This window comes from Oceanobacillus sp. HCA-5259, from assembly GCF_037892815.1.
Taxonomy (GTDB): domain Bacteria; phylum Bacillota; class Bacilli; order Bacillales; family Amphibacillaceae; genus Oceanobacillus; species Oceanobacillus indicireducens.
Window position 1 is genome coordinate 1 of record NZ_JBBKBV010000021.1, and the last position, 57,671, is coordinate 57,671.

The window sequence follows — 57,671 nt, forward strand, 5'->3', positions numbered from 1 at the left end:
GGTTTCACATAAAGTGTTGCATTTAATATTGCAATTTAGGAAAAGAAAAGATTTAATAGATTTCTTGTTCTGTCATTCCTTTGCCACTTACGTATCCCACTCTAATTCCTCAAAATGATAAGAAATACTAGCTAAAGCATATATTGCTGCTGTTTCTGTACGAAGAATCCTTGGTCCAAAACGAACTGCCTGAAAATCGCGTTCCGTTAAAGCTTTAGCTTCATTCTCGGAAAAGCCGCCTTCTGGACCGATGCAAATGATAAGGTTCATTCCCCGTTCCAGCTTCTTTAACACTGTTGCAAAAGATTGAAAATCACTTGATCTAGCTTCTTCCTCATAAGCGAAAATACAAGCATCATATTGTTTACTAAGTTCAAGCAGTTGTTTCAAAGTTACAGAATCTTGAATGGTTGGGATTAGGGAACGATGACTCTGTTCGCTAGCTTCTTTGACAATCTTCTCAAAACGCTGCTGTTTTTTGCGCATTTTTTTCTCATCCCAAACAACAATCGAGCGTTCCGCCTTATAGGGGATAAAAGAAGTTGCACCAAGCTCAGTTCCTTTCTGGAGAATCAACTCAAATTTATCCCCTTTTGGCAATCCTTGTGCAATCGTCACATTGATCGGCAGTTCAACATCTTGCCGAACCCATTCCATAATCCTCGCGGTTACCTGGTTGCTAGATATTGCTTCAATTGCACAAATCGCTGTAGCTCCATTGCGTCCTGTACAAATAATTTGATCACCCGGTTGACTCCGCATGACTCTGTAAATATGATGAACATCATCTCCTATAATCGTTACCGCTTCGTCTGACCATTGTTCATCTTCGAGGATAAAATATCTTTGCATGCCTTTCACCTACCGACCATCAAGATTGCTTGGGCTTTCTTGCTATAATAGAAATCCAATCTTCCAATTCATTCTGTTCTATAACTTCAAAACCTTGTCTTCTTAATTCTCCAAGAACCATTTCTTGCTTATCCTTAATAATTCCGGAAGTGATAAAGTAACCGCCTGCCTTTAAATTATTCCATGCATCGTTAATAAACTTCACAATGATTTCAGCTAAAATATTAGAAACGATGACGTCAGCATCTAAGTGTATTCCTTTTAATAAATCATTTTGCTCCACGGTAATCTCGCTCGCCAAGTCATTTAATTGAATATTGGCCTTACTGCTCTTCACCGCAACTTCATCCAAATCAAATGCATGGATTTTTGCCGCGCCTAATTTAGCAGCAGCGATTGTTAAAATTCCAGAACCGGAGCCGACATCAATAACCTTGTCTTTCGCCTTTAAATACTTTTCTAGTGCTTGGATACTTAAGATAGTTGTCGGGTGAGTACCTGTACCGAATGCCATTCCGGGATCCATTTCAATAATGACTTCATGTTCATTTGCAGGTCGATACTCTTCCCAAATCGGTTTAATAGTTATCGTATCAGTCACTTGAACAGGCTTATAGTATTTTTTCCATGCCGTTGCCCAATCTTCTTCATGAACATCAGTTAAGACAATTTCATTTTTTCCTAGGTCGTGAAATGTTGCTAATGCATTAATCCTTTTTGTAATTTCATTAATCGTGTCTTTTAAATGGCTATTGACAGGTAAATAAGTTTTAATCCGGACACCTTCATCCGGATAATCTTGTGGATCCAGCTCATATATTTCGCCAAATTGTGCTTCTTTCGCTTTTACCAAGTCAAGTGGATCTTCTATAACTAATCCGCTTGCTCCAGTTTCTTGCAATATATAGGAAATGGATTCAATTGCTTCGTTCGTTGTATGAATGCAAATTTCTGTCCAGTTCATTTTATCCATCCTAACCTATTGGATTCGATATGTATAAAGATGTTGCGGGAAACCGCAACATCTATTAATCACCTTTAAATGCTTTTTTAAAACGCTGAAAAAAATTGGTGTCTTGTTCTTCGGTTGAATCATTACCACCGATTTCATTGAATTCTCTTAGAAGTTCTTTCTGTTTCTCAGTTAATTTCGTCGGTGTTACGATACGAACTTGAATATGCTGGTCTCCTTGACCGCGACCGCGAACGTTTGCGACACCTTTACCACGTAAACGGAATGTTTTACCTGTTTGTGTACCAGCAGGTATCTTCAGCTTAACTTTCCCATGAACAGTAGGTACTTCGACTTCATCTCCTAAAGCTGCTTGTGTGAATGTTAGTGGGAGCTCACAGAAAATATGGTCGCCATCCCGCTCGAAATAATCATGTGGTTTCACACGAACGACAACGTATAAATCTCCTGGTGGCCCTCCATTAACACCGTCTTCTCCTTTTCCTGCAACACGGATCTGTTGTCCTTCATCAATCCCAGCAGGTATAGAAATGTGGATTTTACGGCTCTTCTTCACGCGGCCGTCACCATGACAGGTTGAACATTTTTCTCGAACGATTTTACCTGTCCCATTACAGTAATGACAAACTCTGCGATTAACAACTCTGCCAAATGGTGTATTCTGTTCTTGGTTTAACTGTCCTGAACCATGACAGTGGGAACAGGTTTCCGGCGTTGTTCCAGGCTTTGCACCACTTCCATGACAAGTACTACATTCTTCTTCCCTTGGAATGGTTATATCGAGTTCTTTACCAAATATAGCTTCTTCAAATTCTAGTGTTACTGTATATTGCAAATCAGCACCTTGTCTTGGTGCGTTCGGATCACGGCTTCTTCCACCGCCTCCAAAGAACATATCGAAAATATCACCGAAACCTCCGAAGTCTTGTGCATTTCCAAATCCGCCGAAACCTTGCCCGGAAGCACCAGCATGACCGAACTGATCGTATTGCGCCCTTTTCGTGTCATCACTCAATACTTCATAGGCTTCCTTCGCCTCTTTAAATTTCTCTTCGGCATCCGGTTCTTTACTCACATCTGGATGATACTTTCTTGCCAACTTACGGTACGCTTTCTTTATCTCATCTTTAGATGCTCCTTTATCTATTCCTAGAACATCATAATAATCTCGTTTACTCAAAGTTTAATCACTCTCCTGCCGAACTTTAACATACGTTTCATCATATCACTTTCCCCAAAGTAATAGCAACTAAGGGGATAAATTAAGTTCGCTGTAATTATCCTGAAAAAAGTCAAAGTCAAGAGAATCCTGACTTTGACTTTTTCGTTAAAATCTATTTATTATTTTCTTCGTCATCTACTTCTTTATAGTCTGCGTCAACGACATCGTCATCTCCAGACGCTTCCGTTGCACCGCCTTCTGCTTGTTGCTCCTGTTGCATTTGCTCATATAATTTAACAGAAAGTTGCTGTACATGCTGCTCAAGTGCTTCTTTTTTCGCTTTAATATCTTCAATATCAGTACCTTCTAAAGCTTTTTTAAGCTCTTCTTTAGCAGACTCTGCTTGGGCTTTATCTTCTTCAGATACTTTATCACCAAGATCAGTAATTGTCTTATCTGTTGTGAATATGAGTTGATCTGCTTCGTTACGAAGATCTACTTCCTCACGGCGCTGTTTATCCGCTTCCGCATTCTCTTCAGCTTCTCTTACCATCTTATCTACTTCTTCATCGGATAGACCAGAAGAAGACTGGATTGTGATGGATTGCTCTTTATTTGTACCTTTATCTTTTGCACGTACGTTTACAATTCCGTTTGCATCAATATCAAATGTAACTTCGATTTGCGGGACACCACGAGGTGCTGGCGGAATATCCGTTAGTTGGAAACGTCCAAGCGTTTTGTTATCTGCTGCCATTTCACGCTCCCCTTGAAGTACATGAATGTCTACAGCTGTTTGGTTATCTGCAGCAGTAGAGAATATTTGAGAGTGGCTTGTTGGGATTGTTGTATTTCTTTCAATCAGCTTCGTTGTTACGCCGCCCATTGTTTCAATTCCAAGTGATAGTGGTGTAACGTCCAGTAATAATACGTCCTTAACATCACCAGCTAATACCCCACCTTGGATAGCAGCCCCAAGCGCAACCACTTCATCAGGGTTAACTCCTTTAGAAGGTTCTTTACCAATTTCTTTCTTAATTGCTTCTTGAACTGCAGGAATACGAGTAGAACCACCAACTAGAAGAACTTTATCAATATCACTTGCTGAGAATCCAGCATCTGATAATGCCTTACGTGTCGGAACCATTGTACGTTCTACTAAATTAGAAGAAAGTTCTTCAAATTTCGCACGAGATAACGTCATTTCTAAATGTAATGGCCCAGCTTCTCCTGCTGTAATAAACGGTAGTGAGATTTGTGTTTGGGAAACTCCAGATAATTCTTTTTTGGCTTTCTCTGCAGCATCTTTCAAACGCTGTGTAGCCATTTTATCCTGTGAAAGATCAATGCCGTTTTCTTTACGGAACTCTTCCACCATGTAATCAATAACAACCTGGTCGAAATCATCCCCACCTAGACGGTTGTCTCCTGCTGTAGCAAGTACTTCGAACGTTCCATCACCGATATCAAGGACGGATACGTCAAATGTACCTCCACCAAGGTCGAATACAAGAATTGTTTGATCTTCATCTTCTTTATCAATTCCATATGCCAAAGCCGCTGCAGTTGGCTCATTAATAATACGCTCTACTTCAAGGCCAGCGATTCTTCCAGCATCTTTCGTAGCTTGACGCTCTGAGTCATTGAAGTAAGCTGGTACCGTAATAACTGCCTTATCAATTTTTTCTCCAGTATAGTCTTCTGCATATGCTTTAATGTGCTGTAAAATAATTGCAGAAACTTCTTGAGGTGTATATTCTTTATCCTCAATTTTTACTTTGTAGTCTGTACCCATATGGCGCTTAATGGACTGAATTGTATCCGGGTTCGTGATTGCTTGACGTTTTGCAATCTCCCCGACTTGCCTTTCACCATTTTTAAACGCAACAACAGATGGTGTTGTCCTGTTACCTTCCGGGTTCGGAATTACAACAGATTCTCCACCTTCCATTACTGCCACACAAGAGTTTGTAGTACCTAGGTCAATACCGATTATTTTACTCATACTTCTCATTTCCTCCTTGACTGAATCACTTATTTATTAACTTTAACCATAGATGGTCGGATCACGCGATCTTTTAACATATACCCTTTTTGTAATTCCTCAACAATGTGGTTTGATTCGTGAGCTTCATCTTCAACTTGCAGCACAGCATGATGCAAGTTTGGATCGAATTCTTTACCCTCCGTCTCAATAACTTCCACCCCATTGTTTGTCAGGACATCTTGCAATTGACGGTAAACCATGGAAATCCCTTCAATCAGATTACTCGTAGCTTCCGTCTGTTCTACTTGTAGGGCTCGTTCAAAGTTATCAAGCACTGGTAGCAAGTCATTCACGATATCTTGAGCCTTATACTTCCGCTCAGCTTCTTTTTCCTTTTGCGTACGTCTTTTGAAGTTATCATATTCTGCCTGCAATCTAAGTAAGCGATCGTATAAATCATCTTTCTCTTTTTGAAGTGCTGCAAATTCATCATCATTAGCAGCTGTTTCTTCATCCGTAATAACTTCTTGCTCAGCTTCTTCGACAACATCCGCCTCTTCTGCTTTTATTTCTTCATTTGCTTGTGCTTGCTCTTTATTCTCTGCCACAAGCGACACCTCCACTCACTATATTTCCGTAAAAAACCAGCAGAAATGGTGGTAGGGAATTATAGACACAGGTGCCTTCCCCTGCCACGCATCGAAACTGCTCACTCTTTGTCCTTATACCACATATATAAGGTATTTGTCATTTCATTCGACAATCCTTTTAGTAACGAAATAACTTTACGATACTCCATTCGTTTCGGACCGAGCAGTGCAATTGTACCAATCTGCTCTTCCTCATGACGGAGGGATGAAGTGATCAAACTGAAATCTTTAATTGCTTCTACTTCATTTTCATTCCCAATCGTCACTTCAATACCTGGGGTCGAATCCTTAAGTAACTTAATGAGCTCATCTTCTTTATCCATCAAAGTATAAAAAGAGCGTACTTTGTCGATATCATTAAATTCAGGCTGCATCAGCATGTTCGATGTGCCGCTCACATATACCTTCACTGGATAATCCGTTAAAAAAATCGCTTTTAAATACTTCAAAGAGTTTTCGTAATCATCCAGATAGCGTTTCATAATGTCCGCCATTTCAGTATAAAATATATTTTGGAGCTTCACAATCGGAATCCCGACCAGCTTCTGATTAATAATATTTACGAGCTTTTCCAAGTCAGAAGCATTAATTGCTTCTGGCAATGAAACCATTCGGTGTTCGACATGTCCCGTATTTGTAATCAATATCGCAACAGCAGTCTGCGAAGAAAGTGGCACAATCTGCAGTTGCTTTAATTGGGTTTCAAAAATTTCAGGACCGAGAATGATTGCTGTATAACTCGTCAGCTCTGATAAAATCTCAGCCGACATCTGAACAATTTGCTCAAATTCATAGATGCCTTCTTGCACTAACTTGCTGACGATTCCACGATATTTATTATGAGAAACTGGTTTAATTAAATGGTCGACATAGTAACGATACCCTTTTTCAGATGGAATTCGTCCAGATGATGAATGCATCTTCTCAAGAAATCCAAGTTCTTCCAAATCCGCCATTTCATTACGGATTGTTGCAGCACTAAAAGGAATGGTTCCTTTTTTAGCTAGCACCCGCGAACCAACAGGATGGGCAGTGTCTATAAAGTCATCAATTATAACCTGTAATAATAATAGTTGCCTCTCAGTCAGCATGATGTTCACCTCTGTTAGCACTCCAACTTCTCGAGTGCTAATTCTATTTATAAACTATCAAATCGGCAGGTTTTTGTCAATAAACTTAGCTCTCCTCATTTTTTCTTCGAGTTCTTGATCGTCAAGGATAAATTCTTCAAATACAAGATTTGCTAGTAGCATCCCCTCATCCGTTAATTTCCAAACACCTTGTTTTACGGTGAGTAATCCTTGTCCTATCAACTTCTTAAGCTGTTCGCTGTAAAAGTCTTTTAAAGAAAGACCAAATTTATGCTGGAAAATCCGTTCATCATATCCGGCATTTTTCCGGAGTCCGAGCATTAATTCCTCTTCAATTTCCTCCCTTACTCCGATCTTATCAATTTCAAGGATCGGCTTTTCTCCACTTCCTGCTTTTTCGATATAAATAGGTAATGGACGAAGGTTGGCAATTCGCTTACCTGGAACATATCCAGATGCCCCCGCACCAAATCCATAATAATACTCATTATTCCAGTATGTTAAGTTATGCTTACTTTCAAACCCTGGCTTTGCAAAATTACTGATTTCGTATTGTTTCACTCCGTTTGCTGCCATCGACTCTTTTAACATTTGGTACATCGTTACCTCATCTTCTTCACGTGGTCGATGCAACAGTCCTTTTTTATGCCGTTTGTAAAAAACGGTTTGCGGTTCGATTTGCAGGGCGTAAGTGGAATAATGCGGTAACTTAAATTGTAGCGCTTCCTTCAATGATCGTTGAAATTGTTCTACCGACTGATTGGGGAGTGCATAAATTAAGTCAAGGCTTATATTCGTAAATTCTTTTTTCGAAAGAATATTTACGGTTTGATAAACATCTTGTACTCGGTGGGCCCGGCCCAGCTGTTTCAACATGTCATCGTCCATCACTTGAACGCCAAATGAAATTCGATTGATCCCGTACGCTTTTAATATATCCGCTTTCTCTTCGTCTATATCCCCGGGATTTAATTCAATGGTGAATTCTTCTAATCCGGCTATATCGAACTTCCGGTGTAACATCTCAAACATCCAAATTAATTGCTCTTTATCCAATGCGGTCGGTGTTCCCCCACCGATATAAATGGTACGAAGTTTATTCCCATCTCCAGGAATATAGCTCTCGATTTCTTTCTCTAGTGCCTGTAAATACTCTGTTGCACGTTTCTCCGTATAAAAATATTTAACGAAATTGCAATAATGACACATCTGTTTACAAAACGGAATATGGATATATGCTGATTGTATGGAACTCATCATGTACCTCTTTTCTTTATTTGAAGAATCTGGACAAAAAGGAAAAGCCTGAGAGCGTTTCGCTTTCAAGCTTTTCTTATCACATAGGAAACTATAAAACATAAATGCTGTGGATAAATAAGATATCCAGGGCTGGCCACGTCCGGCTCCAGCGCCCAGCAACTATCAAACTTCACACTCCTCCAATCGATAAGTCAACATCAACTCACTCCGTTCGTTGTGTTTCCTTTATCTCATTCCGGAGTGCTCCAGTTTGTACGTTGCTAAACGGGCGCTTCCGCCTTTGTTAATGTCATCTATTCATCATCCATTTCTAATACTGCCATGAACGCTTCTTGAGGTACTTCCACGGATCCGACCATTTTCATCCGCTTCTTACCTTCTTTCTGCTTCTCTAATAGTTTCCGTTTCCGACTGACGTCTCCACCATAAAGTTTCGCTGTAACATCTTTTCTAACGGCTTTTATCGTCGAACGAGCAACTATTTTATTTCCAATCGCCGCCTGAACCGGAACTTCAAACTGTTGACGAGGAATAAGTTTCTTCAGTTTTTCAACAATTTGTTTACCGCGTTCATACGCAAAGTCCCTGTGCACGATAAAGGATAGTGCGTCGATTGTTTCATGGTTCAACAAGATGTCCATCTTAACAAGTTGGGATTCTTTATAACCAATAAATTCATAATCAAAGGAAGCATAGCCTTTTGTGCTCGATTTTAGCTGATCGAAGAAATCATAAACGATTTCAGATAAAGGAATATGATAAATAACATTCACTCGAATATCATCTAAATAGTCCATATTAATAAATTGCCCACGTTTCCTCTGGGCAATTTCCATAACTGCACCAACGAAATCATTCGGTACCATGATAGTTGCTTCTACAAAAGGTTCGCTTATTGACTCAATCACTTGAGGATCTGGCATATCTGCGGGATTATCGACAACGAGTTTCTCGCCATTCGTCTTCATGACTTCGAAAATAACACTAGGTGCTGTCGTGATTAAATCAATGCCGAACTCCCTTTCAATCCGTTCTTGAATAATCTCCATATGAAGCAGACCTAAAAATCCGCAACGGAAACCGAAGCCTAAAGCTTGGGAAGTCTCAGCTTCATATTGCAAGGAAGAATCATTCAATTCTAAACGTTCCAGCGCTTCTCGCAGGTCATTATAATTATTGGATTCTACGGGATAAAGACCACAGAAAACCATCGGATTCAAGCGGCGGTATCCTGGTAATGCTTCTTTTGCCGGACGGTTGACTAACGTAACAGTGTCCCCGACTTGCGTGTCTCCAACATTTTTCATTGAAGCTGTAAAATAACCAACATCCCCTACTACTAATTCATCTGTAGATGTGATTTTCGGCTTAAACACACCGACATCATTCACTTCGAATTCTTTATCTGTCGAGAACATTTTAATTTTATCTCCGACTTTCATGGAACCTTCCTTAATACAAACGTAGGCAACTACACCCCGGTAAGGGTCATAAAGCGAGTCGAAAATAAGTGCTTTCAAAGGGTCAGCCGGATTACCAGCTGGCGGTGGAATTACTTCTGTTACCCGTTCTAAAATGTCTTCAATTCCAATATTAGATTTAGCCGATGCAAGAATAACTTCATCTGGATCGACGCCCAACACATCTTCCAGCTCCTGCTTCACTCTATCTGTATCCGCATTCGGTAAGTCAATCTTATTAATGACTGGAATGATCTCCAGGTCATTCTCCATGGCAAGATAGACGTTTGCTAAAGTTTGGGCTTCAATTCCTTGTGCGGCGTCCACAACTAGAATTGCCCCTTCACAAGCTGCAAGACTCCGCGATACTTCATATGTGAAATCGACGTGCCCTGGTGTATCGATTAAATGAAAGGTAAAATCCTCGCCTTTTTTACTTGTATATTCGAGCTGAACGGCATTCAATTTAATCGTTATTCCGCGTTCACGCTCCAAGTCCATTCCATCGAGGATTTGTTCTTTCATTTCTCGTTTGGAAATTGCCTTTGTGTTTTCTAAGATACGGTCAGCCAACGTCGACTTTCCGTGATCGATATGGGCAATGATAGAAAAATTACGTACGTTTCTTTGTTCTTTCACCATTCCTGTTGTTCACTCCTACAACCCGATTTAGCTTGATTGTTCCTTTACCGGGCATATAAATTTGGTGATAAATGCTAGCATTGATTATAGCAATAGAGACAAGGATATTCAAGAACAAACGTATGCCAAGCGCTATTTACACTCAAAACTTTAATGCATCAGCTTTCCTGAAATCCACATCCGCCACACACTACCTTCGCATATCCCAAGAAGCCTAATAAGCCTACTCCCTTACGCGTTCTCATCGCTGCTCCTCCATCCCCTAAGAGTCTCGGTGTATGGGCCTGCAAAGTCGAAAAGAAGCTTTTACTCTTCAGTAAAACAATCTCGATACTTGGTATAGTAGTTCGACGACGATTTCATAGAAGAAGTTTACGATTGTTTCAAGTGCTGAGGCCGCTTTATAGGCTGGAGTGGAGTCGGTTGGGGTGAGTGTAGTTTCTTCGATAGGTTCGTATGTGTTTCCGACTTCCACCGCCCGCCGTTCCTCTGCCTCAATATTTGGTTGCTCTTCCCGCACTTCTGCAACCTCTCTTGGTTGCTGCTCATAAGCGCTTCTCTCCTGGTTGACTCCATATAAAGCGCCCCCCAAAAAGCAAACGGCAAATAATAATAAGATGGTAATGAAACGCATTTTCTCTCCCCCCCTTAGTTTCCTTGTACAGCTTCGGCATCCCAGTAATGATCACTGAAAACGTCAACTAGCGCTTGAACCGTCCGATATGTTTCTTCTAATGTATTATCAACTCCGCCGATTTCAAGAACCAATAGATTTTCTGACAGGTCTTGGTTATAGACGCCATTATTATTGGCCCCGCCTTGAGGAACGACTCCTCGACTTAACCCGGGATATTTTTCTTCTAGTTTATTATGCAGACTTTCAGCCAGTTCGAAATTCTTTTGAAAGGAAGGATTATCTTGCCCAATAACGAACATAATACGGGCATAGATTTCTCCATTCACTTCTTTTGTCGTAACATCTCGCGGCATGCTATCTCGGTGGATATCAAATGCATATTTCAAGTCTCCGTGCTGGGAGAATGCTTCCGCTACAACTTCTCGCGATGCGTCATACGACTTCCAGTATTCCCAACCTCTATCCAAAAGCACCTCACCAATAATATCTGTATCGTCTACAATTGCTCCGATTCCTTTTTTAGCCAAATCTTCCTTCATTCGCTCAGAAACTTTTGTAATATTTATCTCCCCGTGATGGGCAAGGTTAGAATCATCCACATCAGGTAAATGCGGCAAGAACGCTTCCCGGTTATGTGTGTTATAAATAAACACCGTATCCTGTAAATCTTCCGCTTCTTCCGGCGGCGCTTCTTCTGTTTCCTCTTTTTCTTCATAAACAGCTTGCCTCTCCTCTAATACATCTTCCAGTGGGAAACTTGATTCAACTGGTAAATTGGAATAATCCGTTCCTTCTCCCGCAATTAGTATTTCTCTGTCGTATCTTGAAAACCCGGGTAATTCATTACCAAGTAAACTTCGGAAATCTTGCGGTTTAATACTTGTCACTAATTGAAATAAACTTTTGGAAAGTGTATGTAGTTGATTATGTTCTTCGTAATGAAGCATGAGCGCTCTATTTTCCATGCCTAATAAATTCAGAAAAACGGAACCGTCAATATCACTAGTCCACTTTGAAATCATACTGGAAGATAATCGGTTGGCAGGTGGCGTTGTTGTCATATAACCAACAATGACAAAGATAAGGAAAAAGCTTGCTGCTAAAGCTAAAAGCTTTCGTACTCGTCCAAATGAGCGATTATTTTTAGAATAAAACATGATTCTACCCCCCTGATTTCCTGTACAATTAACTCTATGACAGAAATCTAGTTGGTAGAACCATGTTTTCTAGTAAATATAGTAATTATCTTGTAAAGCTCGCAGATTCACTTCCATCAATATTCTCATGCAGGGCATGGTTTATTCCTTCTGCTAACAGATGAGCCATATCGAGCATGAACCCATCTACTTCTTTTGGCGTAACCATCAGATTATGACCAATCGGGGTCAGAACCTCGGAAATTAGCTGCCTCTTCTCTTCCTCTGTTAACCCCCCTACAATTCCAAGTACTGTCTTACGTTGTTCAGAATCAGGAAGATCTTCCTCCGTAAACTTCTTTGAACCAAATGCAAGTCCACCCGGCGTTAATGCTTTACTTGGTAAATCTTTTTCTTTCCATTCCCTTCCAAAATGTTTCAATAAAAAATCGATTGTATCACTCGTAATCGTTACCGCATCAACAACCGTCGGTACTCCAATTGATATAACCGGGATTCCGAGTGTTTCTTTACTAAGTTCTTTTCGTTTATTCCCTACCCCAGAGCCGGGGTGAATCCCCGAATCAGACAATTGTATCGTTTCATTTACTCTTTCAATCGACCGAGCGGCAAGTGCGTCAATCGCAATGACAAAATCTGGATCAAACTTCTCAACAATCCCTTGCACAATGTCACTCGTTTCAATTCCTGTCACTCCCATGACTCCAGGAGTGACGGCGGCGACTGGGCGATAACCCTCTGTCACAGTCTCGTAATCAAGCCTAAAAAGATGGCTTGTGACTAAGATTTTTTCAGCTGTCATTGGTCCGAGCGCATCTGGTGTAACATTCCAATTCCCAAGACCTACAATTAACCCTTCCGCATCTTGCGGAACATCGTTCTTCTTTAATAAGTTACGAAGTTCCATCGCAAGAATATCTGCCGCTGCCTTTTGCCTTTTTGTATCCTGTGTCTTGACTCCATCCGCATAAATCGTGACATATGCACCTTCTTTTTTTCCAATTTGTTTTGCTCCCGCTGCATCTATATCCACGTAAGAAATCCTTACCCCATCTTGGTCTCTGTCTTTAACGATGATCCCTTGAATCTCACTCGCTGGTTTTTCTTGCTCTACATACATATCCCTTGCTTCTATCGCTAAGTCTGTACGAACTTGATAATTTTTCTTATCGTCCATTCCGCTTCCTCCCAGTAATTACAAATATTTTTCCTGTTATCCTTAGAATGAACGAAAGTGCTATGATTCATGCACAAAAGATAATATAATAATTCTGTTGAAAACTTAAGCCTAGTTTGGTAAAATTACTTTGTTAATGAAAAAGCGATACGAAGAGATGGTTGAAAAATAAAAATGCTTTTATTAACCACCCAATTCTTCTATAGGAGGTGTCATCATGGCTAATATTAAATCTGCTATCAAACGTGTGCGTACTAATGATAAGAAACGTTCACTGAACCTAGCAAAAAAATCTGACATGCGTACTGCCATTAAACAGGTAGAAAAGTATGTAGAAGCAAATGATGTGGAAAATGCTAAAACAGCACTAAACGCAACAATCAAGAAGATTGATAAAGTTGTCCAAAAAGGTATTATTCACAAAAATAATGGAGAGCGTCATAAAACTCGTTTAATTAAAAAAGTGAATAATCTAGGTGCATAAATAAAAAACGATCCAAGCGCGCTGGATCGTTTTTTAATTTTTCCTTTATGCTGTTTCAATTAAATCATATAGCATCAATTCAAATGCCATCTCTTTCTCCATTTTTCCTGATTTTATCGTTGCATCTGTGTCTGCCAGCTGAATGATAATGCGTTCTAACTTATCTACAGTGAATTGACGTTCCCGGTTTAGAGCAATTTTTACAACGTAAGGGTGCACGCCAAGCTGTTTTTGCATTTGAAACTGACTATATCCCTGCTGCTTTAATAATTTCACCCGTAATATCGAACGAAATTGGAACGCGATTAAAGAGATCATCGCAATCGGCTCTTCTTTCATTTTTAATAGATCTTTAAAAATCCTGATTGCTTTATGTAAATCCTTTTCAATCACTGCGTCTACTAAACGTAATGCCGAACTATTCGTCGTATGAGAGACAAGCTCTTCGGCAATATCTTTTGTTACTTCACCGTTCGGACCAACATAAAGCGCTAGCTTCTGCAGTTCATTTTCCAATTGATGCAGATTGTTCGATAGCTCAGCCTCCATTATTTCATACGCTTCATCCTTAATTGTCACTTGCAATTGGCTTGCGATAGAGTTTACCCATTGTTTTAAATCATTATCTTTGATTGGATTGCAAACCGCAACAGCTGCATGCTTTTTCAGCAGCTTACTTATTTTCTTTCGTTCATCAATTTTCTCATATGGAGCTATGATGACAAGAACCGTATAATCAACAGGTGCTGCTAAATACCGTTCAAGTGCAAGCAGATCGTGTTCGAAAGTTAATTTATCAGGTTTCGCTTTTAAAAAGACCGGATTTTCAGCAATAACCAATTTCCGTTCACTAAAAAATGGATACGTTTCTGCATCCCCTATCGCCGCCTCTATTGGTACTTCTTCCAGGTCATAGACAGCTAAACTGTCCTCGTCATTTGCCGCTACCTTTTCAATTAATTGCTGTTTCAATTGTTGGAGGAAAAAGCTTTCGGATCCATAGAAAAAATAAATTGGTGCGATTTGTTTTTTCTTAATTTGTTTCAATACATCCATATATGACACGCAGAACCACTCCAGTTATGTATGTTACTACTTTTGATTGTATCATAACAATGAAGCACAATATATCAAAGAACTAATTTTATTTCTTCCAGCAACTTACTCAACCTTCGCAGCCTGAAATAACTAGGAAATTCCCTTTATAAGATCCAAAAAGTCTATTAATCGCTTTCATACAGCGTAAGTGTCTAGCTCTTTCAGTTTTTTTGGCGTTCTAATTACCGTACAGTTGCCCGGCGGACGGATGCTTTCCACGGGCACGGCCTCAGCCTCCTCGGAAGAAAAACGCTTCCTGCGGGGTCTTCGGACTCGTGCTTTTCCCGTTGGAGTCACCGTCCGCCGGGCAACTGAACTGGTAGAGAGGGTTATTATTAATGGAAACTAACCCACCACTATGATAAGCGATCTAATTCCTAAAATGAAAAATAGTGTTCCAAACTAGGGCCTTCCTCGGAGCAGTCCAGACACCTCGAGACTCCTGCAGGAGGATAGGCATAGGTGAGACCCCGCAGGGCGACAGCCCGAGGAGGCTCACCAGCCGCCTGCGGAAAGCGAGAGGTGTCTGGACTGCGAACCTCCAGGTAAGAGTTGCACTTACGCCGTATGAAAGCTTCTGTGGTTTATTTTATGGATTGTGATATACCCCATCCCTTCGAGTGCTTGATAGGATAAACTACTTTTAGTATTTAGATGCGAAAATAGAGCAACTTATATTACAAGTGGATTTTTCATTCTTTTTATCTTATACTAGTGTTGGATGACAAGGAGGGGTATGATGAACGAATTTGAAAATAATCCACAATCTAAAAACAATGACGTGATCGATTCAGGATTTGGTTTTGTGTTTTCATTTTTATTCTTTTTCCTAATTTTTGCGATTGGGGTCGTGTTTAACGTTATCGGTAACTAAAAAATAAAAGCATTCCAAAAAGAGACTGAAAATTATTCAGTCTCTTTTTTAATATGGTAAAAATGTTTCGAACCATGCCTCATCCTTTCCAAATATATATTGTACGGCTCCGTGCTCGTCTGTGCGAAAAATTCGGATACCTAGTTCTTCTAATGTTTCAATTACCTCTTTCGTCGGGTGCCCGTATGAATTACCTTTTCCAACAGAAATAAACGCATCATTACTTTGAAGGGATTGCAGAAATAACGGATTGGATGATGTATTACTGCCATGATGAGCTATTTTAATAACATCTGCCTGGACTTGATAGTGCTTTATAATTTCCAATTCCTCTGCTTCACTTATATCCCCAGTGAACAACCAGCTGCGGCCACCAATTTCTGTATAAAGCACCAATGAATTTTCATTGGCATCCTGTTTATCTACTACAGGAGAGACTACTGAAAAGGGCTGTCCTTGAATATTAATCGTACTTCCAACCTCAATGCGTTGTAATGGAACTTGATGATCCATAAGCTTTTGCATCAACTTCGGTTCAAATACATAGTAATCGCTGACATAAACTTCTTTCACAACTCCATCATCTATCATAAATTCAAGACTTCCAAAATGATCAAGGTCTTCATGGGATAAAAACAATGCATCTATTTCATGAATTCCCCGAGACCGCATATAAGGCTTAATGATCCGTTCATACACGGTTGGTGAAGGTTCCATATCAGTAAAGGAGAAGCTTGCACCAGCATCAATCATAATCACACCTTCCCGGTACGGTAATTCAATTATAAAAGCGTCACCCTGACCAATATCTAACATCGTTACAGTTCCTTTGGCCGAAAAGTAAGGAGCAGCTGCATAGCCAGTTAATACAAGCGTAAGAAGGCTAAATCCGATGAAAGCTTCCTTCAACCGCTCTCTTTCCACCAAGACGAGACTCATCACTAAACAGAGATAGTAACAAATAAAAAAAGCAACAGGCAGATCAGATACATACAAAGGGTAATTAAAGTATTCATCCACCCACTCGATAAATAGAAGCACATTATAATGAATACCGGTAAATAATATATCGAAAGCATGTAATATGGATTCTGGCAAAAAAGAAAATAATAAAAAGAAAAACATAAACGGGATAACAAAAATAGAAAAATACGGGATAATTACTAGATTCAATAGAATCGATAACGGTTGAAAAAGGGAAAAGTAATTGAGCTGGATTGGAAGAATAACCATCTGGGATATAAAACTGATAATCAAAACTTGGTAGAATGAGGATGATACAAGGGACAACCATTTACGCGTAAGGATAATTCCAATTGTGACAAGGAACGAAAACTGAAACCCTATATGATAAATGATAAAACGGTCGAAGAGAAGCAACAGGAGAAAAACGACACTAATGATATCAAGTGCAGTCACTGAAATTTTCATTCGCCTTAAAATGATGAACAGAACAACCATTGCACTTGCACGTAGCACAGATGGTTCACCACCAGCAAGTACAGCATAAAGCGGTAAAAATAACAAGACGACAAGTTCCGCTTTCTCCCTCGTCATAGCTGATGTTTTAATAAGTAAAAAATAGACGAGTCCTACAACGATTCCTATATGCAGCCCGGAGATCGCAAGAATATGGGATAGTCCCCAATCCTGGAACAATCGAATGACTGATGGATCAATCTTAGAATCATCACCCAATACAAGCGCATTGACCCAAGCAGCAGTATAGTCACTGATATTTTCCGGTGCTTGATGCAATAAGAGCTGGCGGAGGTAAATAAATCTGTGCCAGAAGGAAGCGCCGACACAATCGATATCGGTTAGATCATGAACAACAATTTGTTTCGTAATTTCCTTCTTTAATAGGAATTGTCGGTAATCAAATTCACCAGGATTGCTTGCACCTTCCGGATATTCGATTTGACCATGAACGATGCATTCAGCCCCGTATTTCAATAAAGCTGTTTCATTAGATGGGATTTCCCTCTCGTCAGGGAAATAAATCACCAGCACTTTATCGGCGGTTGTATCGTCTTCTACAACAAGTTCAATTTTATTTTTTTGAATAATCGGCGAGCGGATTATTTTCCCTTGAAGAAATGTGGAATCGTTGGAGTTTTTCTGTGAAGAAATATCTGCCTCTACTTGCGGCAAATAATAAAAGAAAAAGAGGTAGGAAATAATAGAGAGGAGTAATGGTAATATTTTCAACCGATGACTAGCAAACAAATATGCAAGCCAAGGAAACATCAAGATAAACAAGTTCCACTCAAACAGAACAGATATTGCAGCTACTAGTGCTGATAATGCTACAATATGCCAGTAACCTTTCATTTTACAATCTCCTTTTAGAACAGCCCAAATTTCTCTTCCACAAGAGTGATTTGGACTGTCCATAATAAAGGGAAACTTCATTCAGTAGGGGTTTCCTTACCGGGTTTCCTTACCTCCCCATTGAATGTTAGGTATATCCCCCCAGCTTCACATGTTGGACTTCCTCCCTGTTTAGAAGTGGAAGTATTATAGACCGTTACGGCGTGATAAAAGGGAAAATGACGACAGTCTATTCGTTCAAGAATAGTCGCTCTACTTCTTCTTTGAACTCTTGTACTTCATTGTCTTCTTCATTCTCAGCCAATTTTGTATATAACTTTTCAACGAGTTCTTGTTTTTCCTTGTAATGTGTGTCAAATGTGAGATAGTCTAAATTAACTTTCACCGTTTTTACGCCTGTTTCTTTAAATAATTCGATTGCATAAGGATGATTTCGATAATCCTGTGCATAATAAACGGTTCGAATTCCGCTTTGAATGAGCTGTTTACAACATTGCAGACAAGGGAAATGTGTTACATAGATGTCGGCTCCTTCCGTTGGAACACCGAATTTTGCACATTGTAAAAGTGCGTTGGCTTCCGCATGAACAGTTCTTACACAGTGTCCGTCAATTACGTAACATCCTTCATCTATACAGTGTACACTTCCTGATACACTGCCATTATAACCTCCTGCAATGATCCGTTTATCCCGGACAATCGTTGCACCGACCATAAGTCGTTCGCATGTGCTTCTTAATGCCAATAGATGGCTTTGTGCCATAAAATACTGATCCCATGAAATTCTTTTCAATCGTAACCCCCCAAACTGTTTCTATTCCCCTAGTTTACCTGTCAACTCTATTTTTCGTCAATCCATACTTTACGGGACTTGAATTTGATCAATGAAATTAGCTAATGTTTTTTCACCAATTCCTGAAATATCTAAGAGATCCTCTGCCTGTTGAAACAATCCGTTTTCTTCCCGATATTGAATAATTGCTTGGGCTTTGGCAGGACCAATTCCATTTAATGATTCTATTTCTTCTTGGCTCGCATCATTAATGCGAATCTTCCCTTCCGCTTCTCCATCAGCTGGGCTTGCGGGATTTGCCCCCGATTCTTCCCCTTGCTTAAATACAATGATCGACATCTCATCATGGACTTTTTGCGCAAGATTGATAAGCTGAACATCTGCATCTTCTGTAAATCCACCAGCGATTTCAATTACATCATTCACACGGGCATCCGGACTCATCTCATACACTCCAGGCTTCTTCACTTCTCCTTTAATGTCAATAATTATATTTTCAAAAGTCGTCTCCTGTTCCTCTGCCGGGCCGATGATTGCTTCGGCCTCTTCCCCTGCCGCATGGAGGTTGTTTGGCTTGTTCTCTTCTTTCACAGATTTACCAGTTATGAAGAAAAAAAGTAGTACTGCTAGACCAATTCCAGCAACGAATATTATTTTCTTTTTGGCATCTGACATAGTGGGGTCACATCCTTAGAGGGGGAATACTTATGTGGAATAGACAGTTTAGGGGGCTTAATCATATGGTTCGACATCGAACGTTAAACTCCTGCCTACAGAAAAACCTCGAGATAATTGAATTATCTCGAGGTTTTTCTTGCGGAAAAGAAAATTCTTGCAGCATCATCAGCGATGCTTTCATCATTTACTGCAAAATCGGCATACACTTTAACATTTTCAAAGCCGCTCTGTTGTAAAATTTCTTTGTAAAAATTGATAGAAAATGTCCGTTGATGATGCTGTTCATCAAACCGTTCATACAATCCATCCCGCAAATAATAAAAGGTTAGGTCATGATACATTTCCCCAACTTCTTCGCCCGGAATACAAAACCAGATATAAGAAGCTTCGTCGGTTACTTCCGCAAACGTTTCATTAACATAGTAATCCAAAATAAATGGCAAATGATGAACATCGAAGAGAAATAAACCACCTGGCTTCAATAGATTAAATACGTGCTGAAATGTTTTGCGGATTTCTTCAGGTTCCGTTATATAATTGATAACATCACAGTAACTGATGGCAAGATCGTAATCTCTAAGTCCTGAAAGCTCTCTGATATCTTGATGCAACCAATTGACTGTAATCTTATTTGCACTCGCTTTATGTTCAGCATAAGTAAGCATTTCCGCAGAATAATCAATCCCGATCATCTCATAGCCTCTTTCAGCAAGTCGAGTCGTTATTTCTCCAGTACCACAGCCAAGATCGGCAATCCGCTCTACGCGAGTTTTGGAAGAACGAATCATTTCCTCCGTGAAATCCACCCATTGTTCGTAGGGGGCGTGAGTCATTAAATGATCATATACTTCAGCCATGCGCCGATACACCATCATTAACCCTCTTGTCCGATATGAAGCGGAACTTCCGCTGCATCTCCCCATAGCCGCTCTAAATTATAGTAGCTGCGTTCATCTTTATGGAATATGTGACAAACAATATCACCAAGGTCGATCAGTACCCAGCGCGCCTGTTCAAACCCTTCCATTCGATTAACTTCAATATCTTGTTCATCCATTTCATCCTTGATCGCCCGCGCAATCGCCTGTACTTGACGTTCCGTGTTACCGTGACAAATTAGAAAATAATCCGCAACTAAAGATACCTGATTCATATCTAGAGCAATAATATTTTCCGCACGTTTATCATCACAAGCTTCCGCGATCGACTGAACGATTTCATTCATTTCCATTCAATAATCCCTCCGTATGAATTGTTCTTGTTAAATCATTATATGCGTAAAACGAATCCGGGTGGATTGTCACTTTCTTCTGTATCAGATAATTTAACGTATTTCTCGCAACTAACCAGCATGCATAATCTAAACTTTGTTCACTCGCTGCACAAACTTCCTCAATACCTGGGATATCTCTGCCAGGTTCGATATAATCTGCAAGATAGACAATCTTTTCGATATTCGTCATACCAGCTCGACCTGTTGTATGGTGTGCAATGGCTTGAAGTACATCGAAATCCGTGATACCATATTCATTTTCCATTACGTGCGACGCGACGGGTCCATGCCATAATTCCGAGTGGTACGTTAATAAATCGTTAGATAAATGATTATTTACAATATAGGTTTTCAAATCTTCCACAGGCCAGTTCTTGGCGTAGTCATGAAGTGCAGCCGCAAGCTTTGCCTTTTCGGTAGATTCTTTAAAGCGTTTGGCTAGTACTTCACCCGTTTCAATCACACGTAACGTATGTTCAAATCGTGGAGCTTTTAGTTCTTCTTTTACTAATTCAATTGCTTCCTTCAAATCCATATAACCGCTCTCCTCTAATATAAGCATATACACGCTCTGGAACGAGATATTTCGCAGATCGCTTATTCTGCAGACGATTGCGAATCTCTGTCGAAGAAATATCAATCAATGGAATATTTACCGTCAATATATTGTAATCTGTTGCTAATTTATAGCCAGATCGTTTCACTCCTACAAATGGCACGAGTTTAATAAGCTCGTCTATACGGTGCCATTTCGGAAGATATTCCACCATATCAGCCCCGATGAGAAAATAAAATTCATAATCCGGATGTAAGGTGGTTAATTCCTTCATCGTATCAATGGTATATGATTTCCCAGATCGTTTGATTTCGATTGTACTTATTTTAAAATACGGGTTCGTTTCGATTGCCAGTTCAATCATTTTAATGCGGTCATGTACTTCCGTCTTTGCATCATCTTTATGAGGAGGTGTGTAAGTTGGGATAAACCAGATCTCATCCAACTCGAGCGCTAGCCGTACTTCTTCGGCAATAATTAAATGACCTAAGTGCGGCGGGTCGAATGTTCCTCCAAGTATACCAATCCTCTTCATGTCACCATCCATCCTTTTTAAGGCAACTCAATTTGTTTATTTTCCATTGATTCCTTATAAAGGATAATATTATTCCCGATGATTTGCACGAGTTCTGCATCCGCACCTTGAACTAGCTTGTCCGCAACCGTCGCTTTATCTTCAAGACAATTTTGCAGCACACTTACCTTTATTAACTCTCTCTTTTCCAAAACGTCTATAATCTGTTCGATCATATTATCATTCACACCAATTTTTCCAACTTGGAAAATCGGTTTTAAATGATGAGCTTCCGCGCGTAAAAATCTTTTTTGTTTTCCTGTCAACATATTATCTTCCTTCCATTACAGCTAATAGTTCGTGTTCCATTTCTTTCACATCCGGGCACATACCTGTCCATATTTCAAACGCATATTGCGCCTGGTAAAGCAACATCGTATGCCCTAATAATATTCTTGCTCCGAGACGTTGTGCATCTTGCAGAATCTGGGTTTTAATCGGCTGATAAACGATATCACTCATGATTGTCTCGGGATTCAACCGATTCAGCTGGATAATTGGCTTTAAATCAACACTTTTCATACCAATTGAAGTCGTCTGGATAATCAAGTCATATTCATCTAGATGCCGGCTAGCTTCCTCAATCGTGAAAATTTTTGTCTTAGTATTATCCTTACCCAACTTTGCTATATCTTCCGCTTTTTCCTGTGTACGATTTGCAATATCGATTTGAGCGAAACCAAATTTAGTTAGGGCGTAGTAGATTCCTCGAGCTGCTCCACCTGCACCCAGAATCATTATCTTCCTATTTAAATGCTCGAATAAGTCGGGATAAGCATTTTCAAGTGATCGTACGTAACCAATCCCGTCCGTATTGTAACCCACCCATCTTCCATTTTCATTTACTACCGTATTAACCGCCTGCATTTCCTTTGCAATATCATCCATGTCATTTAAGTAGGGAATGATCTTCTCTTTATACGGTACAGTAACGTTAAAGCCGTCCAATTGTTTTTCCTTTAACTCCAACACCTTCTCTTTAAAATCATCTTCTGGAGTAATTTCAAATAGACAATATTCCCCTTGTAATTCTGCTTTCTGTAATAATCGCTCATGTATCCATGGTGATAACGAATGCTGAATTGGATACCCGATCAGCCCTAACTTGTACAATGAACCTTCCCCCTATATTAATGAATTTCTAACTCCAGCAGAAACCCCTTTCGGACTGTGAACAACGACGGTCGCTTCATCCCCAGTCACTGTTACCCAACCAAGTCCTGGAAATACGATATCCTTTTTGCCTCCTGAGATCTTGAAGGAATGCTCTGTGAATGGAGGCAAGAGATCGATACTTTCTTCTGTCGGCGGTGATAATAATCCACCGAGGTGTGATTCATATAATTCATTGGCCTTTTCCAACTTGGTCCGATGAATCTCCAGCTCATTTGCGAAATAACAAATAAAAGCAAGTCGTTCACCCTTAACAAAATCCAGTCTTGCCAAACCGCCAAAGAACAGGGTTTGTCCAGCATTTAATTGAAAACCTCGAGACTTAATTTCTTTTCTCGGTGTAACAACTTTTAAGTCTCCTGGGGAAAGATAATGCGCAATCTGCTGTTTATTCACAATACCAGGTGTATCAATCAACGAAGCTGAATCATCTAACGGGATTTGAATAAATCCTAACGTTGTTCCCGGGAAATAAGATGTCGTTATTACATTTTTATGTCCAGTCGATTGTTTAATGAGTGTGTTGATAAATGTTGATTTCCCTACATTTGTCGTTCCGACTACATAAACATCTTGGCCATTTCGTTCATAGTCGATTGCTTCCTTCAGCTCATCAATTCCCGTCCCTTTCACCGAAGATATTAAAAATACATCTTGAACTTTAATACCAGCATCTTTCGCTTCCTTCCTTAACCACTGGATGAGTTTATTTGGATTCGTCGACTTTGGCAATAAATCAAGTTTATTTCCTACTAATATAATCGGATTGTTTCCGGTAATTCTTGGCAGACTCTCAATAAGACTTCCATGGACGTCAAATATATCAATCATATGGAGGATTAACCCTTCCGACTCGCGGATAGAGCTAACCATTTTCAAAAAGTCATCATCTGTCATCGGTATATCCTGTGTTTCATTATAATGTTTCAGTCGAAAGCAGCGCTGGCAAAGCACGACCTCTTTCTCTAGTGCAGCAGCAGGAGCATAGCCGATTTTTTCTTTATCTTCTGTTTGAATTTGCGCTCCGCAACCTTCACAATATATTGTTTCCATTTATTCGTCCTCCCAGCTGATTTTTCCTTTGGAGCGGAAATAGTTTAAAATCATTCTTTCAATTCTCCGATTAAACTGTGTAATCTTCGCATCAGACTGCACAATCGGCACAACTAATATCGTATAGAATCCAGCTGAATTTCCTCCAAGTACATCTGTCAAAAGCTGGTCACCAATCACAACAATTTCATCTTTCTCTAGATTCATTTCCTTTGCGACTCTGTTAAAAGCCCTGCGCAGTGGTTTCCTTGCGCTATATACGTATGGAGTCCCTAGCGGATCAGAAAACGCTTTGACTCGGTCCAAATTATTATTGGATAAGATTGTAACTTTAATATCGTGTTCTTTCATTTGATCAAACCATTTGACTACCTCAGGAGTTGCATCACGTACATCCCAGGCAACCAATGTATTATCAAGATCGGTAATGATTCCTTTGATCCCCCGTGTTTTCAACTTTTCCGGCTGGATATCAAAGATACTTTTCACATTTTCATTCGGTAAAAACCTATTAAGCACTTCCTACACCTCATTATTCATCTTTCCGTAGTATTATCTTATCCTATAATAGCTTAATTAGGGTGAAAGATAAACCAACTACTTATGTAAACTTCTATTTAATTCTAATTTCCGCCTTCTTGTTCGGTTAATTGTTCTGATGTGTGATATGCTTTTTATAATAAACTAAACCTTCACACCCGAAAACCAAAGAAATGATCCTTTTATTCAGCGTAAGTCCGCAACTCTCCTTCCGGGGTCCGCAGTCCAGACACCTCTCGCTTTCCGCGGGCGGCTGGTGAGCCTCCTCGCGGGCAAGCCCGCTGCGGGGTCTCACCTAGGCCTATCCTCCCGCAGGAGTCTCGAGGTGTCTGGACCGCTCCCATTAATGACCGAATTTGGAACACTATTTTTCATTTTAGGAATTAGATCGCTTATCATAGTGGTGGGTTAGTTTCCATTAATAATAACCCTCTCTACCAGTTCAGTTGCCCGGCGGACGGTGACTCCTACGGGAATAGCACGAGTCCGAAGACCCCGCAGGAAGCGGTTTTCTTCCGAGGGGGCTGAGGCCGTGCCCCATAGCCGTCAAGTTAAGAATGTAATGCATGTAAAAAATACTTATTACCATTTTTTCTAGCTACGTGCTGAGTATATGGGTCTCTATTGTCACTTTTCTTATTTACATGGCACGGAAATGTAGTCATACGTGATGTTTAAAACATCAAAAGGGCTCTTATGCTGCCAACGGTGATCTTTCCTTCCATGCCGGTAAATATTCTGGTAGATATTATTTATCAGTGCCTTCAGTGAAACAAGATGATAGAGCGAGTCACTTTTCGTTTCTATAATTGCGTTTTTTGCATGATTGATACACTTGTACTCACTACCTTCGAGTTGGTGCTTTTCGTAAAGATAATAACGGCATTGAAAAGCAATCATAGATGAAAGAAGAATGTGAATGAGCGTTCCGTACAAATGACAGTAAAAACGGTCTGTATTCATTGCTCGCACTTCATCAATCTCAAATAACGACTTCCACGTTTTAAAAAGGATTTCCACTTGCCAGCGCAGGGAATAAATAGGGTATAAGGATTGCCCATCCATTTCTTCTTGTGTTATATTGGTGGCAAGAATTTGAATATGATTCTTTTGATTGGCGGATTGGGTGTAGCCCCCTTTCCGTCTTCTTTCTTTTAAATAGGCATCCCTTTGTTTTTGTTGTTCCTCTGTTAGTCGTTGTACGATGACCCGTGCATAGAATTTATTGTTTCCCTTTACGCCTAGTTGTATGAACCCATAATCTCGTATCTCTCCTGGATTTAAATGGTTGGCATCTTCTTCCGGTTTTATTTGAATCCTCTGGTTGTTGGTATCCTTTGTCCAGTAGGTCATATTGGCAGGAACACGTTTAATATAATAGGCTCCTTTTTGAGCTATTTTTTTAAAATGTTCTCCTGAGAAATAGCCAAGATCCCGCAAGATAAGATCATTGATTTCTATAGTCCCCTCGAGTTCCTTAGCCGCATCGTGATCACTGTCCCTTGGTCCATAAAGTAGGGTATGCATAAATTTTCCTTGAAACAACTCATACTCTAATTGTATTTTTACGCCATCCCAGTAACTCGCATTGTTCTGTTTTTCTTGAAAGGAAGTGCCATCTAAAATACGGATGCGAGAAAAAGGATAATCAGATGGAGAAAGCATTGGTAATATCTCTTGTTTTTCCGCTAACCGCATAAACACTTGCTTCAAAAAAGCCAATCCATTTTTATCAAAACGGTGATGTAAAGCCTGTTTTGATATGGATGTCCCGGATTCACGAGAAAGCGAAGCACGGAGCTGATCTAAACCCTCCGAGCCAACCTTTTTATGTGAAAAAGCACATATACTCAAAAAGTCTTCAGGCATTAATTTCTTCAATCGCTGCACAAACCCGGATTCTCGTGCAATATTACGAAGTTCAGACACGGATAAAACATCTAGAATACTTTTCGCAAACGAACCAAAATGGTGGTGCCCAGCCATTTCTAATCCCTCCAAATTATTCCTTTTCTAATGCAAGAATAACGAATAATCCTTTGGAATTTGAAGTATTTTGCTTAACTTGACGGCTATGGGCCGTGCCCGTGGAAAGCATCCGTCCGCCGGGCAACTGAACGGCGATTAGAAATCTAGCCAAGAGAACGAGCAGAATCATTTACGCTGAATGAAAGGAATTCGAAGTTTTTGCTTATAATGGTATACCTTGCTGTTTCGGGCTAAGAAGGTTGAGTAATAAACAAATACTTATCTATTATCTAATTTAAGGAAGAAAGGGGTATTGACTTGGTATTTACTAAAGTTGTCTATGCTGAAGACACGTATACTTTTGAAGAGAAAATAAACGATGTTATTTCCAATGAGTCCAAAACTGATGTTACGCTAAAAGACATTAAATTCAACTCTGTTTTTCAAGGCGGAGCTCTAGGATCAGATACAATAGCGAATACTGCTATATTAATTTTTGAAAAAGAATGATCACAGTATTTATTTACTAACCCGACGAAAAATCACGTCGGGTTATTTTTTTATAAAAAATCTGAAGTATATTCTATTCAGCCAAGCTTTATACCCGTTTTCTTCCGATTTTTTTAAAAAATCGTTCGACATAAATTGACAATTCAAAAATTGGGGATAACCTTATTCACTAAAAAAATCCCTTTAATACAACATTTTTATCGGTAAACAGCGAATTATGCACAAGTTATCTACATTTACCTGTAGATAACTTGTGTCTTGTCCTCGTTTTGGAAACATGTTAAATTATTAATTGAACATTCTCATGACGATAATTTTGGGGGATTATAATATGGAAAATTTATCCGATGAACTGCTTGTAGAATCATATATAAAAGCACGTAAGTTAAATCTTAGTCAAGATTTTCTGTCACTGATCAAGAAGGAAATTGATAAGAGAAGTCTTAACAACAAGATAAAACAGCACCGTTAATAGATAAAAATCAACTAACTCACCCCTGTTTTTGTCGATTTTTTCCTAAATCAAGAAAACTTTAATGGACATACACTATTTACCCCCACAAGTCATACATTTTACTATAGGCTGTAGCCTAATTGGAAGTGAAGACTTTATTGTGGGGGTGTTTGTCCTTGTCTGGAATTTTATCTGTTCTTGCTGTCATCATGAAGGAAGCAATGTTTTTCGTTTCCTATATAAAGAATCACGCCTTTCCGCAACCGCTCTCCTCCAAAGAAGAGGCAAAATATATAAAAGCAATGCTTGAAGGAGATGGTGAAGCAAGGAACAAATTAATCGAACATAATTTGCGTTTAGTTGCTCATATTGTTAAAAAGTTCGATAATACCGGCGAAGACACGGAAGATTTGATCTCAATTGGAACGATCGGTCTCATTAAAGGAGTAGAAAGCTTTTCAGTAAATAAGGGAACAAAATTAGCCACTTATGCCGCACGTTGTATTGAAAATGAAATCCTCATGCATCTCCGCGCCTTAAAAAAGGTAAAGAAAGACGTCTCTCTCCACGACCCCATCGGTCAGGATAAAGAAGGCAATGAAATCAGTCTCATCGACATTTTGGAGGCTGAAAATGAAAACATCATCGAATATATCCAATTGAACATGGAGATCGATAAGATGCAACATTTCTTCAAAGTTCTCGATGAACGGGAAAAGGAAGTAATCATCTACCGATATGGACTTCACGATAAAAATGAAATGACCCAGCGAGAAATTGCAAAAAAATTAAACATATCAAGAAGCTACGTTTCTCGCATTGAGAAACGTGCTTTAATGAAGGTTTTCCATGAGTATTACCGACAGGAAAGAAGTAAACAGAACGACTGAAATAAGGACAGAGGAATTCAAAGTGAATTCCTCTGTCCGAGTTTGTATCTATACAGTTTTTACAACCTTCATAATTAACTCAGAAGCGTTTTCTGCCGCCGTTTTAAGGAATGCGTCAAAGGAAACAGACGAATCCTTTCCTGCGATATCAGAAAGCGCTCGGATAACGACAAATGGAGTCTCATATTGGGCACATACTTGAGCTATAGCAGCTGCTTCCATTTCAGCAGCAATCATTTCTGGAAAATTAAATCGTGCTGTATTTACTTTGACTTCATCTTCCATAAATGAATCACCAGTAGCTATTAGACCGATTTCAAAGTTTATTCCTAACCCTTTTACCGCATCTGCGGTCAACTGGACAAGACGCTCATCTGCTTTAAATGTAGCGGGCAGACCCGGTACTTGGCCATAAACATAATCAAACGCAGTGACGTCTACGTCATGATGTACGACTTCATTAGAAATCACAAGATCCCCTACATTAAGATTATCTGAGAAACCTCCGGCGGAACCGGTATTGATAATAAACTGTGGGTGGAAGCGTTCCATCATAATTGTCGTTCCCATTGCTGCATTCACTTTACCGATTCCGGATTTTAATAACACAATCTCTTTTCCTGATAATTCCCCTTGAATAAAATGACAACCAGCAACAGATATTTCTGTTCGGTTATCCATGTTCTCCAGTAAATAAGCTATTTCTTCATCCATTGCTCCGATGATTCCAATCATGTTGTTACCCCCAGGTTTTTAGTTCAACTTTCCATCATTTCAATGTTTCTAGTTTGGTTGGTTGCCAACCTTCTTCGTCAATCCAAGACATGAAAACACGATATTTTTCAGTTTGAGCACGGTTCGAAACAGTGGCGACTACTTTCTGATCTCCTCCATTTCCAATCCAAACTTCAATTAAATCATCTTCCGGGATGCCAGTTACCTTTGAAGCCGCCCGTTTAATCTCAATTCGGTCTTCTGAGCCATCTTCATAATTAGTTGTATGTGGACCAGTTTGCTCTGTACCAATTGGTGGCCAGTTACCCATAACCGCTTGTACAACATCATCATCAGATGGCTCTGTTTCTACCGTCTCAATTTCGTCATATTCATCATTTTCCTCTGATTCATTTTCATCACCAGATTCATCTTCTTCATCTTTGTTACGATCTTCTTCATCTACTTCACTGTCGTCACTATTTTCTTTTCCATTCGCTTCTTCATCATCTGGTTTTTCATTTTCATCTTCTGTTTCCAGGAAAAATGAATCTTCTTCACTTGTCGAACCCTCGTTATCATCAGATGCTTTCTTATCATTGCCTCCGAAAATCCAAGCGCCGATTAAAAATAACACCAAGACGGCAGCTATTGTAAGAAAGTAGTTAATAAATTTGGTGTTTCTCCTACGTTTTTCAAACTTGTCCATACGCGAGTTATTTTTTGTCATCTTTATTTTACCTCCTCGTTCCCGTTTATCACGATGCGATCGTCAGTAAAACTCCCACCGAAAACTTAAGCGTGTACCTAAAAAGTTTCGAGGGATAACGGACGCTAACACCTGATTCGTTCAACTAACAATCATAGAGGATAAATGTCAGCTAAGTACGAGACGCTTGTCGCAACGTCTGACTCGTACATCCAGTACGTCGAACCTCCAATGATTGAAGTTTCACTTTATAGTATCATACCATAAGATTTATGGGGAGAAAATAAGCTGGACATATCAGAATTGTACCATGACGAAAGATTTAAAAAGCAGCAGAGTCTCCCCCGCTGCTCATTATTTAATATTATATTATTCGACTTTTGTAATGCGAACTTGGAAGTCGCCTCCTGGAGTCGTAACAGTAACTTCTGCACCAACTTCTTGACCGAGCAAGCTTTTGGCAATTGGTGAGTCATTAGAAATTTTACCTTCAAACGGGTCAGCTTCAGCGCTTCCCACGATTGTATAAGTTTCCTCATCACCATCTGGAAGTTCTTGGAAAGTAACAGACTTCCCTAAGGACACGATGTTTGAGTTTGTATCTGTATTTTCAATGATCACTGCATTACGGATCATTTTTTCTACTTGCGTAATTCGTTGTTCAACAAAAGCTTGTTCCTCTTTTGCAGAATCATACTCGGAGTTCTCAGACAAGTCACCGAAATCACGGGCTATTTTAATTCTTTCAACGACTTCTTGTCTTCTGTCCGTTTTTAAATAATGTAATTCTTTCTCTAATTTTTCTTTCCCCTCAGCTGTCATATAATAACTTTTCTCTATAGACATGTAAAACACTCCTTTATATTTTTCCACTTTCATTAAGAATAAATCCTGCATTTGCATTAAATGTATGCGCTTTGACCGCATTTATGAGATGTATAAGAATATGCTATTCACCATCATGGCAGACTTCTTCTAATTTATCAATATATTTTTACATTGAAATTAGTTTTTGTGTGACAACATTGTTTCTATTTTAGATGCCATGATATCAATTGCTACACGGTTTTGTCCACCTTCTGGGATGATAATATCTGCATAGCGCTTTGTCGGTTCGATAAATTGCTCATGGGATGGTCGTACGTTGTTCAAGTATTGATCAATAACTGAATCCAAACTCCGACCTCTTTCCTTGATATCCCGCATTAAACGACGTATGATCCTTAAATCTGCATCCGTATCAACAAATACCTTAATATCCATTAATTCACGGAGTTCAGCATCTTCCAGGATAAGAATCCCTTCCACAATAATGACATCTTTTGGTTCTACATGAATCACTTTATTGGAGCGGGTATGCAATTTATAATCATAAACCGGCTTCTCGATTGTCTTTTTCTCCGTCAAGTCTTTAACATGTTGAATCAATAAATCATTATCAAACGCAAATGGATGATCGTAATTCGTATTCAATCTCTCTTCGAATGATAAATGTGCTTGATTTTTATAATAATAATCTTGTTCAAGGACAAGAATTGATTTATCGGTAAAGCGATCATAGATGGCTCTTGTTACAGATGTTTTTCCACTTCCACTTCCTCCCGCAACACCGATGACCATTGGTTTATCCAACATTCCATTTGGCCGCCTTTCAATCTTTTTTATAACTTATCATTACACCGTCTCCAATAGGCAAGATCGATGTTATATATTCCGGATGTGCACTTAAGAATTGATTATAAGCACGGATTTTCTTCACCATATTCCGGTACCTTTTCGGTGCTGTCTCCTCGTCTTTCACATAGCCTCGGAATAAGACATTATCCGTAACGAGCCAGCCGCGCTTTTGGAGGAGTGGGTGGGCTAGATCAAAGAAATCACGATACTTCCCTTTAGCTGCATCAATAAAAATGAAATCAAATGTTTCCTTGTCCTGCTGTAATTCTTTTAACACCTCGAGCGCATCACCAAAGCGGACATCTACTTGTTCGCTTTTTTGCGATTCTTTTATAAATCGAACAGCTTCCTCGTAACGTTGTTTATCCCTTTCAATCGTTATGATTTCGGCTTCTGGACTTGCCTCAAGCATCCGGATAGCAGAATAACCGATTGCTGTTCCTATTTCTAGAATTCTTTTCGGTTGATGGATCATGATTTGTTTCAGTAAAAAATCAATTGCTGTGCTCTCCATAATCGGCACGTTGTGAATGTGCGCATATTCTTCAAGCTCCCTCACCTGGTCAGTGGCGGGATTGATTAGTTCTTGTAAATAACCCTGAATGTCCTCATTCATCATTTCTACCTCTTTTTTACTAAAAAGTTTTCTTTCGTGAAAAGTAGAAATGTGAATATGGTATTCACATTTCTACTCATCATTCATATTTTTTTTATTTTGATTATGCTCCTCTAACGTTTCTGCATAGTGAATATTTCCCTCGTGGTCATGAAGGAAATAATAATAATCACTTTCTACCGGATTTAGGACTGCCTCTAACGAACTTTCGGCAAAATTACTGATCGGTCCGACCGGTAACCCTTCCACATAATACGTATTATACGGTGATTCAATTTCCAAATCCTCATATAATACACGGTCCTTATGCTCTCCCTGTGCATAGAGCACTGTCGGGTCAGTTTGAAGCGGCATACCTGCTTCTAAACGGTTATAGAAGACTCCTGCTATTTCGTTACGCTGATCGATATGTCCGGTTTCTTTTTCTATGATGGAAGCAAATGTAATAGCTTCATGCATCGTCAAATCAAGTTCTTCGATTTCCTCAAAGTGTTGGGATACGACCGCCTGCGTTTGATCGAGCATCATTTCGACAATCGTCTCAATCGAAGGATCTTCCTCATAGAAATCATACGTAATCGCAAATAAATAACCTTCCAGTGGATATCTGATTTCCTCATTTAATATATCGTCGGTAAGGATAAGTGGATAATCCTTTATTAACTGTTTGATATATTTTTCATCATTCACTTTCTCCAAAAACTCTTCACTTGTGAATGAGAATTGATCGGCATAGATTTCAGCAATCTGCTCGATGGTGAGCCCTTCAGGAATTGTGACCCGATGCGCTGTTTCCAGGACAATTTTCCCGTTTTTTAGGGATTCAATGATTTCATCCATCGACATCGCTGGGCTGAATGTATAGACACCAGCTTGGAAATCTGATTCATTTTTCAATTTTATGTAGAAACGAAAAATAAGGCCATTTTTTATAATACCATTTTCCTCTAATATCGTCGCTATTGTTGAACTGGTTGAACCAATCGGTATTTCAACTTCAACTTTTTCTTCGCTATCTGCTTCTACTGGTTCCAGGGCCGATTTCACATAGAAATAACCAACCAGTCCACTTATGACTAATATAATGATTAGTACTAGCAAGACGATGGATACTATCTTACGGACCGTGCGCGCTTCTTCCCCACGAGCATTACGGTTTTCTTTGAAGCGCTTGGTGAATTTACCTTTGCTCATGTATTCCTCTCCCTCTTATTCGATATATTATACTATATTATGTAAAATAATAAAGTATAAAGTGAATCTTAATTTCATACATAACACTTGCGAATAAAATTCACTTCACAGGGAAAAGCTGATGTCTCTTGGAGACATCAGCTTTGATAAAAAGATTTACTTTTCGTCTTCGTCTTCCTCCGCCAATGTTGCGAGCATCTCTTCAACAATTTCCCATTCCTCATCCGATTCAATCGGAAACAGGGAGAGATCTTCCTCATCATTTTCTTTTTCCTCATAACGGAAAGCATATACTTCGACTTCTTCGTCTTCCGCTTGTTCGACAGGTACAACGGCGATATAAGATTGGTCTGTATCATCGACATCGAATGTAAATAATACCTCGAATAAATGCTCTTCTCCGTTATCATCCGGGATGATAATTCTTTCTTTTTCTTCTAAACTCATGAGGTCACCTCTTTTTATTTTTGATCCAGATAGCCCTGTAATATAAATACTGCAGCCATCTTATCAATCACTTTTTTCCGTTTCTTTCTGCTCATATCTGCTTCCAATAAAACTCGTTCCGCAGCGGCAGTCGTTAAACGTTCGTCCCAAAGAACATAAGGCAATTGGAACGTTTCTCCAAAATGTTCGGCAAAACGCTGGGAAGCTTCTCCTCGCTCTCCGATTGTACCATTCATGTTCTTTGGTAAGCCAATGATAGCTTTCCCTATATCATGTTCGTCTATGATTTTTTTTAATTCATCGTCTGCAGAATGGAGATCAAGCTCATTCCAATGAATCGTTGTTAACCCTTGTGCTGTCCAGCCCAATGCATCGCTGACAGCAACTCCTATTGTTTTCGATCCGACATCCAGTCCAATAATTTTCATTTAGTTGTTTTGATTTTCCTTTAAATAATATTTTACTAATTCTTCAATTACCTCATCACGTTCCGCTTTACGAATTAGGTTTCTCGCATCTTTATGCCTTGGGATATAAGCAGGGTCACCGGATAATAAATAACCTACAATCTGATTAATTGGATTGTATCCTTTTTCCTGTAATGCTTCATGCACAGTAAAAAGGATTGTTTTTATATCGCGATCATACGGCTCCTCTGAAAAGTTAAACTTCATTGTTTTATCAATTGAACTCATTGTGACACCTCATTCCAAGTATTCGCGCACGATCCATCTTTATAAAGTTCATTATAACCTTTTCCATGGATTGTTACAAATTACTACTGATTGATTGCTTTCTTTACAAAGGCTTGTGCAGATGTTAGGGCTTCTTGAATTTTAGATGGATCACTTCCCCCTGCCTGGGCCATGTCCGGTCGCCCTCCACCGCCACCACCGCAAATGGTAGCAGCTTCTTTTATTAATTTACCTGCATGTATACCTTTTTCGACAAAGTCTTTGGAAACTCCTGCCGCGAGCTGAACTTTTCCGTTATTTTCTGTTGCAAGTAAAATAACTGCGGAATCCAGTTTTTGTTTCAAATCATCGACCATATTCCGTAACTGGTTCATATCTTTTACATTGACATGCTCTGCCAGCACCGGGACACCGGCGATATCTTCTACTTTTTCCAAGATGGAAGATGCTTCAATGTTTGCTATTTTTGTACTTAAAGATTCATTTTTCTTTTCCAGGTTACTTACTTCTTGTTGTAATGATTGTACTCTTTCTGTAATTTGCTGATCATCATTTGCCTTCACTAGATTAGATACCTGCTTTAGAATCTTCATTTTCCCGTTTAAAAACTCAAAAGCTTTCTTGCTTGTGACAGCTTCTATCCTTCTCGTTCCAGCGCCGATCCCGCCTTCAGATACGAGTTTAAACAGACCGATTTCAGAAGTGTTACGTACATGACAGCCGCCACACAACTCGACACTGTAGTCACCGATTTGCACAACACGGACAATATCTCCATATTTTTCCCCGAATAACGCCATTGCTCCTGTTTCTTTCGCTTTTTCAAATTCCTGATAATCAATGGAAAGATCAATGGATTGCCAAATTTTTTCGTTCACAATCGCTTCGATTTTCCGAAGTTCGTCTTCACGGAGTGCGGAGAAATGAGTGAAATCAAATCGCAAACGATCTGGGGTGACGAGTGAACCTGCTTGATTGACGTGATTACCTAGCACATCCTTTAATGCTTGGTGCAGTATGTGGGTTGCCGTATGGTTTTTAATAACTGCGTTACGAAAGGCATTTTCGACAATTGCCTGAACTTCATCCCCTTTACTAATTTCCCCGCTTTTCACTATCACTTTATGGATATGGAGTCCTTGTGGTGATTTTTGAACATCTTCAACATAAGCTGACGCATGCTCCGTATAAATCCATCCTTTGTCGCCAACTTGTCCACCACTCTCCGCGTAAAATGGCGTTTCTTTCAAGAAGAGGAATACTTCATCATTTGATTTTGCCACTTGTGCTTCTTCACCGGCATGGATAATCGCTGTAACGGTAGTCTTCGTTTCCAGTTTGTCATATCCGATAAAGGTGTCTTCCAAATCCAGGCCACTTAATGTCGTGTCTTGTACTTGCATCGAATCGACCCTTTGTCTTGCGTTTCTTGCTCTTTCTTTCTGTTTTTCCATTTCGGTTTCAAAACCGTGCTCATCAATTGTAAATCCATGTTCTTCAACATACTCGGCTGTAAGTTCCTTTGGAAAACCATACGTATCATATAATTTAAATACTTCTTCTCCAGGAAATACTTTATTTCCAGCCTTTTCTTCCCTTTTAATGATTGAAGTTAATATTTCTAATCCGTCGTTTAAGGTTTCATGGAATCGTTCTTCTTCAGAACGGATAATTTTTGCAATATGATCTTTCTGTTCAATTACTTGCGGATAGAAGTCCTGCATAATTTCACCGACAACATCGACCAATTCATATAAAAATGGTTTGTCCAAGCCAATATCTTTGGAAAAACGAATCGCTCGACGAATCAGCCTTCTTAAGACGTAACCCCGCCCTTCATTAGATGGAAGCGCACCATCAGCTATCGCAAAGCTGACCGTACGGATATGGTCGGCGATGACTTTAAAAGCAATTGTTTGTTTATCATTTGCTCCATATTTGACTTGGGCGATTTGCTCTGTCTTTTCAATTATTGGCATAAATAGATCTGTTTCAAAGTTTGTCGGTACGTCCTGAATAATTGATATGAGACGTTCTAGACCCATTCCAGTATCAATATTCTTCTTTGGTAACGGAGTGTACGTATCGTCCGCATTATGGTTGAATTGGGAGAATACCAGGTTCCATATTTCAAGATAACGGCTGTTCTCTCCTCCTGGAAATAACTCTGGATCATTCGGATCATTGCCGTACTCCTCGCCACGGTCATAAAAGATTTCCGTATTCGGACCACTTGGACCTTCCCCAATATCCCAGAAGTTCTCTTCCAGTCGAATGATTCGTTCTGGCGGCAATTTAATTTCGTTTAGCCAAATATCATAAGCCTCATCATCTTCCGGATGAACCGTAACCGATAAGACGTCTGGGTCGAATCCGAGCCATTTGTCACTCGTTAAAAATTCCCATGCCCAGTGGATTGCTTCTTTTTTGAAATAATCACCGATGGAAAAATTACCGAGCATTTCAAAGAATGTGTGGTGTCTAGCAGTATAGCCGACATTCTCAATATCGTTCGTTCGGATTGATTTCTGTGCATTTACGATTCGAGGATTATCCGGGATGACTCTTCCATCAAAGTATTTCTTTAATGTGGCAACCCCGCTGTTGATCCATAAAAGACTCGGATCGTCTTTCGGAACAAGCGATGCACTTGGCTCTACTGTATGACCTTTTTCTTTAAAGAAATCAAGAAACAGTTGTCTAACTTCGGCTGAATTAAATTTTTTCATCTTTTATTATCCTCCTTGTAATTGAAGATGGGGCCCTGTATCCCATTTTTCAACATAAAAAAATCTCCTCTCTGCTTATGCAGGGACGAGATTGTTCGCGGTACCACCCTATTTGTGAATTGTTGCCTACTCACCTCTTATGCATGTTAACGGTTTGATACCGACGGGGATTAGCCGCACTCAAGTGTAGCATTCCATGATTCGATGTGAGGATTTTCTCAGCTTAAAAATCCCTTTCTGTCACACGAGCTTCATGTACTCGGCACTTTCATCATTTTTAAATCTTCTTTTAGCGCTAGTATAGATAAATATTAACCGCTTGTCAATCAGTTATCACCAGGTAAAAGATACGGTAAGTGTTTAACAACTACTTTTAAAATAGCAACTAATGGCACTGCGATAATCATTCCAATAATCCCAAATAACTGTCCGCCTAACAATAATGCAAATATAATCATCACCGGGTGAATTCGAATATTCTTTCCCATAATAAATGGCGAAAGGAAATTCCCATCTATCATCTGGACAACAAATATTGCAATAATTACATAAAGGGCAAGAAGCGGTGAAGTAGTATAAGCAATCATCACGGCTGGTACTGCACCAATTATCGGACCAAAATAAGGGATAATATTGGTGAGTCCGATTACGATTGCAAGTAAAAGCGCATAAGGCACTTGTATAAATTTAAAAGCAAGGAATGTAAGCAATGTCACAAACAAGCTGACAAAAAACAAGCCTCGCAAATACCCACCAAGACCTTCATCGATTTTCTCGACCATCTGTTGCATCCTTGAATGGAGCCGATGCGGGATAAACCCCTTTAGAAATTGTTTCAGCAGATGATAATCCTTTATATAATAAAAGACGAGGACGGGAATAACGGTGACAATAAGAATCATATCAAATAGATGGGTAAACCCGTCGACTAAGCGGGATACGAGATGATCCGACAGATTTTCCAGCCGAATAATGACTTCATCAATCTTGTCATGGAAGGTCTCCGGCAGGAACGAAGTAGAGGTGTAAAGATGATTAATCGATGATTCATACATATTCACAAACTGCGGAATATTTTCAATTAAATCATTCATTTGCTGAATAACGATCGGATAAACGCGATAAAATAAAAAAGCAATCCCACCGAAAAACAGAATATAAATGATCATCACGGCTAGCCCTTTATGAATCTGTTGCCGGTCTAGAAATTCTATAATCGGATACAGTAAATAAGCGATAAATCCCGCAATGATAAACGGCAAAAATAGTTTCCACAAAAAGGAAAAAACCTCTTTAAAATAGGGTAAGGTGACCCATAACAAAAATGAAAATATTAAAATCAGGATTCCTATTAAAAGGAAATATAATAGTTTTTTTCTGTTCCACCATTCAAGCAACTGCAACACCTCGTGCTATGTTTGCTCTCGTCACGACAGTAACTTATCTTCCGTGATTGTTCTCTCTTCCTCTGAAAACAAATCATTAAGCGGGCTTACACTACCATCGACTTCGATTTGGTGAATATGGAATTTATCCTTTTTGACTACTAGTTCCAAATAACAAGACCAGCAATAATATAATTGGATTCCTATTTTTCCAAGATTTTTCCCTTTACAATTTGGACATTGCATCATTTCATCATCTCCTAGCTATAATTTCTATTTATAGCCTAACCGAAAGAGAAAATGAATATACTTCTATTTACATAAAATCATAAGGATTCAGTTCTTTTTCCTCATCTGAGATAAAATTTGGCAGTTCTTGTTCTTCCTCTAGCCGGCTCTCTAGCCGTTCAATTAAGGATGTGTAGCGCTGATTCGTGTCCATCGTCGTAACACCCCGCAAAAATGCTGACATATCCCCACAAATAATAAGGGATTCTTTACTTCTTGTTATCGCTGTATATAATAAATTTTTCCGAAGCATCCGATGGTACGATGAAATGACTGGTAAAATGATAATCGGAAACTCACTGCCTTGGGATTTATGAATGGAGATACAATAAGCATGCATGAAATTCCCGAAATCCTGCCGCTCATAAACAATTTCTTTTTCTTCAAAAGCAATAACAATTTGTTCTTTCTTCTCTTTATTTTCTTTTGCGAAAAAGATCGCGACAATCTCTCCTATATCTCCGTTGAATACACCGTCTTCCGGTTGGTTGACTAATTGGATTACCCTATCCCCTACTCGGTAACTTACATCCATTACTTTCATTTCCCGTGTTTTATCTGTCTTCGGGTTTAGAAGTTGTTGGATTTCCTCATTGATGCGATTAATTCCAGCCTCCGTTTTATAAATAGGGGCAAGCACTTGAATAGCGTTTGTATCGATTCCTTTTTCCAGCGCATGCTTGAATATTATTGTGATTGCTTCTACAATTTGTCGATTACTCGCCGGGATGAAACTGAAATCATTCGCTTTTTGAAGCGATGCATCTGTTATCTCGTTATTTTTTATTTCATGAGCAAGTTCAATAATCTTAGAACCTTCTTTTTGCCGGTATACTTCATGCAGTCTCACAATCGGTATTTTACCACTTGAAAGCAAATCAGAAAGTACTTGGCCAGGACCGACAGATGGTAGCTGATCTTCATCCCCAACTAACAGCACTTGCATATCATCTGGAATTGCTTTAAATAAATGATTGGCAAGCCAAGTATCGACCATCGAAAATTCATCAACAATTAGAAATTTCCCTGATAGACGCTCTTGTTCATTTTTTTCGAAGCCATCTTTTCCGTCCCAACCGAGCAACCGGTGGATGGTCGAGGATGGCAGGCCTGTAGACTCTTTTAATCGTTTAGCAGCCCGGCCAGTTGGAGCTGTAAGCACAAAAGGAAAATCTGACTTTTTCTCATAATCATCAATATCAAGGGAATGATCATGAATCGTTGCATAAGCTTTTACAATTCCTTTAATTACCGTTGTTTTGCCTGTGCCAGGCCCGCCAGTAAGAATCATTACCTTTGATTGTAACGCTTTTTCGATTGCATCAAATTGTTCCTTCCCGTAGCTTAGAATTTCTTCTTCTTCAATTTCCCCAGTTATCTTCATTAATTCAGCTAACGTTGTTTCACTTTCAATTTTTTTATTCATAATTCTACTAATATGGGCGGCAAAACCGTCCTCAGCATAGTATAAAGAAGGTAAATAAATATTTCCTTCACTAATAATAATTTTTTTCTCGGTATTCAATTGCTCCAACCGTTCCTGAATGATCTGTTCAGTCAGTTCGAAGCCTAGTACTTGAATCATTTCTCGCACGCATTGGTCATATGGTAAGTAGACATGGCCATCTTGAATACTTTTTTGCAGTACAAAAATACAGCCTGCACCAATCCGGTTCGGGTGGTCCATAGATAGTCCGTTCATTCGTGCAATCTGGTCAGCTGACTGGAAACCGAAGCCTTCAATGTCAAAAACAAATTGATATGGATCATCATATAACTTATGAATAGCTTCTTCCTTATATCGCTGATAAATTCGCTGGGCCATTTTAAGACTGATCTGGTAGCTCGAAAGCGTGATTGCAACTCGTTCAAAGCCTTGATGTTCTTCTAAACTTTTATGTAATTGTTCTCTTGTTTGTTTTTTAAGACCCGGAATTCCATCCAAGCATTCCGGGTCTTCTAAAATATGGGAGATGGCATTCATTCCTAATTTATCAACAATCCGAGTAGCTGTTTTTTCACCAATTGCATAAAACAAGTCACTGGACAAATAAGAAATCAAGCCTTCCTTCGTATCAGGGATATAGGTTTGATAGGATTCGACGCGGTACTGGATACCGAACTTTTGATGTTGCTCAAAGACACCGTGAAAATAATAAGAATGCTCTTCTGTCAAATGAGAGAAGTAACCTTTAGCAACAATCTCTTTCTCTTCATAATCTTCGTTCGTATCCTCTATTTTAACTTTTATGATTGCAAAATTCTCATCTTCATTGTGAAAAATTGTATAAAGAAGTCTGCCGCGAATATATCCTTTTTCATTTCGTTGCTTATCTTCCATACTTAAACACGCTCGTTTCGTTCTTTATTGACTCAACTTTCGCCGCCTGAAACAGTTAGCTAAACCTTAAAAATTCAAGAAAACCCGCAATCCACTCACCAAGAATCTGCATATTACGTTCATTCAGCGTAAGTATCTTTGTTTGTTCCTTTAGTTAAGCGCTCTAATCGCCGTTCAGTTGCCCGGTGGACGGATGCTTTCCGCGGGCACAGCCGAAGCCGCCTGCGGAAAGCGAGAGGTGTCTGAACTGCGGACCTCCAGAAGTAAGTTGCACACACTTACGCTGAATGGATGCAGTCGTTCATCTATCTGTTAAAAAATCATGTCTCGTCGTATTCGTCGCTAAATTTTCCGTACTTGATAAGATCGAACTGCTTTGATTTTTTACGTGCTAATGTTGATTATTGATTTTCCAAAAATTGTTCCACTTGTTTCTTTCCGTTCGCAGCTAAATAATGGTCCGGTTGCTCTTTTAGAGCTTGATTGAAATGCTTGAGGGCTTGTTCGGCATCTTCGTTGAATACGGCAATGACACCTAAATTATAATGGGCATCGCTATGTGCCTCATCCATTTTAATCACTTCTTGGAAGACTGTCTTCGCCTCATCGACAAGTTCCCCTTGGGCGAGCGAAAGCCCGTATTGGAAACGGTAATTAATTTCATCCTCAGCCAACTCTGTCGCCCGCAATAAATAAGGTAATGCTAATTTAAATTGTTCCTGGTACTGTAAAGAAAGACCGATCAAATAATATAAATGAGCATCCTCGAGTCCTTTATCCAATGCCTGCTGAAAATAGTTGTTCGCTTTCTCAAATTGTTCCTGTTTAAAATATAGATTGCCAAGTCCATAATAAGCAGTGGCAGCTGTGTCATCCAAACTGATTGCTTTCAAAAAGAACCGCTCCGCCCGTTCCGCTTCCTGAAGTTCTACTAAGAGGTTTCCAAAATTGATATAGCCCAATGGTTCATTTGGGTTCTCCTCAATCAATTCATTAAATAACTTTGCTGCTTCTTCATATTTTCCTTCCTGCATCATCTGGATTGCTTCTCTATTCTTATCCATGAATAATCCCCTAACTCAACCTACATAATCAAGATGTTGTTCATTTTTAATTACTTTATCAATCGTTCCTCCACCAAGACATACTTCACCGTCATAAAATACAACTGCCTGGCCTGGTGTAATTGCTCGCTGTGGTTCCGCAAATTCAACATGGACTTTTCCGTCCTCAAGTATGGTGACATTAACCTTGCTATCTTTTTGACGATATCTAAACTTGGCAGTACAGGAAAACGAACTCTTAATTTCTTCCGGATTGATCCAATTCAGATCGGTTGCGATTAATGAATCCGAATATAAATAATCATTTCCATAGCTTTGTTCTACATATAAAACATTTTCTTCCAAGTTTTTGCCGACAACAAACCACGGCTCCCCTGGCCCACCGATTCCAAGTCCTTGCCGTTGTCCGATCGTATAGTACATCAATCCATCATGTGTACCCATCACTTCACCAGTAAGAGTTTGCATTTCACCAGGTTGTGCTGGTAAATATTCACTTAAGAATTCTTTGAAGTTACGCTCCCCAATAAAGCAAATTCCGGTAGAATCCTTCTTCGTAGCTGTTGCGAGATTATGCTGAAGAGCAATCTCGCGTACTTTTGACTTCTGTAAATGCCCTAATGGGAACATTACTTTCGCTAAAACGTCACTAGATAGCTGGTTCAGGAAATACGTCTGATCTTTATTCTCATCCACTCCACGTAGCAACTCAACTTTTCCATTATCGCGTCTTACTTGTGCGTAATGTCCAGTTGCAAGATAGTCTGCACCTAGAGACACTGCATGATCGAGGAATGCTTTAAACTTAATTTCTTTGTTACACATGACATCGGGGTTTGGGGTACGTCCTGCTTTGTATTCATCAAGGAAATAGGTGAATACCTTATCCCAATATTCCTTCTCAAAGTTGACCGAATAGTAAGGAATATCTAACTGATTACATACGCGAACGACATCATCGAAATCTTCAGTTGCTGTGCAGACACCAAATTCATCGGTATCATCCCAATTTTTCATAAAAATCCCGACAACGTCATAGCCTTGCTCTTTCAGAAGCAGAGCGGCAACCGATGAATCAACACCACCACTCATACCGATTACGACACGTGTGTTTTTATTTTCATTCATTTTAATCACTTTCCTTGTTTTGTTAACCGTTTAATTATTTTCGCAACTCGCTTTGCCGCTTCGATTACATTTTCCTCTGTATTCGCACTTCCGAAACTGAAACGGATCGAGTTTGTCGTGCATGGATTATCATCACCAAACATTGCACTCAATACGTGGGATGGTTCCACGCTTCCAGCTGTACAAGCACTTCCGCTTGAGGCAGCAATTCCTTCCAAATCTAAATTTGTCAGTACTTGTTCCACGTTTGTACCAGGGAAACTAATATTGACAATCGTGCTGATTGCATGTTCCTGATCCCCATTCAAGGAGAAATCAATTCCTTCAGATTTAAGCTGTTCAATAAATTGTGCTTTATACTGCTCGTAGGCAAGGTTTCTTGCTTCTCGCTCATCAATGTTCAGTTGAACAGCTTCTTTAAAGCCGACGATGGCAGCAACGTTTTCTGTACCTGCCCGACGTTTTCTCTCCTGTTCCCCGCCGAACATCAAGTTTTGCATCATAACCGAATCACGTGCATAGAGAAAACCAATTCCTTTTGGACCATTAATCTTATGAGCGGAAGTGGTTAGTAAATCGATACCTAACTCATCCACATCAAGTTCTAATAAGCCATACGCCTGAACAGCATCCGTATGGAAATAAGTGTGATGTCCTTGTAACACTGCACCAATTTCCTTAATCGGCTGAATCACTCCAGTTTCATTGTTTACAAACATAATGGAAACAAGTATTGTATCTTCTCGCAATGCTGCTTCCACTACTTCAGGAGAAATACGGCCAGACTCATCTGTCGGTAGATAGGTTATCTCAAATCCGAGGGTTTCCAAATATTCTGCGGTATGAAGAACGGCATGATGTTCTTGCGCTGTTGTTATAATATGGTTGCCTTTTTCCCGGTTGGCAAGGGCTGTTCCAATCAATGCTAGATTATCCGCTTCTGTGCCACCACTTGTAAAGTAAATCTCCTTTTCATTGGCACCGATACTAGAAGCTATGAGTCGTCTTGCTTCATCTAATTGCTTCCTTGCTTTTCTTCCTTGTGAGTGAACACTTGAAGGGTTCCCATAAGTTTCTTGATAGATGGCTGTCATTACTTCTGCAACCTTCTTATCCATCGGTGTAGTTGCGGCATGGTCTAAATATATTGCTTCCATGGTGTGAATACCCTTCCTTCCTGTTAGATGTAAAACATATAGGCTTCTTCTTTATTATTATCACCAGAATCTGCTAAATCTTTTAGAGTTGTATGATCTAGCACCCCACGGATGGCATCACGGATTCTCAGCCATAATGCTTGTTGGGCAGGCTTCTCTTCTTCTATTCCTTCAACGAGTGTGATTGGACCTTCAAGCACCCGAATTACGTCTCCCGCAGTAATTTCTGTCGGTTCTTTTGCAAGTTTGTAGCCTCCGTAGGCTCCTCTTACACTTCTAACTAATCCTGCATTTCGAAGAGGTGCAGCCAACTGCTCCAAATAATGCTCAGATAAATTGTTTTCATGAGCGATCGATTTCAATGATTTGGGACCTTGCCCATATTCCTTTGCAAGTTCTATCATAATTGTAAGTCCATATCTTCCTTTTGTTGTTACTTTCATTTTAACTTTGCACCTCTTTACATTAAATCATTACTATACGTAATAAATTTTCTATTGTCTATCAATTAGCTTGAATTCAAGTCATACATATTATACTATTTGCTATTATAACATGAACCGTCTCTCTCTTGCATTTCTCTAATTTCAAGTCTAAGCTTTATATATAGTGCAACTTCTATACTTAAAAACAGAAAACAAAATCAGCCTTATCCAGTGCTCAGTGACTTTAAAGTATATACCTAGACACATCATTTAAATAAATTTTTTCAAAATGACTAGTAATCACTTTCATACAGCGTAAGTGCAACTCTTACCTGGAGGTTCGCAGTCCAGACACCTCTCACTTTCCGCAGGCGGCTGGTGAGCCTCCTCGTACGCTTTGCGTACTGCGGGGTCTCACCTATGCCTTTCCTCCTGCAGGAGTCTCGAGGTGTCTGGACTGCTCCGAGGGAAAGCCCAATTTAGATCACTCTTTATTATTCCACAGATATTATTTCTATCGTGACATGGGACTAGAATAAATGCTATCAATAATAATCATCTTACCAGTTCAGTTGCCCGGTGGACGGTGACTCCTGCGGGAAAAGCACGAGTCTGGAGACCCCGCAGGGCGGTAGCCCGAGGAGGCTCCAGCTGTGCCCGCGGAAAGCATCCGTCCACCGGGCAACTGAACGGCGATTAGAGCGCCTTAATTAGTGAAAGAGCAGACACTTACGCTGTATGAAAGCAATCAGTAGTTTCTTTCGGTTACTTTTAAGGGAGAATTATTAGGATAGCTAACAAATTGATATATCATAAAAAGAATAACGACTAATAAAGGACGGTAGTTATGAAACAACAACCATTAGCACTACGAATGCGACCAACTCATATCAATGAAGTTATTGGCCAGGAACATCTAGTTGGAGAAGGGAAGTTAATCCAACGTATGGTAACAGCGAATATGCTTGCATCCATGATTCTGTTCGGCCCACCAGGTACTGGGAAAACTTCTACTGCGTTTGCCATCGCCAAAACAGCAGGCCTTCAAGTGAGATTATTGAATGCAGTGACACATAAAAAGAAAGATATGGAAATCGTTGTTGAAGAGGCAAAGTTAAGTGGAAATCTTGTACTTATTTTGGATGAAGTCCACCGTTTAGATAAAGCGAAACAGGACTTTCTCCTCCCTCACCTTGAAACAAATCTCATTACGATGATTGGTTGTACAACAAGCAATCCCTATCATTCCATCAACCCGGCTATCCGAAGTAGATGTCATTTATTCGAACTCGAATCCCTGGAACCTGAACATGTAAAAACAGCATTACTTCGGGCAATCGAGGACAAAGAACGTGGATTAGGTGAGATGGACATTGAAATGACTCCGGAAGCGCTCGATCATTTTGCTCAAAGCTCCAACGGGGATATGCGCGCAGCCTTGAATGGTCTAGAACTTGCGGCAATGTCAACTCCACCAAATGCGGATGATGTAATTGTCATTGAACTGGAAGCTGCGGAAGAATGTATGCAGAAGAAAAGTTTTTCCCATGATAAGGGAGGGGATGCGCATTATGATGTGCTCTCAGCATTCCAGAAATCGATCCGCGGGAGCGATGTGAACGCTTCTCTTCATTATTTAGCTAGATTAATTGAAGCAGGCGACTTGGATAGTATCACAAGAAGAATGCTTGTTATCGCGTATGAAGACATTGGGTTAGCTAATCCACAAGCAGGACCACGTGCACTTGCCGCTGTACAGGCCGCGGAAAGAATCGGGTTTCCGGAAGCAAGGATTCCATTAGCTGTTGCAATTGTAGAACTTGCCCTCTCTCCTAAATCCAATACAGCCTACAAAGCTCTCGACGGCGCTCTCGCTGACGTGCGTAGTGGGAAAAGCGGTGACATTCCCTCACACCTAAAAGATAGTCATTATAAAGGTGCAAAAGATTTAGGCAGAGGAATCGAATATAAGTATCCGCATAATTATGACGGGGCATGGGTCGCGCAACAATATTTACCGGACCGGATTAAAAACAAGAGATATTATGAGCCTAAAGATACTGGTAAATTTGAGAAAGCAATGAAACATGTCTATGAAAAAATCGAACGTGAAATGAGTTTTCCAAAGAATGACGTATAAATCTTTTTTCTTGAGGCAATAATAACTAGCAACATGATAATCTATTGTTTTGCCTAGAAAAAGGAGTTGGATAAAATGGCCAAAGTGAGACAAGACGCCTGGTCCCATGAGGATGATCTATTGCTGGCAGAAACCGTGTTGCGGCATATTAGGGAAGGAAGTACACAACTGAATGCGTTTGAAGAAGTTGGGGATAAATTAAACCGGACTTCTGCTGCCTGTGGATTCAGATGGAATGCTGAAGTTCGTAATAAATATATCAATGCGATTGATTTAGCAAAACGGCAACGGAAAGAACTAAAACGAAAGCAAGCAAAACAAAATTTCTCACCTGCTCCGAAACAACCAAATCAAAGCAGGGAAATAGTAGCTGACAGAAAAGTTACGGAAGACATTACATTTGATATGGTTCTCACATTCTTGAATGAAGTAAAACAGGACTACTATGTTTCTAACCAGTCAAAAGCGACAACAGAAGCAGCATTAACAGAAAACGAACAATTAAAAGATGAAATTACGAAGCTTGAGAAGCAATTGAAACAGACGGAAAAACAACTGGAAACAATCCAGGATGATTACCAGACGTTTATTCAGATCATGGACCGGGCGAGAAGAATGACCGTTTTAAAAGATGAACGATCCTTCACCTCCCCGAGTTTCCGAATGGATAAGAATGGAAACCTTGAACAACTAGCTAACCCTTCATCAAACTAAAACCAAAAGCGTAACGGCTATGGCCGTTACGCTTTTTATTATGTACGAGATCCCGATCGTGCCGTCCATTTAAAAGTTTTGATCCCGCTTTTAGCAGGTGGGTGCCCTGTTCCAAACTGCTGATATTGTCTGCAGTAGACGGTATGGCAGGATGGAAACTTCCAGGCTCCCTATCAATTGGTGTTCGGTCAAAATACTTCGTATGGACGCACACATCAGGATTTTTTGATATTCTTTTGATTGTAAATTTATATTAACATAGCTTTTTAGAATTATCAAATGATAACCAAATCGTTTTGATTAATCTTTTTGTTTTCTAAGTTGAATCGATAATTCTTTCAGCTGTTCTTCCGCTACTCCGCCTGGTGCTTCCGTTAATAGATCTGAAGCCGAGGCCGTTTTAGGAAACAGGATTGTATCACGTAAGTTTGAACGGCCGGCAAGCAGCATGATAATCCGGTCAAGCCCTAAAGCAATACCCCCATGTGGAGGTGCACCGTATTCAAGAGCTTCCATTAAGAATCCGAATTGTTCTTGTGCTTCTTCTTCTGAAAAACCAAGAACTTGGAACATTTTTTCCTGAGTTTCTTTTTGATAAATACGGATGGAGCCTCCTCCTAATTCATATCCGTTCAAGACAAGGTCGTACGCGTTCGCACGCACATTCTCAGGTTCTGTCAATAATTTATCGAGCTCACCTTCTACCGGAGAAGTGAATGGGTGGTGTGCTGCGAAGAAACGGTCAAGTTCTTCGTCATACTCAAGCAATGGCCAGTCTGTTACCCATAGGAAATTGTAAATCGACTGATCGATTAAATCCAACTCTTTTCCAAGTTTTAGACGCAATGCACCTAAACTGTCAAAAACAACCTGGTTCTTGTCCGCAACGAATAATAATAAGTCTCCATCTGTAACTTCAACCTCTGTTATCAACTGTGCCTTTTCCTCTTCAGTTAGGAATTTGGCAATTGGTCCTTTTAGCTCTGCTCCTTCCGCTTTCAACCATGCAAGTCCTTTAGCACCGTATACATCAACATATTCAGCCAGCTTATCAATATCTTTTCTGGAGAAATTAGCTGCTTCACCTTTCACGTTCAACAGTCTCACACTTCCTCCATTTTCAATCGCCCCTTTAAACACTTTGAATTCGGATGTTTTGAAAATAGGTGAAGCATCGATAATTTCCATACCGAATCTCGTATCAGGTTTATCCGAACCAAAGCGATTCATCGCATCATCGTACGACATGCGCGGAAACGGTAACGTAATATCAATTCCTTTAACTTCTTTCATAACATATTGCATCATTTTTTCGGTCATCGCCATAATATCATCGCTTGTCTGGAAAGAAGTCTCAATATCAATCTGAGTGAATTCAGGCTGACGATCTGCACGTAAGTCCTCGTCACGGAAACAGCGGGCAATTTGGTAATACTTCTCAAAACCACTCATCATAATTAATTGTTTAAACAGCTGCGGAGATTGTGGCAAGGCGTAAAACTCCCCTGGATGGACCCTGCTTGGCACGAGATAGTCTCGAGCACCTTCTGGAGTACTTTTCGTTAAAATCGGTGTCTCCATTTCAAGGAATCCGTCATTGTTTAAAAAGTTCCGGATTGCCTGTGTTGTTTGGTGACGTAATTTAATCGTTTCCTGCAAGCCCGGACGTCTAAGATCAAGATAGCGATATTTCAACCGTAAATCCTCCGCAACGTCCGTATCATCTTTGATCATAAATGGTGGATTCTTGGATTTATTTAAAATTTCTACAGAAGAAGCAACGACTTCTATTTTCCCGGTTTTCATCAATGAATTGACGGTACTTGCTTCACGTGCGACAACTTTCCCTGAAATCTCCACCACATATTCTGAACGAATTGTATCAGCGATCTGGAGTGCTTCTGCTGATTCATCTGGATTGAATACTACTTGCACAACACCTGATCGGTCACGTAAATCAATAAAAATTAATCCACCAAGGTCGCGGCGCTTTTGCACCCAACCTTTGAGCAGAATTGTTTGACCGATATGCTCTTCATTTATTGTTCCGGCATAAATTCTTGTCATCTTACTTACTACCTCCTGTTAATTTCCCTGTCAGCGTATCAACTATATTTTCCATCGGTAGAACTTGTTGTTCACCCGTAGCCATTTCCTTTACTGTTACCGTATTGTTGCTTACCTCTTCTTCACCAAGGATTAGGACATATTTAGCTTCGTAACGGTCCGCTGCTTTCAATTGGCCTTTCATCTTCCGCATTTGATAGTCTTTATCAACTTGCACACCATTTGCACGCAGGTCATGAACTAGGCGAACAGCTGCTTGTTCCGCTTCCTTACCAACAGCAACGACGTAACAATCTAATTTGTCCGTGTCCGGTATTTCAACCCCTTCAGCTTCAAGGGCCATCAGAAGACGCTCCAAGCCCATTCCAAAACCGATAGCAGGTGTAGTTGGCCCACCGAACTCCTCGATCATTCCGTTGTACCTTCCACCACCAGCAAGTGTTGTTATCGCTCCAAATCCTTTTGCATCACTCATGATTTCAAAAGCCGTATGGTTATAATAATCCAGCCCGCGAACTAAGGTAGGATCTATGACATAGTCAATTCCCATCGCATCTAAGTACCCTTTTACTTCCTCAAAATACGTTTTCGATTCTTCGTTCAAAAAGTCAAGAATCGATGGTGCTGTTCCCATTGCCGGGTGGTCCCGGTCCTTTTTACAATCGAGGACACGTAACGGATTTTGCTCGAGGCGGACTTGACAGTCGGCACATAGCTCTTCTTTATGCGGAGTGAAGTGGTCGATCAATGCTTGACGGTGCTTCTCTCTGCTTTCTTTATCACCTAGGGAATTAATGACAAGCTTCAAGGAAGTTAATCCTAATGATTGATAAACCGTCATTGCTAAATCAATCACTTCCGCATCAATAGCGGGATCCGCACTGCCTAGCGCTTCGATACCGAACTGATTCAATTGACGCATTCTACCCTTTTGCGGGCGCTCATAACGGAACATTTCTGCAAAATAATAAAGTTTAACTGGCTGATTCACATCTCCATACAGCTTATTTTGCACATAGGCCCGGGCGACGCCAGCTGTTCCTTCAGGTCTTAGCGTTAAACTTCTCCCGCCGCGGTCCTCAAACGTGTACATTTCTTTCTGGACAATATCCGTCGTATCACCAACTCCGCGCTGGAACACTTCTGTATGCTCAAAGACAGGAGTACGGATTTCTTTATAATGATATCTCTTACAGATTTCCTTAATTTGTTCTTCAACATATTGCCAAGCTTTGACATCTTTCGGTAAAATATCAACCGTTCCTCGTGGTGCATTCATACTCAACACCATCTCCTCCTTTACTTTCTACAAATTTATTTCCTCGAAAAAATATATAAAAATCCCGTCCCTTATAAAAATAAGGGACGGGATTTTTGCCCGCGTTGCCACCCTAGTTGATGTAAATACATCCGCTCTACACACAGTTAACGCCTGTCTACGTATATCCCTACTCTAATTTTCGGTCTATATCCTCTGGAATGTCTTTCATTGGACTATCGTATAGAAATGCTCTCAGCCAGTGACATCTCTTCTCTGCTTTACCTAGTTTCCAATTACTTTTTCCATCAACGGTATTGTCTATTTATTCGTAGCTTATTTGAATGATTATAATCATAAGCTGTTCCAAGAAAATTGTCAAGAACGATTGTATAAGAACAACATCTTAATTTTTATTTACTGATGTTTTGATCCAGTCCTTCTTCGCGGCCCTCTATAATCGTGTTCCCAATTACGTAAGTCGTCTATTTATATAAGACACTTTCCTATTGTTCATGAAGGTTATTTATAGTACTCTGTAAGTGATTACACATTAAATAACCGGGGGTGGAGATTTAATGAAAAACAACAATGATACTATTTATGAAATTATCGTGCATGCTGTTAATTTGCTCTTGCTCGGATGTATCGGTATTCTCGCCTTTTTCTCTGTGGTAAACATTAGCCCAAACCAAAACCCCACCTCTGACATGATTGCATTTATCACCATTGCTTTCCTGACTGCAATGTGGGCATTCAATTATTGGCTCCAGTTAAAGAGAAAAAAATGGATTCTACCAATAGCCGGAACTGTCCTTTACGTCGCCATCTCTTCCTGGATGTAGGCATACCATTCATATACGACGTTTTTATTAGATAAGCCCGCAACCATCCAGAAAAGCTTTACCACGGATTCCATTACGGAGTGTATTGACACCAGGCCCTTTCACCCCTTCGAACAGGTCATAAAATGTATATTGAAAAGGATTACACTACAAATTACTAGGGTGGAGATTTAATGAGAACTAATGTTACTATTTATGAAATTGTCGTGCATGCTGTCAATTGGCTCTTACTCGGACTGGTTGGTTTTGTTGCATTTGGTCTCTTAATAAATATTAGCGAACCAGGGCCAGTCCCCAACTTTGGAATTATCGATTTCCTATACCTTATTTTTCTCCTAGCAATGTGGGGTCTGAACTATCGGCTCCAACTCAAAATTAGAAAATGGTATCTACCGCTAGTCGGAACCATCCTTTTTATCACCATAGGTTCGGTTGTTCTAGGTGTGGTTGTTCCATTCCTAAATCATATGATTTACCTTTAAATAACACCGCAGCCATTTCTTAACGCCTCAAGACGGATACCAGTACGAATCGTTGTAGCGCCAGGTCCTGTTAAGTTTTTCATGCAACTTAGCATATTTTTGTGCGCAGGGCATCTTGCTGTGCCTGTCTTCCCATTGATTTCTCTGTTATGATGTCTGCAGCAAATTTCAATCGCATTGATTGCTGCACCGTTAGCTTTGCCACTAGCACAAAAATTTATTATACTTTAGAATACTACTATAGACTGTACTTATAGATTGGAGGAACAAATTTGTCTTTCAGAAAGATTATCATCCTCTCTTTCACATTTCTTTTATTACTTACTTCAACGGCTTTTGCAAAAAATGCAATGATCGAAGAAGATAAATTGAATGTCCGAACTGGACCTGGTACAGATTTCGATCGTATCGGACAAGTTAACAGCGGGGATGAATATGAAATCCTTGAAGAAACGGACGAGTGGATAAAAATTCAATATGCCGATTCGGAAGGTTGGATTACAAAAGAGTTTGTGACGATAAATGAAGAGGACGATCCAGTTAAGGAAACAAAAGAAGAGGAGGAAAAATTAGAAGAACCTTCCTTGTCTACTGTGACGATTCAGCAAGATGGAACCCATCTAAGAGAAGAAGCTTCTCCCGGTTCTGATATTGTTGCATTTACCGATAAGGATGAAGAATTTGAAGTTGTCTCGGAAACGGAAAATTGGCTGGAGATTACAAATGATAAGGTATCAGGTTTTGTTCTACGAGATTATATTGAACAAACCGGTAACCGGAACACTAGTCTGCGGGGTAAAACCATTATAATTGATGCGGGACACGGCGGTAGAGATGTCGGAGCAATTGGTATTAGCGGATCCTACGAGAAGGACATTACCTACTTGACGGCTAGAGAGTTGGAAAGGGAATTGACGGCACTTGGAGCAGAAGTCGTTATGACTCGACAGAATGATGAATTCATCCCTCTAGAAAGCCGTTCCAGCTTAGCTAACGTTATCAATACGGATGCTTTCTTAAGTATCCATTACAATAGTTTCCCTGAAGTTCCAAGTGTTTCAGGTATTGAGTCTTTCTATTATCATGATCAATATGAATCGCTTGCAACTTATGTCCATGATGAAATTATTAAGGAAACAAATGAAAAAGATAGAGGAATTTCTAATCAAGATTTATATGTCACCCGCCTAACGTTTAATCCTGGTATATTGCTTGAACTCGGGTTTATATCCAATGAAGAGAGCGATGAGCTATTACATAGCACGGGATATCAAAAGAAAATGGTGACCGGTATTATCAACGGTCTGCAGCGTTATTTCGCAGACACCGAATAACCAAAAAAAGAAGCAGGGATGCAAATTATTACATATCCCTGCTTCTTTTTATTTATCTTTGCTGTCGATTAGGATAGTGACTGGACCGTTGTTGGTTAGGTTAACGTCCATCATAGCACCAAACTCACCGGTTTCTACATGGATACCTTCCTGCCGCAGTGCTTCATTAAAACTTTCGTATAGACGATTAGCCACGTCAGGCTTTGCCGCATGAACGAAACTTGGTCTTCTTCCCTTTCTCGTGTCCGCATATAACGTAAACTGCGAAATTGACAAAATGCTTCCTTCCGCATCTTTTAAAGACAAATTCATTTTTTCATTTTCATCTTCAAATATACGCAAATTGATGATTTTATTCACTAAATAATTAACATCTTGCTCGGTATCCTCATGTGTCACCCCAAGCAATACGACGAGACCGTGATCGATTTCACCTACGACGGAACCATCTATGGTTACGGATGCATTGGTTGTGCGTTGAATTACTGCTTTCATTTCACTATTTCTCCTTACTTTACAACTAGTTGATCGTTCTTGTTACAGAGTATACATCTGGGATTTTCTTTAATCTGCCAACAATTTTTCTTAAATGACCCGTATTTTGAATAAGAATTGTCAAATGAATGACAGCCATTTTATTCTTATCCGTTTGCCCATTCACATGGGTAATATTTGTCTTCATTTCACTTACAGCGTGAAGCACTTCATTAAGCATTCCTTGACGATCATATCCTGAAATTTGCAAATCGACATAGTAATGCTTCGTGTCTGTATAATCGTCTTCCCAAGATACGTCTATAAATCGTTCCTTCGCTTCTTCCGTATCGATATTCGGACAGTCGGCTCGGTGCACGGACACACCCCGTCCTTTCGTAATATAACCTCTGATTTCGTCACCTGGTACAGGGTTACAACATTTCGCTAAACGTACTAATAAGTTTTCTACTCCTTCTACCCGAACACCTGAATCTTTACGATGCGCTCTCTTTTTCGTCTTTTCAGCCGATTCCTCGGAAAGTATCTTTTTAACACTTTCTTCTTTTTCTCTATCTTTCCGTATCGTATCTGTTAACCTTGTAGCTACAAGTGCTGCTGTAATTCCTTGATAGCCGACCGCTGCATAAAGATCTTCTTCATTCGTAAAGCTGAATTTCTCACAAACTCGTTTCAAATTCTCTTCGGTTAATACTTCTTTTGGAAGAATGTCGAGCGCACGGATTTCCCGTTCGACAGCTTCCTTCCCTTTGATAATATTTTCTTCCCGGCGTTGTTTCTTGAAAAACTGTTTGATTCGGCTTTTCGCTTGTGAAGTTTTTGCGATTTTCAACCAATCCTGCGATGGACCATAAGAATGTTTCGAGGTCATCACTTCAACAATATCGCCATTTTTCAATTTATATTCAAGGGGTTCCATTTTTCCGTTAATTTTGGCCCCAATCGTTTTATTACCAATTTCCGTATGGATTTTATAGGCAAAGTCGATTGGCACAGACCCTGAAGGGAGTTCAACCACATCGCCTTTAGGTGTGAAAACATAGACCATATCAGAGAATAAGTCGATTTTTAATGACTCAATAAACTCTTCCGCATCATGGGTTTCGCTTTGCCAATCTAGTATTTCCCGAAACAGAGATAATTTCTCTTCAAATGAACTGCCTGAACCACTCTTCGCCTGTTTACCTTCTTTATATGCCCAATGTGCAGCAATCCCGTACTCTGCAATTTCATGCATTTCCTTTGTCCGGATCTGCACCTCAAGCGGATCACCCTTCGGACCGATAACAGTCGTATGCAAGGATTGATAAAGGTTCTGTTTTGGCATCGCAATATAATCTTTAAATCTTCCAGGCATCGGCTTCCAGTTTGTATGGATAATACCGAGCACAGCATAACAATCTTTAATACTGTCTACAATAATCCGCACAGCGAGCAGATCATAGATTTCATTAAATTGCTTGTTTTGCTTCACCATTTTTTGATAAATACTATATAGATGCTTCGGACGACCGGACATTTCCGCTTCAATATGGACTTCATCCAGTTGAATCGATAATTGCTTGATGACTTCCTCAATATATGTTTCACGCTGTTCTCGCTTCTGTTTCATTAATTGTACGATGCGGTAATATTGCTGCGGGTTTAGGTACCGTAGCGCGGTGTCTTCCAATTCCCATTTAATCGTTGAAATTCCGAGACGGTGAGCAAGCGGGGCAAATATTTCGATTGTTTCATTCGCTTTTTGCCGTTGTTTATGTGGTGGTAAATGCTTCAATGTCCGCATATTATGCAGACGGTCCGCAAGCTTAATGAGAATGACCCGAATGTCTTTTGCCATTGCAACAAACATTTTGCGGTGGTTCTCCGCTTGTAATTCTTCTTTGGACTCGTACTTGATTTTCCCAAGTTTCGTTACACCATCGACAAGCAAAGCAACTTCCTCATTAAACTCTCCTTCAATTTCTTCCAGCGTCGTCTCAGTATCCTCAACGACATCATGTAAAAATCCACCTGCAATGGTCTCCGCATCCATTTGCAGATCAACAAGTATCCAAGCAACCTGGACAGGGTGGACGATATACGGTTCTCCTGACTTTCTAAATTGGCCTTCATGGGATTTTTTTGCATATTCATAGGCGCGTTTAATAAAGGTTAGATCGTCCGTTGATAAATATTCACTTGCCCTGTCCATTAATTGTTCAATTGTTATAACTTCATCTTTTGCCATTTAATCACCTTTATCAACTATCTAAAATTGTTTGACTTATCTGTAGATAAGGAAGTTTCCTTAATAATTATCCTTTTAAATAACTTCCATTATATGCGTTTATTCGTCCACTGTCTATAATTACGGTGAAAAAACAAGAACAAGATCGAATTTGGGGATATATTAGAAGAGGTCTGACCAATATATAGCCAGACCTGATGTGTATATTAGTACGTTATCAAAGATAGAACTTCATATCCTTCTAATTTATCAATGCCATTCAAATAGCTCAACTCAATAAGGAATGCGCAGCCTGCTACTACTCCGCCGAGCTCTTCGACAAGTTTAATTGTTGCTTCGATTGTTCCACCTGTCGCAAGTAAGTCATCTGTAATAAGAACCCGCTGGCCTGATTTAATCGCATCTTTATGGATAGCTAGAACATTCTCACCGTATTCCAGACCGTAGTTTACTTGAATCACTTCACGAGGCAACTTGCCTTTTTTTCGAACAGGTACAAATCCGCGGCCTAGCGCGTAAGAAACAGGGCAGCCTATAATAAATCCTCTTGCTTCCGGACCGACGATAACGTCTACTTCTTTTTCTTTGGCAAACTCAACAATATCATCTACTGCTGCGCGGAATGCATCACCATCAGCCATGAGCGGGGTAATATCCTTAAAAGAAATCCCTTCTTTCGGCCAGTCATCTACAATTTCAATATATTTATTATAATCCATTTATCATTTCCTCCTTGGACTTTTCCGTTTCAAGGTAATTTATATATGGTGTAAACCAGTTTTTAAACTCCTCATAATTGGAGTAATACAATTGCTGTTCAATCTCTAACTGTCGTAACCTTTCCTGATACACATCAGCAGCTTCCAAATCCTTTTTCTCCGGGGTTGGATTGACATGAACTACTCCATTATCCATCCTAACAAATTCAAGCTCGGAAAAAACACGCAGCATGAAAACAATATGTTCTTTAGACCAAGACTTTACTTTCATGATGGACTGGATTTCCCGCTTCATGTCGATTGTTTTACGCTTATGAAACAGTGCATATAACCAGACAAAGTCTTCTCTTGTTGGAAATGTCTTTAAATAGGCACTGTCATTTAATTGGAAACAAGCATAAATATTAACTGGTTGTATCTTCTGGATGAGTTGAATTAAGTCATTCAATCGAGCTGGCAGTGTACACAAAATCAGGTGGGGAACTTTCTGTAATTCCTGGTCTTTCGCTTCATAGCTG

Annotated in this window: 57 protein-coding genes, 1 other RNA gene and 2 other annotated features (1 of these 60 running past the window's edge); of the genes, 10 read left to right on the forward strand and 48 right to left on the reverse strand. The window is 39.8% G+C overall.

Translation table 11 applies throughout. The features are described from left to right. Window positions 1–87: 87 nt before the first annotated feature. The 11 genes from WKU33_RS12040 to gpr all read right to left on the reverse strand — a co-directional run bounded on the left by WKU33_RS12040 (window position 88) and on the right by gpr (window position 13,048). Window positions 88–852: a 16S rRNA (uracil(1498)-N(3))-methyltransferase gene (locus WKU33_RS12040; protein ID WP_336251368.1), complete on the reverse strand. Its 765-nt coding sequence runs from the start codon at window positions 850–852 to the stop codon at window positions 88–90. A 19-nt stretch (window positions 853–871) separates the two neighbouring features. Then, the gene (gene prmA / locus WKU33_RS12045) at window positions 872–1,816 is read right to left on the reverse strand and encodes a 50S ribosomal protein L11 methyltransferase (protein ID WP_156856825.1); all 945 of its coding nucleotides are present in this window, start codon (window positions 1,814–1,816) and stop codon (window positions 872–874) included. A gap of 64 nt (window positions 1,817–1,880) precedes the next feature. Next, on the reverse strand, window positions 1,881–3,005 hold the full coding sequence (dnaJ, locus tag WKU33_RS12050; RefSeq protein ID WP_156856826.1) for a molecular chaperone DnaJ: 1,125 nt from the start codon (window positions 3,003–3,005) through the stop codon (window positions 1,881–1,883). Window positions 3,006–3,159: 154 nt separating this feature from the next. Further along, the gene (gene dnaK, locus WKU33_RS12055) at window positions 3,160–4,992 is read right to left on the reverse strand and encodes a molecular chaperone DnaK (RefSeq protein WP_156856827.1); all 1,833 of its coding nucleotides are present in this window, start codon (window positions 4,990–4,992) and stop codon (window positions 3,160–3,162) included. A 29-nt stretch (window positions 4,993–5,021) separates the two neighbouring features. After that, window positions 5,022–5,582: a nucleotide exchange factor GrpE gene (grpE, locus tag WKU33_RS12060; RefSeq protein ID WP_156856828.1), complete on the reverse strand. Its 561-nt coding sequence runs from the start codon at window positions 5,580–5,582 to the stop codon at window positions 5,022–5,024. A 101-nt stretch (window positions 5,583–5,683) separates the two neighbouring features. After that, window positions 5,684–6,715 carry a heat-inducible transcriptional repressor HrcA gene (gene hrcA / locus WKU33_RS12065; protein WP_156856843.1) on the reverse strand — a complete coding sequence of 344 codons (1,032 nt, stop codon included), beginning with the start codon at window positions 6,713–6,715 and terminating at the stop codon, window positions 5,684–5,686. Between the two features lie 57 nt (window positions 6,716–6,772). Beyond that, a complete protein-coding gene (gene hemW / locus WKU33_RS12070; RefSeq protein ID WP_156856829.1) occupies window positions 6,773–7,972 on the reverse strand; it encodes a radical SAM family heme chaperone HemW in 1,200 nt (399 codons plus the stop codon). 296 nt (window positions 7,973–8,268) lie between these two features. Next, window positions 8,269–10,077: a translation elongation factor 4 gene (lepA, locus tag WKU33_RS12075; RefSeq protein ID WP_156856830.1), complete on the reverse strand. Its 1,809-nt coding sequence runs from the start codon at window positions 10,075–10,077 to the stop codon at window positions 8,269–8,271. Window positions 10,078–10,390: 313 nt separating this feature from the next. Next, window positions 10,391–10,711 (reverse strand): hypothetical protein, encoded by a 321-nt coding sequence (locus WKU33_RS12080; protein ID WP_156856831.1) that lies wholly within the window; start codon window positions 10,709–10,711, stop codon window positions 10,391–10,393. A gap of 14 nt (window positions 10,712–10,725) precedes the next feature. Further along, the gene (gene spoIIP / locus WKU33_RS12085; protein WP_156856832.1) at window positions 10,726–11,871 is read right to left on the reverse strand and encodes a stage II sporulation protein P; all 1,146 of its coding nucleotides are present in this window, start codon (window positions 11,869–11,871) and stop codon (window positions 10,726–10,728) included. A gap of 85 nt (window positions 11,872–11,956) precedes the next feature. Beyond that, complete coding sequence (gene gpr / locus WKU33_RS12090) at window positions 11,957–13,048, reverse strand: GPR endopeptidase (protein ID WP_156856833.1); 1,092 nt, start codon at window positions 13,046–13,048, stop codon at window positions 11,957–11,959. A 217-nt stretch (window positions 13,049–13,265) separates the two neighbouring features. Between gpr and rpsT the strand changes: the two genes are divergently transcribed. After that, window positions 13,266–13,532: a 30S ribosomal protein S20 gene (gene rpsT, locus WKU33_RS12095; protein WP_156856834.1), complete on the forward strand. Its 267-nt coding sequence runs from the start codon at window positions 13,266–13,268 to the stop codon at window positions 13,530–13,532. Window positions 13,533–13,577: 45 nt separating this feature from the next. On the opposite strand, the gene holA is transcribed toward rpsT, so the two are convergent. Next, window positions 13,578–14,588, reverse strand: coding sequence for a DNA polymerase III subunit delta (gene holA / locus WKU33_RS12100; RefSeq protein ID WP_340454864.1), 1,011 nt, complete (start codon window positions 14,586–14,588; stop codon window positions 13,578–13,580). A gap of 781 nt (window positions 14,589–15,369) precedes the next feature. Here holA and WKU33_RS12105 point away from each other — a divergent pair. Beyond that, a complete protein-coding gene (locus tag WKU33_RS12105) occupies window positions 15,370–15,504 on the forward strand; it encodes a YqzM family protein (protein ID WP_156856836.1) in 135 nt (44 codons plus the stop codon). Between the two features lie 48 nt (window positions 15,505–15,552). On the opposite strand, the gene WKU33_RS12110 is transcribed toward WKU33_RS12105, so the two are convergent. The 12 genes from WKU33_RS12110 to WKU33_RS12165 all read right to left on the reverse strand — a co-directional run bounded on the left by WKU33_RS12110 (window position 15,553) and on the right by WKU33_RS12165 (window position 26,464). Beyond that, window positions 15,553–17,838 (reverse strand): DNA internalization-related competence protein ComEC/Rec2, encoded by a 2,286-nt coding sequence (locus WKU33_RS12110; RefSeq protein ID WP_198042720.1) that lies wholly within the window; start codon window positions 17,836–17,838, stop codon window positions 15,553–15,555. Window positions 17,839–18,067: 229 nt separating this feature from the next. After that, window positions 18,068–18,631: a ComE operon protein 2 gene (locus WKU33_RS12115; protein ID WP_156858037.1), complete on the reverse strand. Its 564-nt coding sequence runs from the start codon at window positions 18,629–18,631 to the stop codon at window positions 18,068–18,070. Between the two features lie 69 nt (window positions 18,632–18,700). Next, on the reverse strand, window positions 18,701–19,306 hold the full coding sequence (locus WKU33_RS12120; protein WP_340454803.1) for a helix-hairpin-helix domain-containing protein: 606 nt from the start codon (window positions 19,304–19,306) through the stop codon (window positions 18,701–18,703). Between the two features lie 122 nt (window positions 19,307–19,428). Further along, window positions 19,429–20,232, reverse strand: coding sequence for a class I SAM-dependent DNA methyltransferase (locus tag WKU33_RS12125; protein WP_340454805.1), 804 nt, complete (start codon window positions 20,230–20,232; stop codon window positions 19,429–19,431). Further along, on the reverse strand, window positions 20,184–20,540 hold the full coding sequence (gene rsfS / locus WKU33_RS12130) for a ribosome silencing factor (RefSeq protein ID WP_156858040.1): 357 nt from the start codon (window positions 20,538–20,540) through the stop codon (window positions 20,184–20,186). The genes WKU33_RS12125 and rsfS overlap by 49 nt, the downstream gene beginning before the upstream one ends. Beyond that, the gene (gene yqeK / locus WKU33_RS12135) at window positions 20,527–21,117 is read right to left on the reverse strand and encodes a bis(5'-nucleosyl)-tetraphosphatase (symmetrical) YqeK (protein ID WP_340454807.1); all 591 of its coding nucleotides are present in this window, start codon (window positions 21,115–21,117) and stop codon (window positions 20,527–20,529) included. Before yqeK ends, rsfS begins: the two co-directional genes overlap by 14 nt. Next, entirely contained in the window at window positions 21,095–21,673 is a 579-nt protein-coding gene (locus tag WKU33_RS12140; protein ID WP_340454809.1) for a nicotinate-nucleotide adenylyltransferase, read from the reverse strand. The genes yqeK and WKU33_RS12140 overlap by 23 nt, the downstream gene beginning before the upstream one ends. 17 nt (window positions 21,674–21,690) lie before the next feature. Further along, on the reverse strand, window positions 21,691–21,981 hold the full coding sequence (gene yhbY, locus WKU33_RS12145) for a ribosome assembly RNA-binding protein YhbY (protein ID WP_340454812.1): 291 nt from the start codon (window positions 21,979–21,981) through the stop codon (window positions 21,691–21,693). A gap of 1 nt (window position 21,982) precedes the next feature. After that, window positions 21,983–22,825: a shikimate dehydrogenase gene (gene aroE, locus WKU33_RS12150; RefSeq protein WP_340454813.1), complete on the reverse strand. Its 843-nt coding sequence runs from the start codon at window positions 22,823–22,825 to the stop codon at window positions 21,983–21,985. A gap of 12 nt (window positions 22,826–22,837) precedes the next feature. Further along, window positions 22,838–23,938 carry a ribosome biogenesis GTPase YqeH gene (gene yqeH, locus WKU33_RS12155; protein ID WP_340454815.1) on the reverse strand — a complete coding sequence of 367 codons (1,101 nt, stop codon included), beginning with the start codon at window positions 23,936–23,938 and terminating at the stop codon, window positions 22,838–22,840. Next, entirely contained in the window at window positions 23,939–24,457 is a 519-nt protein-coding gene (locus WKU33_RS12160; RefSeq protein WP_340454817.1) for a YqeG family HAD IIIA-type phosphatase, read from the reverse strand. 657 nt (window positions 24,458–25,114) lie between these two features. After that, window positions 25,115–26,464: an IS4 family transposase gene (locus WKU33_RS12165; RefSeq protein ID WP_340454819.1), complete on the reverse strand. Its 1,350-nt coding sequence runs from the start codon at window positions 26,462–26,464 to the stop codon at window positions 25,115–25,117. A gap of 300 nt (window positions 26,465–26,764) precedes the next feature. On the opposite strand from WKU33_RS12165, the gene WKU33_RS12170 reads away from it, so the two are divergent. The 3 genes from WKU33_RS12170 to sigK all read left to right on the forward strand — a co-directional run bounded on the left by WKU33_RS12170 (window position 26,765) and on the right by sigK (window position 28,300). Next, window positions 26,765–26,956, forward strand: a complete 192-nt coding sequence (locus tag WKU33_RS12170) for a hypothetical protein (protein WP_340454821.1) — start codon at window positions 26,765–26,767, stop codon at window positions 26,954–26,956. A 331-nt stretch (window positions 26,957–27,287) separates the two neighbouring features. Next, entirely contained in the window at window positions 27,288–27,428 is a 141-nt protein-coding gene (locus tag WKU33_RS12175) for a sporulation histidine kinase inhibitor Sda (RefSeq protein WP_340454823.1), read from the forward strand. 158 nt (window positions 27,429–27,586) lie between these two features. Continuing rightward, window positions 27,587–28,300 carry an RNA polymerase sporulation sigma factor SigK gene (gene sigK / locus WKU33_RS12180; protein ID WP_340454824.1) on the forward strand — a complete coding sequence of 238 codons (714 nt, stop codon included), beginning with the start codon at window positions 27,587–27,589 and terminating at the stop codon, window positions 28,298–28,300. Window positions 28,301–28,348: 48 nt separating this feature from the next. Here the strand turns inward: sigK and mtnN are convergent, their stop codons facing one another. The 17 genes from mtnN to cymR form a co-directional block, all read right to left on the reverse strand. Further along, window positions 28,349–29,035 (reverse strand): 5'-methylthioadenosine/S-adenosylhomocysteine nucleosidase, encoded by a 687-nt coding sequence (gene mtnN / locus WKU33_RS12185; RefSeq protein ID WP_340454826.1) that lies wholly within the window; start codon window positions 29,033–29,035, stop codon window positions 28,349–28,351. Between the two features lie 34 nt (window positions 29,036–29,069). Next, a complete protein-coding gene (locus tag WKU33_RS12190; RefSeq protein WP_340454828.1) occupies window positions 29,070–29,744 on the reverse strand; it encodes a YrrS family protein in 675 nt (224 codons plus the stop codon). Between the two features lie 348 nt (window positions 29,745–30,092). Beyond that, entirely contained in the window at window positions 30,093–30,569 is a 477-nt protein-coding gene (greA, locus tag WKU33_RS12195) for a transcription elongation factor GreA (RefSeq protein ID WP_340454830.1), read from the reverse strand. Window positions 30,570–30,728: 159 nt separating this feature from the next. Then, window positions 30,729–31,358 (reverse strand): uridine kinase, encoded by a 630-nt coding sequence (gene udk / locus WKU33_RS12200; RefSeq protein ID WP_340454832.1) that lies wholly within the window; start codon window positions 31,356–31,358, stop codon window positions 30,729–30,731. A gap of 16 nt (window positions 31,359–31,374) precedes the next feature. Beyond that, window positions 31,375–32,016, reverse strand: coding sequence for an O-methyltransferase (locus WKU33_RS12205; protein ID WP_340454834.1), 642 nt, complete (start codon window positions 32,014–32,016; stop codon window positions 31,375–31,377). 72 nt (window positions 32,017–32,088) lie between these two features. Further along, the gene (gene mltG, locus WKU33_RS12210; protein ID WP_340454836.1) at window positions 32,089–33,210 is read right to left on the reverse strand and encodes an endolytic transglycosylase MltG; all 1,122 of its coding nucleotides are present in this window, start codon (window positions 33,208–33,210) and stop codon (window positions 32,089–32,091) included. 156 nt (window positions 33,211–33,366) lie between these two features. Continuing rightward, window positions 33,367–33,657, reverse strand: coding sequence for a DUF1292 domain-containing protein (locus WKU33_RS12215; protein WP_156856250.1), 291 nt, complete (start codon window positions 33,655–33,657; stop codon window positions 33,367–33,369). A gap of 14 nt (window positions 33,658–33,671) precedes the next feature. After that, window positions 33,672–34,085, reverse strand: a complete 414-nt coding sequence (ruvX, locus tag WKU33_RS12220) for a Holliday junction resolvase RuvX (protein WP_156856251.1) — start codon at window positions 34,083–34,085, stop codon at window positions 33,672–33,674. Beyond that, window positions 34,086–34,352, reverse strand: coding sequence for an IreB family regulatory phosphoprotein (locus tag WKU33_RS12225; RefSeq protein ID WP_340454840.1), 267 nt, complete (start codon window positions 34,350–34,352; stop codon window positions 34,086–34,088). A gap of 83 nt (window positions 34,353–34,435) precedes the next feature. After that, the gene (gene alaS / locus WKU33_RS12230) at window positions 34,436–37,081 is read right to left on the reverse strand and encodes an alanine--tRNA ligase (protein WP_340454842.1); all 2,646 of its coding nucleotides are present in this window, start codon (window positions 37,079–37,081) and stop codon (window positions 34,436–34,438) included. Window positions 37,082–37,159: 78 nt separating this feature from the next. Then, window positions 37,160–37,362: a binding site (T-box leader), on the reverse strand. Window positions 37,363–37,407: 45 nt separating this feature from the next. Continuing rightward, entirely contained in the window at window positions 37,408–38,487 is a 1,080-nt protein-coding gene (locus WKU33_RS12235; protein ID WP_340454844.1) for an AI-2E family transporter, read from the reverse strand. Between the two features lie 21 nt (window positions 38,488–38,508). Continuing rightward, window positions 38,509–38,715 (reverse strand): hypothetical protein, encoded by a 207-nt coding sequence (locus tag WKU33_RS12240; protein WP_156856255.1) that lies wholly within the window; start codon window positions 38,713–38,715, stop codon window positions 38,509–38,511. Window positions 38,716–38,782: 67 nt separating this feature from the next. Continuing rightward, window positions 38,783–41,095, reverse strand: coding sequence for an SF1B family DNA helicase RecD2 (recD2, locus tag WKU33_RS12245; RefSeq protein WP_188856560.1), 2,313 nt, complete (start codon window positions 41,093–41,095; stop codon window positions 38,783–38,785). A 401-nt stretch (window positions 41,096–41,496) separates the two neighbouring features. Further along, window positions 41,497–42,159 carry a tetratricopeptide repeat protein gene (locus WKU33_RS12250; protein ID WP_340454846.1) on the reverse strand — a complete coding sequence of 221 codons (663 nt, stop codon included), beginning with the start codon at window positions 42,157–42,159 and terminating at the stop codon, window positions 41,497–41,499. Between the two features lie 15 nt (window positions 42,160–42,174). Next, window positions 42,175–43,287, reverse strand: a complete 1,113-nt coding sequence (gene mnmA, locus WKU33_RS12255) for a tRNA 2-thiouridine(34) synthase MnmA (RefSeq protein WP_188856562.1) — start codon at window positions 43,285–43,287, stop codon at window positions 42,175–42,177. Between the two features lie 5 nt (window positions 43,288–43,292). After that, window positions 43,293–44,444 (reverse strand): cysteine desulfurase family protein, encoded by a 1,152-nt coding sequence (locus tag WKU33_RS12260; RefSeq protein ID WP_340454849.1) that lies wholly within the window; start codon window positions 44,442–44,444, stop codon window positions 43,293–43,295. A 23-nt stretch (window positions 44,445–44,467) separates the two neighbouring features. Further along, entirely contained in the window at window positions 44,468–44,887 is a 420-nt protein-coding gene (gene cymR, locus WKU33_RS12265; RefSeq protein WP_188856564.1) for a cysteine metabolism transcriptional regulator CymR, read from the reverse strand. 829 nt (window positions 44,888–45,716) lie between these two features. Between cymR and WKU33_RS12270 the strand changes: the two genes are divergently transcribed. After that, the gene (locus WKU33_RS12270) at window positions 45,717–47,009 is read left to right on the forward strand and encodes a replication-associated recombination protein A (protein WP_188856565.1); all 1,293 of its coding nucleotides are present in this window, start codon (window positions 45,717–45,719) and stop codon (window positions 47,007–47,009) included. A 75-nt stretch (window positions 47,010–47,084) separates the two neighbouring features. Continuing rightward, the gene (locus WKU33_RS12275; protein ID WP_188856566.1) at window positions 47,085–47,723 is read left to right on the forward strand and encodes an RsfA family transcriptional regulator; all 639 of its coding nucleotides are present in this window, start codon (window positions 47,085–47,087) and stop codon (window positions 47,721–47,723) included. Between the two features lie 45 nt (window positions 47,724–47,768). Here the strand turns inward: WKU33_RS12275 and ssrS are convergent. From ssrS to hisS, 3 genes are all read right to left on the reverse strand, one after another. Beyond that, window positions 47,769–47,948: non-coding RNA, 6S RNA (gene ssrS, locus WKU33_RS12280), on the reverse strand. A 75-nt stretch (window positions 47,949–48,023) separates the two neighbouring features. Beyond that, entirely contained in the window at window positions 48,024–49,790 is a 1,767-nt protein-coding gene (aspS, locus tag WKU33_RS12285) for an aspartate--tRNA ligase (RefSeq protein ID WP_156856263.1), read from the reverse strand. A gap of 1 nt (window position 49,791) precedes the next feature. Further along, a complete protein-coding gene (gene hisS, locus WKU33_RS12290) occupies window positions 49,792–51,075 on the reverse strand; it encodes a histidine--tRNA ligase (protein ID WP_188856568.1) in 1,284 nt (427 codons plus the stop codon). Between the two features lie 73 nt (window positions 51,076–51,148). Continuing rightward, window positions 51,149–51,369: a binding site (T-box leader), on the reverse strand. A 257-nt stretch (window positions 51,370–51,626) separates the two neighbouring features. Between hisS and WKU33_RS12295 the strand changes: the two genes are divergently transcribed. The 3 genes from WKU33_RS12295 to WKU33_RS12305 all read left to right on the forward strand — a co-directional run bounded on the left by WKU33_RS12295 (window position 51,627) and on the right by WKU33_RS12305 (window position 53,709). Then, on the forward strand, window positions 51,627–51,893 hold the full coding sequence (locus WKU33_RS12295) for a hypothetical protein (protein ID WP_156856265.1): 267 nt from the start codon (window positions 51,627–51,629) through the stop codon (window positions 51,891–51,893). Window positions 51,894–52,066: 173 nt separating this feature from the next. Further along, window positions 52,067–52,375 (forward strand): hypothetical protein, encoded by a 309-nt coding sequence (locus WKU33_RS12300; protein WP_340454854.1) that lies wholly within the window; start codon window positions 52,067–52,069, stop codon window positions 52,373–52,375. Between the two features lie 272 nt (window positions 52,376–52,647). Further along, window positions 52,648–53,709 carry an N-acetylmuramoyl-L-alanine amidase gene (locus tag WKU33_RS12305; RefSeq protein WP_188856574.1) on the forward strand — a complete coding sequence of 354 codons (1,062 nt, stop codon included), beginning with the start codon at window positions 52,648–52,650 and terminating at the stop codon, window positions 53,707–53,709. Between the two features lie 48 nt (window positions 53,710–53,757). Here WKU33_RS12305 and dtd read toward each other — a convergent pair whose 3' ends face one another. The 4 genes from dtd to recJ form a co-directional block, all read right to left on the reverse strand. Further along, window positions 53,758–54,204, reverse strand: coding sequence for a D-aminoacyl-tRNA deacylase (gene dtd / locus WKU33_RS12310; protein ID WP_156856268.1), 447 nt, complete (start codon window positions 54,202–54,204; stop codon window positions 53,758–53,760). 25 nt (window positions 54,205–54,229) lie between these two features. After that, window positions 54,230–56,434, reverse strand: coding sequence for a RelA/SpoT family protein (locus WKU33_RS12315; protein WP_340454858.1), 2,205 nt, complete (start codon window positions 56,432–56,434; stop codon window positions 54,230–54,232). A gap of 206 nt (window positions 56,435–56,640) precedes the next feature. Continuing rightward, window positions 56,641–57,153: an adenine phosphoribosyltransferase gene (locus WKU33_RS12320; protein WP_336251357.1), complete on the reverse strand. Its 513-nt coding sequence runs from the start codon at window positions 57,151–57,153 to the stop codon at window positions 56,641–56,643. Continuing rightward, on the reverse strand, window positions 57,143–57,671 hold part of the coding region annotated (gene recJ / locus WKU33_RS12325) for a single-stranded-DNA-specific exonuclease RecJ (RefSeq protein WP_340454861.1) (this coding region is incomplete at its 5' end). 1,752 nt of the annotated region lie beyond the right edge of the window; 529 of 2,281 annotated nt are visible. The genes recJ and WKU33_RS12320, both read right to left, overlap by 11 nt.

Excerpts from the sequence above, each read along its gene's own strand:
- WKU33_RS12040 (WP_336251368.1), bottom strand. The coding sequence starts at position 852 with ATGCAAAGATATTTTATCCTCGAAGATGAACAATGGTCAGACGAAGCG.
- prmA (WP_156856825.1), bottom strand. The coding sequence starts at position 1,816 with ATGAACTGGACAGAAATTTGCATTCATACAACGAACGAAGCAATTGAA.
- dnaK (WP_156856827.1), bottom strand. The coding sequence starts at position 4,992 with ATGAGTAAAATAATCGGTATTGACCTAGGTACTACAAACTCTTGTGTG.
- hrcA (WP_156856843.1), bottom strand. The coding sequence starts at position 6,715 with ATGCTGACTGAGAGGCAACTATTATTATTACAGGTTATAATTGATGAC.
- hemW (WP_156856829.1), bottom strand. The coding sequence starts at position 7,972 with ATGAGTTCCATACAATCAGCATATATCCATATTCCGTTTTGTAAACAG.
- lepA (WP_156856830.1), bottom strand. The coding sequence starts at position 10,077 with ATGGTGAAAGAACAAAGAAACGTACGTAATTTTTCTATCATTGCCCAT.
- WKU33_RS12080 (WP_156856831.1), bottom strand. The coding sequence starts at position 10,711 with ATGCGTTTCATTACCATCTTATTATTATTTGCCGTTTGCTTTTTGGGG.
- spoIIP (WP_156856832.1), bottom strand. The coding sequence starts at position 11,871 with ATGTTTTATTCTAAAAATAATCGCTCATTTGGACGAGTACGAAAGCTT.
- gpr (WP_156856833.1), bottom strand. The coding sequence starts at position 13,048 with ATGGACGATAAGAAAAATTATCAAGTTCGTACAGACTTAGCGATAGAA.
- rpsT (WP_156856834.1), top strand. The coding sequence starts at position 13,266 with ATGGCTAATATTAAATCTGCTATCAAACGTGTGCGTACTAATGATAAG.
- holA (WP_340454864.1), bottom strand. The coding sequence starts at position 14,588 with ATGGATGTATTGAAACAAATTAAGAAAAAACAAATCGCACCAATTTAT.
- WKU33_RS12105 (WP_156856836.1), top strand. The coding sequence starts at position 15,370 with ATGAACGAATTTGAAAATAATCCACAATCTAAAAACAATGACGTGATC.
- WKU33_RS12110 (WP_198042720.1), bottom strand. The coding sequence starts at position 17,838 with ATGAAAGGTTACTGGCATATTGTAGCATTATCAGCACTAGTAGCTGCA.
- WKU33_RS12120 (WP_340454803.1), bottom strand. The coding sequence starts at position 19,306 with ATGTCAGATGCCAAAAAGAAAATAATATTCGTTGCTGGAATTGGTCTA.
- WKU33_RS12125 (WP_340454805.1), bottom strand. The coding sequence starts at position 20,232 with ATGGGGAGATGCAGCGGAAGTTCCGCTTCATATCGGACAAGAGGGTTA.
- rsfS (WP_156858040.1), bottom strand. The coding sequence starts at position 20,540 with ATGGAAATGAATGAAATCGTTCAGTCGATCGCGGAAGCTTGTGATGAT.
- yqeK (WP_340454807.1), bottom strand. The coding sequence starts at position 21,117 with ATGGATTTGAAGGAAGCAATTGAATTAGTAAAAGAAGAACTAAAAGCT.
- WKU33_RS12140 (WP_340454809.1), bottom strand. The coding sequence starts at position 21,673 with ATGAAGAGGATTGGTATACTTGGAGGAACATTCGACCCGCCGCACTTA.
- yhbY (WP_340454812.1), bottom strand. The coding sequence starts at position 21,981 with ATGTTGACAGGAAAACAAAAAAGATTTTTACGCGCGGAAGCTCATCAT.
- yqeH (WP_340454815.1), bottom strand. The coding sequence starts at position 23,938 with ATGGAAACAATATATTGTGAAGGTTGCGGAGCGCAAATTCAAACAGAA.
- WKU33_RS12165 (WP_340454819.1), bottom strand. The coding sequence starts at position 26,464 with ATGGCTGGGCACCACCATTTTGGTTCGTTTGCGAAAAGTATTCTAGAT.
- WKU33_RS12175 (WP_340454823.1), top strand. The coding sequence starts at position 27,288 with ATGGAAAATTTATCCGATGAACTGCTTGTAGAATCATATATAAAAGCA.
- mtnN (WP_340454826.1), bottom strand. The coding sequence starts at position 29,035 with ATGATTGGAATCATCGGAGCAATGGATGAAGAAATAGCTTATTTACTG.
- WKU33_RS12190 (WP_340454828.1), bottom strand. The coding sequence starts at position 29,744 with ATGACAAAAAATAACTCGCGTATGGACAAGTTTGAAAAACGTAGGAGA.
- greA (WP_340454830.1), bottom strand. The coding sequence starts at position 30,569 with ATGTCTATAGAGAAAAGTTATTATATGACAGCTGAGGGGAAAGAAAAA.
- udk (WP_340454832.1), bottom strand. The coding sequence starts at position 31,358 with ATGTTGGATAAACCAATGGTCATCGGTGTTGCGGGAGGAAGTGGAAGT.
- WKU33_RS12205 (WP_340454834.1), bottom strand. The coding sequence starts at position 32,016 with ATGAATGAGGACATTCAGGGTTATTTACAAGAACTAATCAATCCCGCC.
- mltG (WP_340454836.1), bottom strand. The coding sequence starts at position 33,210 with ATGAGCAAAGGTAAATTCACCAAGCGCTTCAAAGAAAACCGTAATGCT.
- WKU33_RS12215 (WP_156856250.1), bottom strand. The coding sequence starts at position 33,657 with ATGAGTTTAGAAGAAAAAGAAAGAATTATCATCCCGGATGATAACGGA.
- ruvX (WP_156856251.1), bottom strand. The coding sequence starts at position 34,085 with ATGAAAATTATTGGACTGGATGTCGGATCGAAAACAATAGGAGTTGCT.
- WKU33_RS12225 (WP_340454840.1), bottom strand. The coding sequence starts at position 34,352 with ATGAGTTCAATTGATAAAACAATGAAGTTTAACTTTTCAGAGGAGCCG.
- alaS (WP_340454842.1), bottom strand. The coding sequence starts at position 37,081 with ATGAAAAAATTTAATTCAGCCGAAGTTAGACAACTGTTTCTTGATTTC.
- WKU33_RS12240 (WP_156856255.1), bottom strand. The coding sequence starts at position 38,715 with ATGATGCAATGTCCAAATTGTAAAGGGAAAAATCTTGGAAAAATAGGA.
- recD2 (WP_188856560.1), bottom strand. The coding sequence starts at position 41,095 with ATGGAAGATAAGCAACGAAATGAAAAAGGATATATTCGCGGCAGACTT.
- WKU33_RS12250 (WP_340454846.1), bottom strand. The coding sequence starts at position 42,159 with ATGGATAAGAATAGAGAAGCAATCCAGATGATGCAGGAAGGAAAATAT.
- mnmA (WP_188856562.1), bottom strand. The coding sequence starts at position 43,287 with ATGAATGAAAATAAAAACACACGTGTCGTAATCGGTATGAGTGGTGGT.
- WKU33_RS12260 (WP_340454849.1), bottom strand. The coding sequence starts at position 44,444 with ATGGAAGCAATATATTTAGACCATGCCGCAACTACACCGATGGATAAG.
- cymR (WP_188856564.1), bottom strand. The coding sequence starts at position 44,887 with ATGAAAGTAACAACAAAAGGAAGATATGGACTTACAATTATGATAGAA.
- WKU33_RS12270 (WP_188856565.1), top strand. The coding sequence starts at position 45,717 with ATGAAACAACAACCATTAGCACTACGAATGCGACCAACTCATATCAAT.
- WKU33_RS12275 (WP_188856566.1), top strand. The coding sequence starts at position 47,085 with ATGGCCAAAGTGAGACAAGACGCCTGGTCCCATGAGGATGATCTATTG.
- aspS (WP_156856263.1), bottom strand. The coding sequence starts at position 49,790 with ATGACAAGAATTTATGCCGGAACAATAAATGAAGAGCATATCGGTCAA.
- WKU33_RS12295 (WP_156856265.1), top strand. The coding sequence starts at position 51,627 with ATGAAAAACAACAATGATACTATTTATGAAATTATCGTGCATGCTGTT.
- WKU33_RS12300 (WP_340454854.1), top strand. The coding sequence starts at position 52,067 with ATGAGAACTAATGTTACTATTTATGAAATTGTCGTGCATGCTGTCAAT.
- dtd (WP_156856268.1), bottom strand. The coding sequence starts at position 54,204 with ATGAAAGCAGTAATTCAACGCACAACCAATGCATCCGTAACCATAGAT.
- WKU33_RS12315 (WP_340454858.1), bottom strand. The coding sequence starts at position 56,434 with ATGGCAAAAGATGAAGTTATAACAATTGAACAATTAATGGACAGGGCA.
- WKU33_RS12320 (WP_336251357.1), bottom strand. The coding sequence starts at position 57,153 with ATGGATTATAATAAATATATTGAAATTGTAGATGACTGGCCGAAAGAA.